General features: G+C 70.8%; 53 protein-coding genes and 1 pseudogene (2 of these 54 running past the window's edge). 17 read left to right on the top strand and 37 right to left on the bottom strand.

The window, feature by feature from the left end:
* The 5 genes from NP777_RS48415 to NP777_RS02275 form a co-directional block, all read right to left on the bottom strand.
* Positions 1–186, bottom strand: the 5' portion of a protein-coding gene (locus NP777_RS48415; protein WP_391858440.1) for an MFS transporter. The gene continues 699 nt to the left of window position 1, outside the view; only the first 186 of its 885 coding nucleotides appear in the window; the start codon lies at positions 184–186; its stop codon lies off the left edge, out of view.
* Positions 187–472: 286 nt separating this feature from the next.
* Positions 473–1,333: an ornithine cyclodeaminase family protein gene (locus NP777_RS02290; protein ID WP_256648286.1), complete on the bottom strand. Its 861-nt coding sequence runs from the start codon at positions 1,331–1,333 to the stop codon at positions 473–475.
* Positions 1,334–1,446: 113 nt separating this feature from the next.
* Positions 1,447–2,220 (bottom strand): TIGR03084 family metal-binding protein, encoded by a 774-nt coding sequence (locus tag NP777_RS02285; RefSeq protein ID WP_256648285.1) that lies wholly within the window; start codon positions 2,218–2,220, stop codon positions 1,447–1,449.
* Positions 2,221–2,441: 221 nt separating this feature from the next.
* Positions 2,442–3,842, bottom strand: coding sequence for a WD40 repeat domain-containing protein (locus tag NP777_RS02280; protein WP_256648284.1), 1,401 nt, complete (start codon positions 3,840–3,842; stop codon positions 2,442–2,444).
* A gap of 143 nt (positions 3,843–3,985) precedes the next feature.
* Positions 3,986–5,161, bottom strand: coding sequence for a serine hydrolase domain-containing protein (locus tag NP777_RS02275; protein WP_256648283.1), 1,176 nt, complete (start codon positions 5,159–5,161; stop codon positions 3,986–3,988).
* Positions 5,162–5,325: 164 nt separating this feature from the next.
* On the opposite strand from NP777_RS02275, the gene NP777_RS02270 reads away from it, so the two are divergent.
* Positions 5,326–5,859 (top strand): DinB family protein, encoded by a 534-nt coding sequence (locus NP777_RS02270; RefSeq protein WP_256648282.1) that lies wholly within the window; start codon positions 5,326–5,328, stop codon positions 5,857–5,859.
* Positions 5,860–5,907: 48 nt separating this feature from the next.
* Here NP777_RS02270 and NP777_RS02265 read toward each other — a convergent pair whose 3' ends face one another.
* The 4 genes from NP777_RS02265 to NP777_RS02245 all read right to left on the bottom strand — a co-directional run bounded on the left by NP777_RS02265 (position 5,908) and on the right by NP777_RS02245 (position 9,358).
* Positions 5,908–6,387, bottom strand: coding sequence for a hypothetical protein (locus NP777_RS02265; protein WP_256648281.1), 480 nt, complete (start codon positions 6,385–6,387; stop codon positions 5,908–5,910).
* Positions 6,384–7,574, bottom strand: a complete 1,191-nt coding sequence (locus tag NP777_RS02260; protein WP_256648280.1) for an ATP-grasp domain-containing protein — start codon at positions 7,572–7,574, stop codon at positions 6,384–6,386. The genes NP777_RS02265 and NP777_RS02260 overlap by 4 nt, the downstream gene beginning before the upstream one ends.
* 280 nt (positions 7,575–7,854) lie before the next feature.
* Positions 7,855–8,442 carry a cytosine permease gene (locus NP777_RS02250; RefSeq protein ID WP_256648279.1) on the bottom strand — a complete coding sequence of 196 codons (588 nt, stop codon included), beginning with the start codon at positions 8,440–8,442 and terminating at the stop codon, positions 7,855–7,857.
* 49 nt (positions 8,443–8,491) lie between these two features.
* Positions 8,492–9,358 carry an SDR family NAD(P)-dependent oxidoreductase gene (locus tag NP777_RS02245; RefSeq protein WP_256648278.1) on the bottom strand — a complete coding sequence of 289 codons (867 nt, stop codon included), beginning with the start codon at positions 9,356–9,358 and terminating at the stop codon, positions 8,492–8,494.
* Positions 9,359–9,593: 235 nt separating this feature from the next.
* On the opposite strand from NP777_RS02245, the gene NP777_RS47990 reads away from it, so the two are divergent.
* Entirely contained in the window at positions 9,594–10,214 is a 621-nt protein-coding gene (locus NP777_RS47990) for a TetR/AcrR family transcriptional regulator (RefSeq protein ID WP_256648277.1), read from the top strand.
* A gap of 299 nt (positions 10,215–10,513) precedes the next feature.
* On the opposite strand, the gene fumC is transcribed toward NP777_RS47990, so the two are convergent.
* Together fumC and NP777_RS02230 are read right to left on the bottom strand one after the other, a co-directional pair.
* Entirely contained in the window at positions 10,514–11,992 is a 1,479-nt protein-coding gene (fumC, locus tag NP777_RS02235) for a class II fumarate hydratase (RefSeq protein ID WP_256648276.1), read from the bottom strand.
* Positions 11,989–13,662 carry an NAD-dependent malic enzyme gene (locus NP777_RS02230; protein WP_256648275.1) on the bottom strand — a complete coding sequence of 558 codons (1,674 nt, stop codon included), beginning with the start codon at positions 13,660–13,662 and terminating at the stop codon, positions 11,989–11,991. Before NP777_RS02230 ends, fumC begins: the two co-directional genes overlap by 4 nt.
* Before the next feature lie 298 nt (positions 13,663–13,960).
* Here NP777_RS02230 and NP777_RS02225 point away from each other — a divergent pair, with 298 nt between their 5' ends.
* Positions 13,961–14,695 (top strand): SDR family oxidoreductase, encoded by a 735-nt coding sequence (locus tag NP777_RS02225; protein ID WP_256648274.1) that lies wholly within the window; start codon positions 13,961–13,963, stop codon positions 14,693–14,695.
* Positions 14,696–14,703: 8 nt separating this feature from the next.
* Here NP777_RS02225 and NP777_RS02220 read toward each other — a convergent pair whose 3' ends face one another.
* Complete coding sequence (locus NP777_RS02220) at positions 14,704–15,150, bottom strand: MarR family winged helix-turn-helix transcriptional regulator (protein WP_256648273.1); 447 nt, start codon at positions 15,148–15,150, stop codon at positions 14,704–14,706.
* A 375-nt stretch (positions 15,151–15,525) separates the two neighbouring features.
* On the opposite strand from NP777_RS02220, the gene NP777_RS02215 reads away from it, so the two are divergent.
* Complete coding sequence (locus tag NP777_RS02215) at positions 15,526–15,810, top strand: hypothetical protein (RefSeq protein ID WP_256648272.1); 285 nt, start codon at positions 15,526–15,528, stop codon at positions 15,808–15,810.
* Positions 15,807–16,097: a hypothetical protein gene (locus NP777_RS02210; protein ID WP_256648271.1), complete on the top strand. Its 291-nt coding sequence runs from the start codon at positions 15,807–15,809 to the stop codon at positions 16,095–16,097. The genes NP777_RS02215 and NP777_RS02210 overlap by 4 nt, the downstream gene beginning before the upstream one ends.
* Before the next feature lie 61 nt (positions 16,098–16,158).
* On the opposite strand, the gene NP777_RS02205 is transcribed toward NP777_RS02210, so the two are convergent.
* The 12 genes from NP777_RS02205 to NP777_RS02150 all read right to left on the bottom strand — a co-directional run bounded on the left by NP777_RS02205 (position 16,159) and on the right by NP777_RS02150 (position 28,379).
* Complete coding sequence (locus NP777_RS02205) at positions 16,159–17,118, bottom strand: alpha/beta hydrolase family protein (RefSeq protein WP_256648270.1); 960 nt, start codon at positions 17,116–17,118, stop codon at positions 16,159–16,161.
* A gap of 265 nt (positions 17,119–17,383) precedes the next feature.
* Positions 17,384–17,947, bottom strand: a complete 564-nt coding sequence (locus tag NP777_RS02200; protein WP_256648269.1) for an HD domain-containing protein — start codon at positions 17,945–17,947, stop codon at positions 17,384–17,386.
* Positions 17,944–18,774: an inositol monophosphatase family protein gene (locus NP777_RS02195; protein WP_256648268.1), complete on the bottom strand. Its 831-nt coding sequence runs from the start codon at positions 18,772–18,774 to the stop codon at positions 17,944–17,946. Before NP777_RS02195 ends, NP777_RS02200 begins: the two co-directional genes overlap by 4 nt.
* Positions 18,771–20,114, bottom strand: a complete 1,344-nt coding sequence (locus NP777_RS02190) for an alpha-D-ribose 1-methylphosphonate 5-triphosphate diphosphatase (RefSeq protein ID WP_256648267.1) — start codon at positions 20,112–20,114, stop codon at positions 18,771–18,773. Before NP777_RS02190 ends, NP777_RS02195 begins: the two co-directional genes overlap by 4 nt.
* Positions 20,111–20,605, bottom strand: a complete 495-nt coding sequence (locus NP777_RS02185) for a GntR family transcriptional regulator (RefSeq protein ID WP_256648266.1) — start codon at positions 20,603–20,605, stop codon at positions 20,111–20,113. The genes NP777_RS02190 and NP777_RS02185 overlap by 4 nt, the downstream gene beginning before the upstream one ends.
* Before the next feature lie 201 nt (positions 20,606–20,806).
* Positions 20,807–21,604, bottom strand: a complete 798-nt coding sequence (locus NP777_RS02180; protein ID WP_256648265.1) for an SDR family NAD(P)-dependent oxidoreductase — start codon at positions 21,602–21,604, stop codon at positions 20,807–20,809.
* A gap of 8 nt (positions 21,605–21,612) precedes the next feature.
* A complete protein-coding gene (locus NP777_RS02175) occupies positions 21,613–23,106 on the bottom strand; it encodes an aldehyde dehydrogenase family protein (protein ID WP_256648264.1) in 1,494 nt (497 codons plus the stop codon).
* A gap of 5 nt (positions 23,107–23,111) precedes the next feature.
* A complete protein-coding gene (locus NP777_RS02170; protein WP_256648263.1) occupies positions 23,112–23,984 on the bottom strand; it encodes an ATP-binding cassette domain-containing protein in 873 nt (290 codons plus the stop codon).
* Positions 23,977–25,029, bottom strand: coding sequence for an ABC transporter ATP-binding protein (locus NP777_RS02165; RefSeq protein WP_256648262.1), 1,053 nt, complete (start codon positions 25,027–25,029; stop codon positions 23,977–23,979). Before NP777_RS02165 ends, NP777_RS02170 begins: the two co-directional genes overlap by 8 nt.
* Positions 25,026–25,904, bottom strand: a complete 879-nt coding sequence (locus NP777_RS02160) for an ABC transporter permease (RefSeq protein WP_256648261.1) — start codon at positions 25,902–25,904, stop codon at positions 25,026–25,028. Before NP777_RS02160 ends, NP777_RS02165 begins: the two co-directional genes overlap by 4 nt.
* On the bottom strand, positions 25,901–26,851 hold the full coding sequence (locus tag NP777_RS02155) for an ABC transporter permease (protein WP_256648260.1): 951 nt from the start codon (positions 26,849–26,851) through the stop codon (positions 25,901–25,903). Before NP777_RS02155 ends, NP777_RS02160 begins: the two co-directional genes overlap by 4 nt.
* Positions 26,852–26,867: 16 nt before the next feature.
* Positions 26,868–28,379: an ABC transporter substrate-binding protein gene (locus tag NP777_RS02150; RefSeq protein WP_256648259.1), complete on the bottom strand. Its 1,512-nt coding sequence runs from the start codon at positions 28,377–28,379 to the stop codon at positions 26,868–26,870.
* Between the two features lie 151 nt (positions 28,380–28,530).
* Here NP777_RS02150 and NP777_RS02145 point away from each other — a divergent pair, with 151 nt between their 5' ends.
* The 5 genes from NP777_RS02145 to NP777_RS02125 all read left to right on the top strand — a co-directional run bounded on the left by NP777_RS02145 (position 28,531) and on the right by NP777_RS02125 (position 33,060).
* On the top strand, positions 28,531–29,991 hold the full coding sequence (locus NP777_RS02145; RefSeq protein ID WP_256648258.1) for an amidase: 1,461 nt from the start codon (positions 28,531–28,533) through the stop codon (positions 29,989–29,991).
* Positions 29,988–30,755, top strand: a complete 768-nt coding sequence (locus NP777_RS02140) for a FadR/GntR family transcriptional regulator (protein WP_256648257.1) — start codon at positions 29,988–29,990, stop codon at positions 30,753–30,755. The genes NP777_RS02145 and NP777_RS02140 overlap by 4 nt, the downstream gene beginning before the upstream one ends.
* 90 nt (positions 30,756–30,845) lie before the next feature.
* Positions 30,846–31,643 carry an ABC transporter permease gene (locus NP777_RS02135; RefSeq protein ID WP_256648256.1) on the top strand — a complete coding sequence of 266 codons (798 nt, stop codon included), beginning with the start codon at positions 30,846–30,848 and terminating at the stop codon, positions 31,641–31,643.
* A 44-nt stretch (positions 31,644–31,687) separates the two neighbouring features.
* Positions 31,688–32,080, top strand: coding sequence for a BlaI/MecI/CopY family transcriptional regulator (locus NP777_RS02130; protein ID WP_256648255.1), 393 nt, complete (start codon positions 31,688–31,690; stop codon positions 32,078–32,080).
* Positions 32,077–33,060 carry a M48 family metalloprotease gene (locus NP777_RS02125; RefSeq protein ID WP_256648254.1) on the top strand — a complete coding sequence of 328 codons (984 nt, stop codon included), beginning with the start codon at positions 32,077–32,079 and terminating at the stop codon, positions 33,058–33,060. The genes NP777_RS02130 and NP777_RS02125 overlap by 4 nt, the downstream gene beginning before the upstream one ends.
* Before the next feature lie 16 nt (positions 33,061–33,076).
* Here the strand turns inward: NP777_RS02125 and NP777_RS02120 are convergent, their stop codons facing one another.
* Both NP777_RS02120 and NP777_RS02115 read right to left on the bottom strand, forming a co-directional pair.
* A complete protein-coding gene (locus NP777_RS02120) occupies positions 33,077–34,486 on the bottom strand; it encodes a HAMP domain-containing sensor histidine kinase (RefSeq protein ID WP_256648253.1) in 1,410 nt (469 codons plus the stop codon).
* A gap of 42 nt (positions 34,487–34,528) precedes the next feature.
* The gene (locus NP777_RS02115) at positions 34,529–35,206 is read right to left on the bottom strand and encodes a response regulator transcription factor (protein ID WP_256648252.1); all 678 of its coding nucleotides are present in this window, start codon (positions 35,204–35,206) and stop codon (positions 34,529–34,531) included.
* A gap of 237 nt (positions 35,207–35,443) precedes the next feature.
* Here NP777_RS02115 and NP777_RS02110 point away from each other — a divergent pair, with 237 nt between their 5' ends.
* Genes NP777_RS02110 through NP777_RS02090 form a run of 5 tightly spaced genes read left to right on the top strand, consistent with a single transcriptional unit; the run spans position 35,444 to position 40,221 of the window.
* Positions 35,444–36,748 carry an AbrB family transcriptional regulator gene (locus tag NP777_RS02110; protein ID WP_256648251.1) on the top strand — a complete coding sequence of 435 codons (1,305 nt, stop codon included), beginning with the start codon at positions 35,444–35,446 and terminating at the stop codon, positions 36,746–36,748.
* 34 nt (positions 36,749–36,782) lie between these two features.
* A complete protein-coding gene (locus NP777_RS02105) occupies positions 36,783–37,451 on the top strand; it encodes a DedA family protein (RefSeq protein WP_256648250.1) in 669 nt (222 codons plus the stop codon).
* 28 nt (positions 37,452–37,479) lie between these two features.
* Positions 37,480–38,202 carry a phosphatase PAP2 family protein gene (locus NP777_RS02100; RefSeq protein WP_256648249.1) on the top strand — a complete coding sequence of 241 codons (723 nt, stop codon included), beginning with the start codon at positions 37,480–37,482 and terminating at the stop codon, positions 38,200–38,202.
* Positions 38,171–38,833 carry a response regulator transcription factor gene (locus NP777_RS02095; RefSeq protein ID WP_256648248.1) on the top strand — a complete coding sequence of 221 codons (663 nt, stop codon included), beginning with the start codon at positions 38,171–38,173 and terminating at the stop codon, positions 38,831–38,833. The genes NP777_RS02100 and NP777_RS02095 overlap by 32 nt, the downstream gene beginning before the upstream one ends.
* On the top strand, positions 38,830–40,221 hold the full coding sequence (locus NP777_RS02090) for a sensor histidine kinase (RefSeq protein ID WP_256648247.1): 1,392 nt from the start codon (positions 38,830–38,832) through the stop codon (positions 40,219–40,221). Before NP777_RS02095 ends, NP777_RS02090 begins: the two co-directional genes overlap by 4 nt.
* On the opposite strand, the gene NP777_RS02085 is transcribed toward NP777_RS02090, so the two are convergent.
* From NP777_RS02085 to NP777_RS02060, 6 genes are all read right to left on the bottom strand, one after another.
* Positions 40,202–41,098 carry a COG4705 family protein gene (locus NP777_RS02085; protein WP_256648246.1) on the bottom strand — a complete coding sequence of 299 codons (897 nt, stop codon included), beginning with the start codon at positions 41,096–41,098 and terminating at the stop codon, positions 40,202–40,204. The genes NP777_RS02090 and NP777_RS02085 overlap by 20 nt on opposite strands.
* Positions 41,099–41,245: 147 nt before the next feature.
* Positions 41,246–42,088 (bottom strand): COG4705 family protein, encoded by an 843-nt coding sequence (locus NP777_RS02080; protein ID WP_256648245.1) that lies wholly within the window; start codon positions 42,086–42,088, stop codon positions 41,246–41,248.
* A 61-nt stretch (positions 42,089–42,149) separates the two neighbouring features.
* Complete coding sequence (locus NP777_RS02075; protein ID WP_256648244.1) at positions 42,150–46,277, bottom strand: Pls/PosA family non-ribosomal peptide synthetase; 4,128 nt, start codon at positions 46,275–46,277, stop codon at positions 42,150–42,152.
* A gap of 5 nt (positions 46,278–46,282) precedes the next feature.
* On the bottom strand, positions 46,283–47,407 hold the full coding sequence (locus NP777_RS02070; protein ID WP_256648243.1) for an aspartate kinase: 1,125 nt from the start codon (positions 47,405–47,407) through the stop codon (positions 46,283–46,285).
* A gap of 15 nt (positions 47,408–47,422) precedes the next feature.
* Positions 47,423–48,787 carry an aspartate aminotransferase family protein gene (locus tag NP777_RS02065; RefSeq protein ID WP_256648242.1) on the bottom strand — a complete coding sequence of 455 codons (1,365 nt, stop codon included), beginning with the start codon at positions 48,785–48,787 and terminating at the stop codon, positions 47,423–47,425.
* Positions 48,788–49,006: 219 nt separating this feature from the next.
* A complete protein-coding gene (locus tag NP777_RS02060) occupies positions 49,007–50,311 on the bottom strand; it encodes a sensor histidine kinase (RefSeq protein WP_256648241.1) in 1,305 nt (434 codons plus the stop codon).
* Positions 50,312–50,443: 132 nt separating this feature from the next.
* Between NP777_RS02060 and NP777_RS02055 the strand changes: the two genes are divergently transcribed.
* Together NP777_RS02055 and NP777_RS02045 are read left to right on the top strand one after the other, a co-directional pair.
* On the top strand, positions 50,444–51,178 hold the full coding sequence (locus NP777_RS02055; protein ID WP_256648240.1) for a response regulator transcription factor: 735 nt from the start codon (positions 50,444–50,446) through the stop codon (positions 51,176–51,178).
* A gap of 401 nt (positions 51,179–51,579) precedes the next feature.
* Positions 51,580–52,259, top strand: a pseudogene (locus NP777_RS02045) (alpha/beta hydrolase).
* 136 nt (positions 52,260–52,395) lie between these two features.
* Here NP777_RS02045 and NP777_RS02040 read toward each other — a convergent pair.
* The 5 genes from NP777_RS02040 to NP777_RS02020 form a co-directional block, all read right to left on the bottom strand.
* Positions 52,396–53,370: a phosphotransferase gene (locus NP777_RS02040; RefSeq protein WP_256648239.1), complete on the bottom strand. Its 975-nt coding sequence runs from the start codon at positions 53,368–53,370 to the stop codon at positions 52,396–52,398.
* 73 nt (positions 53,371–53,443) lie between these two features.
* Entirely contained in the window at positions 53,444–53,833 is a 390-nt protein-coding gene (locus tag NP777_RS02035; RefSeq protein ID WP_256648238.1) for a signal peptidase I, read from the bottom strand.
* Positions 53,834–53,844: 11 nt separating this feature from the next.
* Positions 53,845–54,360, bottom strand: a complete 516-nt coding sequence (locus NP777_RS02030; RefSeq protein WP_256648237.1) for a S26 family signal peptidase — start codon at positions 54,358–54,360, stop codon at positions 53,845–53,847.
* A gap of 8 nt (positions 54,361–54,368) precedes the next feature.
* On the bottom strand, positions 54,369–56,303 hold the full coding sequence (locus tag NP777_RS02025) for an ABC transporter ATP-binding protein (RefSeq protein WP_256648620.1): 1,935 nt from the start codon (positions 56,301–56,303) through the stop codon (positions 54,369–54,371).
* A gap of 5 nt (positions 56,304–56,308) precedes the next feature.
* Positions 56,309–56,328 carry the final stretch of a TlpA disulfide reductase family protein gene (locus NP777_RS02020; RefSeq protein WP_391858452.1) on the bottom strand. 472 nt of this gene lie beyond the right edge of the window, so 20 of the gene's 492 nt are visible here — the last part of the coding sequence; its start codon lies beyond the right edge, outside the window; the stop codon is at positions 56,309–56,311.

The raw sequence follows: 56,328 nt of genomic DNA, 5'->3' as shown, positions 1-56,328 counted from the left end.
CAGGACGAACGCATCGGAGATCCACGACAGTTGAGATGTCGACGCGTGCAGGGCCCGTTGGATGGCGGGAAGACTCACCGAGACGCTGGTGACCGGCAGATAGGCGACGAACACCCCGACACAGGCCATGACGATCGTGGCTCTCGGACTCCGCCGTGACCCGGTCGCGGTTGCTCCGACGTTCACAAATCCTCCTTTTCGGCGCGGCGGGGTCGCCGACACGGCGATCACTTTCCAGCCAGTCCCGTCCAGGAGCCAGCCACAGCCCGCGGAGCTCGGAGAACCGACACCGAGGCGACTGTTTCGAAGGATCTCCGACATCTGTACGGTGCCGTGCGCACGCCGGGGACCACCGCTGCACCGTCCTCGACACCGGCGGAGCGGGGGTCCGGCGCGGCGGCGCGTACGACGGGAGCGGGACCCGCCCCCAACTCGACACCGCGCCCTTGACCGCCCGGCCAGGACGGTCAGTTCATGTCCCGGCTGCCTCGAAGTGGGCCGCGGCGAGTACCAGGTCTTCCCAGGCCATCCCTACGCTCTTGAAGAAGCGCGGCCGGTCCGGGGGGATCTCATGCCTGCCCGACACGACATCGGCCAGGCCCACCAGCTCGCCGGGGTCGACGGCGCCCGCCTGGACCGCCTGGACCACGTCGCCGGCTTCGCGCAGCGCGGCCGAGACCGCTTCGACGATCACTGTGGACCTGGCGACCGCCGTTTCGTCGACCTCCCGGGCGTCGGGCTCATGCGAGCCGACGGCCACGATGGTCGCCGATGTCGGCAGCAGTGCGCCGTCGAACAACGGGGTGCGTGCCGTCGTGCAGCACGCGACGACATCCGCGTGCACGATGTCGTCCACGGTGCCGACCCGCGCCCCGACCTCCGCCGCGAAGGCGCGGGTGCGGTCGGCGTCCCGGCCGACGACCACGACGTCCTGGAGCGGCCGGATGCAGCTGAGGGCCTCCAGATGGGACCGGGCCTGCGGCCCTGTTCCGAACAGGACGAGTCGGCTCGCATCCGGCCTGGCCAGCGCGTCGGCGGCCACCGCCGACACGGCGGCGGTGCGTACGGATGTGAGGGCGATCCCGTCGAGCAGGGCCAGCGGTGTGAGGGTCTCGCCGTCCAGGAGCAGGTAGTTTCCCTGGATGCGGGGGAGGCCACGGGCGGTGTTGCCCGGTGCCGCGGTCACCATTTTCACCCCGGCGTAGCTTCCCCAGTGCGCGGGCATGAGCAGGAGCTGGCCGTGTGGCACCGGGACGACGGAGCGCGGCGGCCCCGCCTCCGGGTCCAGTCCGTCGAGCAGGCTCTTGCGCAGGACATCGATGGCGGCCGCCATGGGCGGGGCGCCTTCCAGAAACGGGATCACAGGTAGAAGCCCTCCGGGAACGGATCCTCCGGATCGAGGAAGAATTGCGCGGAATGGACGGGGAGCCGTCGGCTCTGGCCGATTCAGAGGAAAACGCGGGCAATATCAAGCCACTTCCGCGCATCCTTGCCGTCCGCCGTGAGCCCAGTTTCGGCTCGGGACCTGCGTTGGGTGACTCGAAGGCAGAAGTCGAGGGCACTGCCCTGAACCCGCTGCCCGGCATCCTCCGGGCCCCATGCCCAGGTTTGGCCGTCGGGACCGGTCAGCTCGACGCGGAACGGCTCCGCCGGAACAGGCAACTGGGCAGCGTGGAACGACAACTCTCGTCCTATCACTCCCAACGCGGCCACATGCTGGAGCCGACCCGTGGGACGGCGTGAGACACCCAGCGCATCGAAAACGTCCTGCCCGTGAGCCCACGTTTCCATCAGTCGAAGCGGCACCATGAGCGCCGCGGTCAGCTGCGAGCCGTACCACGGAAACCCATGGTCCAGTGGAATGTCATGTAGCGCCGCTGCCACCTCGGTTCGGCCGGCGCGCCACTGTTCCAGCAGTGCTGATCGCGGTGTGGCTGCTCCCTCGGCGGCGTCGAGGTCGGCGTATTGGCTGCCTGCGGCTTCTGCCTGCTTCAGCACCGCGTCGAACGCGTCCGGGGTCCGTATGGCGATGAGGACGTTCGCATCGGCTGAGGCAAGATGAGCGATCTGGTGGGCGATCGTCCATCCCGCTGCCGGCGTAGGCGTGGACCAGTCGGTCCGCGCTGATACCAGGGCGTCCAGCTCGTCGCCTTCAGCCACCAAGTCGGGCAGAGCGAGGTCGTGCTCCACGCCGGACATGTCAAGGCCGTAGTCCAACATCAGTGTTACCTTCACGTTGACGGCAACGGGCTTGCCCCGTTGGGACAGGTAAGTTGATCCGGTTTGTGGTCAGGCTACCTGAGCCCGGGTACATGAGGTGGCTGACCAGCAGGTCCTGTCCGATGACGGCTGCCGGGCGTTCTACGCCGGAGCGGGCCGCCGTGGCCGGGGCCGTCATCGCCGGCTACGGGCGCGGGTACTGGCTGATCGCCCCGGGTCTCTCAGTCGTCGACCGGGCCCATCGGGAAGACGGCCAACTCGGCCTTGCCGCGGTGGAAGCCCTGGTCGGAGAGGGGTTCCAGGGCGGCGGCGAGCCAGCGGTTGTCCGGGGACCAGCTGAGGGCGTCGACGTAGGTGCGCAGCTGGCGGCCAAGGATGATCTTCTTGTCGGCCATCCGCCAGACGCACAGTTCGTGCGGGCGCCGCTCGCGGAACTCCAGATAGCTCAGCTTGCGGCTGAAGCTGCCGACGGCCAGATAGCCGCCGTCCTCGTTCGAAGCGAGGGTGAACAGCCGCTCCGAGGCGTCGTGGACCTTGTCGATCACTTCGCCCGTCGTCGTGTCGACGACATAGAGGTTCTGCTGCGCGCCGAGGAAGAGCCGCGACGAGTCGCCGGAGAAGGCCGTGCACTGGATCGGATCCCACTCACCGGCGTGGGAGACGCGGTGGAAGGGCTCACGCTCGTCGCCGTGCAGGTCGAAACCGCCCTCGCGGGCACCGTTCGGGGTGATGCGGTGCGCGCCGTCGCGTGAGCGCCGATGCCCGAGCTGAAAGGGGGCCTCGACCTCCGCACGCCGGTCGACGTCGTAGGCCCACTGCTTCCGCTCCTCCGGTTCGCCGACGGTGCTGTAGCCCTTGACCACGAGGACGTGGCCGCCCGGCACCCACATCATCAGCGGCACGATCCAGTCGCCGGCGTGGGTGTGCACCACCTCGCTCCACTCGGCGGTGTCGTAGACCCACACCCGCCCCTGATCGCTGCACACGGCCAGGTACTCGCCGTCGTCGGAGAAGTCCATCCCGTTCACGTGGTCGTACTCGACACTGCCGGTCCCGGTCTCGAACGGCAGCAGGGTGACGGCCGGTTGGGCCAGATCGGGGATGTGCGGGGAGTCCTCGGCCGTCCAGCTGTCGCCGTTGAGCGGAAAGGCCGCCGAGCCCCAGCCGTCGCCCACGCTCAGCGGCTCCAGCCACTTGCGGTCGGTGACCCGGATCTCGTACTCGGCCTGGACCAGCAGATCCTCGTCCTTCCAGGCCCCGTCGCGCTCGTAGTAGACGTCGTGCATGTCCTCCCACTGGTCGTCGGTGAGCGGGTGGTTGCGGATCCGCACCCGCTCGACCCGGGAGATGAACCGGCGGGCGTTGGTATCGGCCCATTCGTAGTCGAGGAGCTGGCTGGTGCTCATGGCGCGCCCGAGCGGGCCCGTGCGGTCGTCGCCGTCGCCGAGATAGCCGGACGCCGCCTCCCAGAGGAAGTGCAGGAAGGTGTTGGGCTCCTCGTCCGGCAGCGGGATATGGGTGCGCGAGCCGACGTCGTAGTAGACGACGAACACCTTCAGCCTGGCGCGGAGCTCATCCGGTTCCACGGCAAGAACCCGTACGCCGTACATGTCGGTCGACATTCGTCGTCCCCTCCGGAAGTGGTGGTGCGTACCCACACCGACACCGGGCTGTTGGCCCTTCGCCCGGTGTCGGAACGCCCCTGATGTTTCCAGAGAGGTCCGACAGCGAACGCACGCCGTCGCCCACGATGAATGGCCGACGCCTACTCCGAGGAGCACAGAGCGTGGTCGACGAGGTCGGCGACATCCCGGAGCTGTCGCCTTTCGGTGTCCTCATCGCCCGGTCGGCTGTGCAAGGAGACGGTGATGGCGCTTCGCCCGTCGGAGGCGGGCCACGCCGTGGAGCCGAATCCATTGCCGCTGTGTCCCCAGTACCCGCCGCCACAGGACAGCGGGGTCCACTCGAGGCCGAGGCCATAGCGCGTGCCCGGCGGCGAACCGTGCCCGGGGGGCACTTCGGCCGTGTGCCGCATCTCGGCCAGCTGCGCGGGGGCCAGAAGCTCACCTCCCACCAGCGCGGTGAAGAACCTGTTGACGTCCTTCGCCGTGCTGATCACCGACCCGTCGGCGTCACCGTCGAAGGGCAGGTAGGCGATGGTGGTGTCGGTCATGGCGCCGCCCGGCTCGAACTGCTGGTAGTCGCGGGCGTGGGGGCCGGGCAGGAGTGGCCAGTCGCCGGGGGCGAACGTGTGCGTGAGCCGCAAGGGACGCACGATCCTGTCCTGAACCTCCTGCGCCCAGGAATGGCCCGTGACCGCTTTGATCATCATGCCCACGAGGAGGTAATTGGTGTTGGAGTACTTCCAGCCGGTGCCGGGTTCGAAGGACGGCGGGTGCCGCATGGCGAAGGCGACGCGTTCCTCGGAGGTATAGGTGGTCCAGCGATTCTTGCGATATCCGGCGGCGCTGAGGTCCGGCACGACATCACCGATGTAGTCGGGCAGCCCGCTGGTGTGCTGGAGCAGTTGGCGCACGGTGATCCGGCGTCCGTCGTTGCCTTGGCCGTGTACGACGCCCGGCAGCCGGCTGTCCACCGTGTCGTCCAGCGACAGCCGTCCTTCGCCGACGAGTTGGAGCAGCACGGTCGCCACAAACGTCTTCGTGGTGCTGCCGATCCTCATATAGCCGTTCCGGGGCACCGGCCGTCCGGTGCTGAGGTCACCGACCCCGCTGCGGGCCGTTCGCACTCCCTCGGGCGTTTCCAGGGTGACCGACACCCCCGTGACGCCATCGTCATGAAGTGCGTCGGCGTCCCGCTGGAGTTGGGAGGGGTGGGCGGCGGCCGCGGTGACGGGCCCTGCCGGTCCGAGTGCGACGAGGGACGCGGCAGCGACGACGGTTGCTGTCCGGCAGGTGGTCCTGCGACGGGTCATCGACATGCTTCCGAGCCTAGGAATGGGTGTGCCGGGCCAGCCATCCGGCCAACCCGAGGGCTCGGCGTCGGGTTTTCCACAGTGCCCTTCCCGGACCAGCCCCACGGGCCGCCGTGGCGGTTGACGGCAGGGCCGTGCGACCGACTCCGTGCCCGCGCTACGTTCGCGGCATGCAGCAACCTCCGGAACCGGCCCCCGCGCTCCTCGACGGCCCGGCCGTCGACATATCCGACGCCAGTGAACTGCTCCTCGGCTACCTGGAGTGGTACCGAGAGGCCCTGATGCGAAAGCTCGCCGGACTCACCGACGACCAGCTCCGCACGCCCGTCGAACCACTCGGCTGGTCGCCGCTCGGACTGGTCCAGCATCTCGGCTGGGTCGAACGCCGCTGGATGCGATGGGGATTCGCGGCCCAGGACGTCGTCGCCTATCCACCCGGCGGAGACGCCGAGGAGTGGGCGGTCGCCGCCGGCACCTCTACCGCGCGGGTCATCGCCGCCTACCAAGCGGAGGTGACCGCCGCGAACTCCCTCACGGCAGCCGCCGTGTTGAGCGACAAGGCACGCCTCGGGGGCCGCTTCAGGACGCCCGGACAAGCGCCCTCGCTCGGGCGGATCCTCTTCCACATCCTCCAGGAGTACGCCCGCCACGTCGGTCACCTCGACATCGCGCGTGAGCTGATCGACGGCCAGACCGGCGAGTGAGGCGCCCGGGACCGCTGATGCATCGCGGGACATGCCGCACGCGAAGCGTCAACGCTTTTGGCGGCAACGCGCGTGCTTCCGGGCACGGAGTTCGGTCACGTAGCCCGCGCCGATGGCGAGCGACGCACCGGACAGCGCGAGGAGCAGGGCCATCCAGTTCATCGATGCGTAACGGGGGTCGCTGGAGTAGAAGGTGCCGTCGTCGAGGACGCAGTCGAAACGAAGCGGCAGGTAGGACGACCGGTGATGGGAGAGGTGCTGGACGACGCCCGGGTCGAAGCCCTCACGGCATGCCGGAGCCGGCACTGAGCTGGCGCCGTTGTTGAACTCATGCTCGGACGTGAGAACGGCGAAGAGCCCCAGAATATAGATGGACGCCGCGGCAGCGGCGGCCAGCGATGCGCCACGCCGCATCAGATGCACCGGCCACGGCTGGGGCCGGCCCGGGAGCGCCATCGCGATGACGCCGACAAGGGCGATCAGCGCGCCGAAGGCGCACAACGCGGAGATGCCGAGACCCACGATCATGATTCACCCCGGGACTGCGAGTATCCGCCACCGGCCTCGTTGAACCGCATGATCTCCTCGATGGTCTGGTGCAGTTTCAGCTCATCCTGGTCGGATACGACGGCCTGCCCCACGCGACCGTAGGGACCGACCGGCGTGTCAGGCGACGAGGAATACTGGAGCTCGTCGAAACGGAAGTCGCGCTCGAAATCCTGTTGAGTGAGACTTCCGCTCTTCGGGCGGCGTAGCAGGATGTACCCGTAGAAGCGATCCGGGTCACCGGTGTTGAGCGGCTCGGTCAGCTCTTCCCCGAGTGCGAGACTGATCTCGGCGTCGAAGAGGTCGACGCCGAATGTCAGCTTGTTGACCTGGGGGGAGAGCGCACCCGGGAGGCGGATGGCGCACTCGCCGAACGTCGGCCCCGCGTCTTCCGTGAATGCTTCCAGATGGAATACGCAATCGGGTGCGTCGAGGCTTGTGAGTGCCTGCCCGGCGAGTGTCTCTGCTTGCTGGAACAGCGTCGGACAGCGCCTTCTGTCCAGGATGTGGGCGGCCAGGACACCGCCTTGGACGGCACTCAGCGGTGAGGTGTGGTTGCGGCTCATGGACGACCACCGCAGATGGCCGTGCTGCCAGATGCCGTCCAGGTAGACCTCCGGCGCGTCGATGAAGGACTCGGCGACGACCTCGACGTCCGACTCCCCCGTGAACAGGGTCAAGGCTCGTTCGTACTCTTCCGGGGACCGGACGATGGCCGTACGGAGGGCACCGGCTCCGGTGGCCGGTTTGACCACGAAGACCTCTCCCAGATCGTCGGCGAGATCCTTGAACGACGTGCCCGCGGAGACATATCGGCAGCGCGCTCGTCTGACGTCGGGCGGCAGCTTGCTCTTCTGCAGGTACTTGTCCCGGAAATACAGTGTGGTCTTTGAATCCGTATTGCCGGGGAGGCTGAGCTGCTGTCGAAGGTAGGCCGCTCCGAATACACCCATCTCATGGACGGTCAGTACTCCGGCGATATCGTCGAGTCGCGCGGAAAGCACCGCCCGCAATATTTCCTGGGCATTCTCCATGTCGGTGACGTACGTGAATCCCCGGCCCTCCGGAGGGTTCACCGGGGGCCGAACGATATAAAAGGGCTCCAGATCTCGGCGTCGCAGTGCCTCGTCCAGGCCGTCCCGGAATCCGATGACAATCATCGTCGGCATTCGCGTCTCCCCCGATTACGTCCAGCCAAAACCCTGAACATCATTTCATGGGAATACGCAAGCGGGGTCTGTGATGTAGGTCACGGGTCAATCTCCGTGGTGAGGACGCGTATGGAATCCGCGTCCCGCCTTCCGGCCGAGGAGCCCGGCTTCCACCATCCGCGGCAGCAGGGGCGGCGGGGTGCGCGGATGCGGGCCGTGGTCGCGGTGTCCGTGCCGGACTCGGCGACGAGGACGTCGAGTCCGGCGCGGGCGCACACCTCGGCGATGCCCGAGCCCATCAGCCCGCCTCCGCCGACGCCGACGCCGACGCGGCGTCGGCGGACGTGACGACGGCGCGCTCGGCGTCGATGTCGAGCGAGCGGCACAGCACCAGGTAGAGCAGGGACGATATGGCGAGTCCGACCAGCAGGGTGACATCGGCGCCCTTGACCCAGTGCGCGAGCGGCCCCTCCACGTCGCCGATCACGGCGAACGGCAGCATCGAGGCGAAGCCGACGCCGTAGGCGGTCAGCCCGCGCCAGTTCCAGCGGCCGTAGATGCCATGGGGGTTGAAGATCTCGCGGATCGAGTAGCGGCCACGCCGCACCACATAGAAGTCGATCAGGTTGATCACCGTCCACGGGGTGAAGAGGTAGCCGAGGGCGATCAGGAAGTCCCCGAAGGTGGTCAGGAAGTCATCGTTGGCGCTCAAGGCGAGGCCGGTCGAGACCACGCCCAGGACCACCAGCGTGGTGACGCGGGTCCCCAGGGTCAGCGGAATCCGCTTCACCGAGTCGATGCTGGAGAGCAACGTGAGGCTGCCGCCGTAGAAGTTGAGGGTGCCGATGGTGAACAGCGGAATCACCGACAACAGCAGCAGCGCCACGCCGAAACCGTCGCGCGTCCGGGAACGCGCCGCTCGGTGGCGGAGAGGCTCATGGGTTGTCCTTATTGGGGGACGAGTCCGGCGTGGTGAGGTGGTGGGGTACGTCGGGTACGGGGTGACCGGCACCCCAGGCGTCGGCTCCGCCGTCGACGACGACGGTGGTGCCGGTGATGTACGAGCCCTGGGGGGAGGCGAGGAAGGAGATGAGGCCGGAGACGTCCTCGGGCCGGCCGAGCCTGCCGAGCGGCACCGACCTCTCCCAGCGCTCCCGGTCCTCCGGGGTGTAGTGGTCGTCCAGGCCCCCGGTGGCGATGGTGCCGGGGGCCACGCACACGGTGCGTATGCCGTACCGGCTCCACTCCAGGCTGAGCCCGGCCGCCAGGTTCTCCACCGCGGCCCGCGCGGAGGCGGCATGAGCGAAGCCGGGGATGCCGCGGCGCGGGGAGAAGGCGATGAAGAACACCGCGCCCGAGCGCCGCGGAATCATCGCCCGGCGGGCGACCTCGCGGGTCATCGCCCATGTGGCCTCGACGGCGAGCCGGTGCACGGCCCGCCAGCCGCCGGGGCTGATCTCCTCGGCGGGTGCGGAGAACTGTCCGCCCGCGTTGTTGACCAGGACGTCGATGCGCCCGAACGCGTCGAGCGCGCGGTCGACGACCGTGGTGACGTGACTCTCCTCGCGGATGTCCGCGGACAGCGTGACGCAGGAGCCGCCGAGGGCCTCGATCTCCTTGGCGGCCTCCGCCAGGGGCTCCGGGCGGCGCCCGCAGATCACGACGCTCGCGCCGCCGGCGGCCAGGTCCAGGGCGGTGGCCCGGCCGATGCCGGTGCCCCCGCCGGTCACCAGCGCGACCTTGCCGGTGTGGACATCCGGCCGTAGTCCGCCGACCGGCGGCAGGGGTTGGTCAGTGCGCACAGAGCCTCCTCGATCTGTGTGCCAAAGGTGTGGGTGCCAAAGGTTTGACTGATGCGTCAGTTAGCCCTCTCGGCGAGACTGGCGCCAAGGGGTAGCGGCCGGAAAATTCCCGTGGCAGAAGGGGTTCACCGCGGACCCCGGACTTGCCGAGGAACTGACGCTTCCGTCAGAATGACCGGATGCTGAGCGCCGGTGCAGACAGGGGAACCAGGACCGAGGACCACGGGGAGACGATGTGACCACAGGGACGAAGGCGGAGCCCAGGAGCGACGAGGACCGCAGGGCGAGGATCCTCGACGCCACATGGCAGCTGATCGCCGAGCGCGGCTTCCACGCCGTGCGCATCGCCGACATCGCCAAGGTCTGTGGCACCAGCACCGGCACGGTGCACTACTACTTCCCGGGTAAGAACGACGTCCTGGCGGAGGCCCTCAAGTACTGCGTCGACCGGGCCTTCGCCCGCCAGTCCACCCAACTGCGCGCCGTTCACAACGCACACGAGCGGCTGCTGAAGCTCATCGACATGCAGCTGCCACGGGTCGGCCAGGTACGGGACGAGTGGGCCATCTGGCTCCAGTACTGGGCCGAGGCCACCATCCGCCCCGAATTCCGCCCGGCCCACAACGAGTACTACGCACGCTGGCAGGAAACGGTCCGCCGGATCGTCCAGCGCGGCCAGCGGCAGGGCGTCTTCCGCGCGGACGCCGATCCGCACGTCGTCGCGCTGCGCCTGACCGCCCTGACCGACGGCGCGGCCATCCAGGTGCTGACCGGAGTCCCCGGCATGACCATCGGGACCATGCGCGAACTCCTGGTCGATTTCGTCCACCAGGAGCTGGTCGCCGATGCTTCTTGAGCCTGCTTCTTGAGCCGGCCGACGCTTCTTGATCGGCGCCGTGCTCACGTAAGTGGCCCTCACCGACGGGGGATGCGGTGAGGGCCACCCACAGTGTGGCACGACATAGGTGCGGAAGCGTACGTTCCGAGCGAGGCGGACGCATATATCTACAATCGGAACTCCGCGGCCCGCACGACGGGGGCGGTCCCGGCCGTTGTCACGGTGATCACCTGGATGCCCGGCCGAGGTAGCTGTGGCGCGCCGTTCACTCGCGCCGTTCGCCTGCGCCGTTCACTCGCGCCGCTCGACCGGGCCGTTCAGCCGCGCCGCTCGACCGGGCCGACCATGGTGGCCGGGTCGGCGATGCGGTCGAAGTCCGCCGCGGTGACGTCGCCGGAGGCCAGCGCGGCCTCCCGCAGGGTGGTGCCCTCGTCGTCGGCCTTGTGCGCGATGGCCGAGGCCTTGTCGTAGCCGATGACCGGGGAGAGGGCGGTGACCAGCATGAGGGACCGGTTGACGTCATCGTCGATCTGGTCGCGGTTGAGCCGGGCGCCCTCGATGCAGTACTGACGCAGCTTGGCGCAGGCGTCCGCGAGGATGGTGGCCGCGTGCAGGAAGTTGTTGATGATGACAGGGCGCATGGCGTTGAGCTCGAAGTTGCCCTGTGAGCCCGCGAAGGCGATGGCCGTGTCCTCGGACAGCACCTGGATGCAGACCATGACCATCGCCTCGCACTGGGTCGGGTTGACCTTGCCCGGCATGATCGAGGATCCCGGCTCGTTCGCCGGGAGGTGCAGTTCACCCAGGCCGCAGCGGGGCCCCGAGGCCAGCCACCGGATGTCGTTGGCGATCTTCATCAGCGGTACGGCAAGGGCCCGCAGCCCGGCCGAGGCGCCGACCATGGCGTCCAGGCCGCCTTGCGCGGCGAACTTGTTGACGGCGGTGGTGAACGGGTAGCCGGTGGCCGAAGCGATCTCGGCGGCGATCCGCTCGCCGAAGTCCGGTGGCGCGTTCAGGCCGGTACCGACCGCCGTGCCGCCCGCGGCGAGTTCGTGCAGTCCTTCCGCGGACCCGGCGAGCCGGTCCGCGGCCTGGTCCAGTTGACGGGCGTAGCCGGACCACTGCTGTCCGACCGTGAGCGGCACCGCGTCCTCCAGGTGGGTGCGGCCGATCTTCACCACGTCGCGCCACTGGCCGGCCTTGGCCTCGATCGCCCGCTGGAGCGCCCGCACGCTGGGCAGCAGACGTTCGTGGACCGCCTTGACCGCGGCCACGTGCATGGCGGTGGGGAAGGTGTCGTTCGAGGACTGCCCCATGTTGACGTGGTCGTTGGGGTGGATGGGCGATTTGCTGCCCAACTCGCCCCCGACCAGCTGGATCGCCCGGTTGCTGATCACCTCGTTGGTGTTCATGTTGGACTGCGTCCCGGACCCCGTCTGCCACACGTACAACGGGAAGTGTTCATCGAGCCGGCCCGCGATGACCTCGTCGGCCACCCGCTGGATCAGCTCGGCCCGCCAGGCCGGCAGCCGCCCGGCCCGCCCGTTGACGATCGCGGCGGCCTTCTTGACGTGGCCGTAGGCGTGGTAGACGGCCTTCGGCATCCGGTCGTCCCCTATGGAGAAGTGGATCAGGGACCGCTGAGTCTGCGCGCCCCAATAGCGGTCCGCCGGAACGTCGATGGCACCCATCGAGTCGGTCTCCCGGCGGCTGCCCGCCGCGTGCAGACCGATGGGCAGGTCGAGGATCTCCGGAGCGCTGTCGCTGCCGCCCGGGGCGGGGTGCCGCGCGGTCATGACGCCGCTCCGTCGCCGTAGGCGGGCTCCCACATGGCCTCGTGGACGGCCTGGGCGGGATCGGCCGGCTTGCTGGTGGCGACACTCTCGCCGACCGCCGCCTTGAGCACCGCCGTCGCGGTGGCCGCCGAGGACTCCCGCAGGTTCTCCACCGGCGGCAGCAGGGAAGCGCCCGGTTGCCCGAGGTCGACCTGGTCGGCCACCGCCTGAGCGGCCGCGAGCAGCATCCCCGCGGTCACCGTGGACGCTCCGGAGACGATCGTGCCCAGGCCCAGCCCGGGGTACAGCAGCGCGTTGTTGGCCTGCGCGATCCGGTAGGTCACACCGTCGTGTTCCACGGGCGGGACGGGGATGCCGGTCGCTATCAGGGCCTTGCCCTTCGACCAGGCGATGATGTCGTCCGGCATGGCCTCGATGCGCGAGGTCGGGTTGGAGAGCGGAAAGACGATCGGGCGCTCGGTACCCGCCGCCATGGCCTCGACGACCTCGCGGGTGAACGCCCCGGGCACGGTCGAGGTGCCGAGCAGGATCGTCGGTTCGACCCGGCGCACGGTCTCCAGCAGCGAGATCGCGCCGCCGTCGGCCGCCCAGTCGGCGACCTCCGACCGGTCGCGCGCGTACGGCTGCTGGAAGTCGCGCAGGTCGGTCATGTCGCGGGTGAGCAGGCCCGGTTTGTCGATCAGCCAGACCTGCGCGGTGGCCTGCTCGGGGCTCGCGCCGTCGCGGATCATGGCATCGCGGAGCTGGTCGGCGATGCCCACCCCGGCCGTGCCGGCCCCGAAGACCACGAGCTTCTGGTCGCGCATCCGTACCCCGCCGACCTCGACCGCCGACAGGGCCGCGGCCAGGGTGATCGCACCGGTGCCCTGCATATCGTCGTTGAAGATCCGGTAGCTGCGGCCGTATGTCTCCAGGATCCGCCGGGCGTTGCTCGGGCCGAAGTCCTCGAAGTGCAGCAGCGCGCCCGGGAACATCGACGAGGCCGTGCGCAGATACGCCTCGATGAACGCGTCGTAGTCGGCGCCGCGGACCCTGGGATGCCGGTTGCCCAGGTACAACGGGTCCTTCAGCAGCGACTCGCGGTCCGTGCCCACGTCCAGTGACACGGCGATGACACGGCGCGGATCGATACCGGCCGCCGCGGTGTAGACCGCCAGCTTGCCGACCGAGATCTGGATCCCGCCCACGCCCCAGTCGCCGATGCCCAGGATCTCCTCGGCGTCGGTGCACACGATCAGGTCCACGTCCTCGGGCCCGAGCCGGAACGTGGCGAAGGCCTTCTCCATGCCCTCCGGGTCGTCGATGGAGAGGAAGACGCCACGGGGGCGGCGGTACTCATGGGAGTACTTCTCGATCGCCTCGCCGACCGTGGGGTCGTACACGATCGGCAACAGCTCCACGAGGTGGTCGGTGAGCACCTCGAAGTACAGGGTCTCGTTGCGGTCGTGCAGCTGCTCCAGGTACACGTTCTTGGCCAGGTCGCTGCCCTGGGCTCGCAACTGCTGGTAGGCGCGCCGCGCCTGCTGCTCCAGCGTCAGCACGCCGGACGGCAGCCGCCCGGTCAGGCCCAGCTCGTCCCGCTCCGGCCGGGTGAACGCCACGCCACGGTTGAGGAGTGGATCCATCAGGGCGTCCGGAGTGGCAGGAGTCCGTGCGGTGCTCTTGGCCATGATGCCTCTCCCCAAGGTGCGTCTGCATGTGTGTGCCTGCGCCGCACGCCACCCGGGCCGGGAGAATCCCGCGACGCCATCTCTACCGTGCGCACAGGGCTCCCACTGCCGCTCGTCGATCTTGAGCGAGGTGGGATGGCGCCCCGGAGCCGTCCCGTCCGTGGCCCGTGGACGGCCTGGGACGGAACGTGGTCGAGCCCGGTGCATGGATGGATGTGCGGGGGTTATCCGTCTCGTTACGGACACACCTCTCTTTACGGATAAACCTCATGGATGAATCTCAACGAAAGGGCCTGTCATGAAGTTCGCGGTCATCGGCGGCACCGGGCTCATCGGGTCGCAGGTCGTCAACAACCTGAAGGCCGCCGGGCACGAGGCGGTGCCCGCTTCGCCATCCACGGGAGTCGACATCATCAGCGGCACGGGGCTGGACGAGGCCACGGCGGGGGCCGACGTCGTCGTCAACCTCGCGAACTCCCCGACGTTCGACGAAGCCTCCCTGGCCTTCTTCCGGACCTCGATGGACAACCTGCTGGCCGCGTCCCAGAAGGCCGGCGTCGGCCATTTCGTGATCCTCTCGATCGTCGGTGTGGACCAGGTGCCGGAGCTGGACTACTACCGGGCGAAGGCGCTCCAGGAGGAACTCCTCGCGACCGGGCCGATCCCCTACTCGATCGTCCGGGCGACGCAGTTCATGGAGTTCATGGACGCCACCATGTCCTGGACCGCCGACGGCGAGACCGTCCGGCTGCCCGCCACGCCGATCCAGCCGATCGCCGCCAAGGACGTGGCCGCCGCGGTGACGGATGTGGCCCAGGGCCCCCCGCTGCGCGGCATTCGCGACATCGCCGGTCCCGAGGTCTTCTCCCTGGACGAGCTGGGCCGGATCACCCTGGCGGCGAAGGGGGACAACCGCACTGTCGTCACCGACCCGACCGCCGGTATGTTCGGCGAGGTCAAGGGCGACGTCCTCACCGATACGGGCGCCGACCTCGCCCCCACCCGCTACGCCGACTGGCTCGCTGCCTCGTAGTGGTGCGCCTATGCGGTGAAGGGCCCGTGGTCGACGAAGCGCCGCAGTTGGCGGGCGAAGGTCTGCGCCTCGCCGGGTGGCCAGGAGGCCAGGGAGTCCTCGATGTGCGTGGCGAGGCGCTGCCGGGTCGTTTCGATCGCCGCTCGCCCGGCTTCGGTGAGGGCGAGCAGGGTGGCGCGCCGGTCGGCGGGGTCGGGCTCGCGGCGCAGCAGACCGGCTTGTTCCAGGCGGGTCGCGCGGCGGGTGACGCCGGAGCGGTCCAGACCGATCTCGTCGGCGAGGCCGGCGGCACTGCGCGGGCCGGTGCGGGCGAGCCCGCTGAGCACGGGATAGGTCACCTCGTCCACGGCCTCGCCGAGGCCCTCGGTCAGACGTCGGTAGATCCGCTCGCGGGTGCTGCGCCTGAGCAGCGTTCCCAGCGCGTCGGCGATCTCGTGTCCCACATCGTTCGGCATGACCCCAACACTAGCGTGCGCGACGCACGCAATATGCGACGGTTTCATGCTCGAGGGCGCCGACGCCGACCGAACCTGGGCAGCGCTCGCTGACGCCGACCGAACCTGGGCAGCGCTCGCCGACGCCGCGGAGCCCCGTACCGCCGCGGTGGTACGGGGCCGCTGTCTCCCCTGTGGGTGAACGGTGGCCGGGGCCGACCGGACCGTACGGTGGCGCGGCCATTGGCTGCGCCCATGGTGGAGCGGCCCACCGGCTACCCTGATCTCCCACTGCGCCCCATGGAGCACGCGTCCTGCGGGAGAATGACCCGAGCGACGGCGTCTCGACCGGGGGCCGCCGACCGTCGCACCCGATGCGGGAAAGGGAACGCGGAGATGAGCGCACAGCCCGAACACCCCACCGACCGCAGGACCCCGGCGATCCCGAACACGATCAACGGCATCGGCGACGCGCTGACCGGAGCGAACCGGGCCCAGTTCTACGCCGAGGTGCTGGCCGCCGAGGAGGAAACCGTTCCGGGTGTCATGCGCAAATGGTGGAAGGCGGCCATGCTCGACCGCGCCCCCGGCGCCGCCGAGAGCCGCTCCAACGCCGCCGCCGGCACCCGCCTGGTCTCCGTGGACGACCTCGCCGACCGGCTGGAGGGAATCACCCGATGAGCCCCCGGCCGCGCGGCGGCTGGACGGCGTGGACCGAGGAGATTCCCGCCCGGACGCTGCTCGACATGCCGCCGGACCTCTCCAAGAAGGTGGTGAACTTCCTGAGCGCGCTCGCCCTCGAAGTCGGCGGCGCGATCGACCGCGACCGACGGCCCCCCGGCGACCCCATGGACGACCTGGGCGCCCGGTACAGCCTGCAGATCGGCGGCGAGCCGGTCGTCTTCGAGTACGTCGTCCTCCCCGAGCTCCGCGAGATCCGCGTCCCCGTATTGGTCTGGTTCCGCTGACCTTCCGCGCCGGGACGGGCGGGGCTCCCGGGCCGGCGCGGGGAGGTGCCGCCTTCCCGGTCTACCTCGATTCGACGCGTCCGAGCGGGCTGGGGCCGGCCGCCAGCGCGTCACACGCCGTCTGCCACGCGGAATCCCCGGGGCTGAGCTGTGTGCGGAGGTAGGCCGAGGTGAGCCGCTGGACCGCGGACACGCGCTGGAGGTTTTCGTCGGTGGTCTCGGCGACGTCGTAGCCGGAGATCCCGCCGAGCCCGTGCTCCGCGTCGTACAGCGTGAGCAGGGACTTGGGGCCGGGGGAGAGGAAGTACGGATCGGTGTGCCACTCCGGGCCCCGGACCGTCAGATGGGGAGAGGCGTCCTTGTCGCCGGCGACCACGAGCGCGGGCGTGGCCATCTTGGAGAAGTCCGTGGTCAGGAAGAAGGGGAAGTTCCCGGCCGTGGACTCGGTGAGGGCGTCGCCGCCCCGGCCGGGCGCGGCGAGCAGGACGCCCGCCGTGATCCGGGGCTCGGTCAGGTTCACCTCCGTTCCGTCCTCCGGATCGGTGAGCCGGGCGCCCAGCAGCAGGCTCGCGGTGTGCCCGCCCATCGAGTGCCCGGCCACGGCCACCTTGCTCCGGTCGACGCGCCCGAGGATCTGCGGAACGGCGGCCTCGATCACATCGAGCTGGTCGAGGACGCGCATCATGTCCTCGGCGCGCGATCGCCAGAACAGCGGCGCGCCGGGGGTGTCGGAGTCCAGGGTCAGCGTCCGTGAGCTCAGATGGGTGGGCTGGATGACCACGAAACCGTGGGCGGCCCAGAAGTTGACGAGAGGGGCGTATCCGTTCAGTGAGGAGAGGTGGTTCGAGTAGCCCTGACCGTGTGAGAGGAGGATGACCGGCAGGTCGCTCCCGGTCACGGGCGCGGAGACGCGCACTTCCAGGTCCACGGCCCGGTCGGGGGCGGGCAGCACCACCGGGCTGACCGAGAGGACGGGAGCGGGTGAGCCGAAGGCGTCGGCCGCGTATGTGGATTCACTCATGGTGTGCGCATATCCCTTCAATGGCCTCTGCCCCCGGTCTCGTTCGGCCGGGGCGGATGAGGCGATCAGGAGTGTCCGGTTTCGGACAGCGCCGAAAACGGATCGTCGTTCCGATTAATGTACGGAGCGTCGTTCCGTTTTGTCAAAGCGGTTGACCGTGCGGCAGCTCAGGCGGCCGGCCACGGAACACGGCGGACGTGCGGCGCCATGCCCTCCGGACACAGAGCCTTGACCACCGCCTTTTGCCCCCGGGACGCGATCACTCTCAGGCCCGCCGCGCCGCCACGCAGCGGGCGTGGGCCGCCAGGAGGGTCGGCATCGCGAGTCGCGGGCCGTCCGGGTCCTTGGCCGCGTCGTCCCAGCGGCGCAGCGCGACCGCGTCCTCGGCCAGTGGATGGGCCGCGAATTCCGCCACCTCGCGCCCGTCCATCGGGCCGCCCTGGACCTTCAGGGACGCGACCGACGCCGGGCTGAGCAGGGCGTGGTACTCCGCGTCGGTCGCCACCAGATAGCGCTTGGCCGGTACGTGCTGGGCGATGACCCACGCCGCCCGTTCGCTCACCCGGCGGCGGGCGAACTCGGCGCCCGCCACCTCGTGCGGCAGGCCCGGGTGCTCGGCCCGGACCGGCCGGGCACGGCCGATGTCGTGCAGCGCCGCGGCCACCACCAGCTCGTCGTCCGCGCCCGCGTCCATCGCCAGCCACGCCGTCTGCAGCGCGTGTGTCCGCTGGTCGACGGCCTCGCCGTCGTACGGCAGGCCCGCGAGGCCGTCCACGAGCGCGGTCAGCTCCTCGTTCGTCAGCGGGTCGAGGGGGGTGGGGGTGGTCATCGGTCCTCCGTTCCGCGGATGGTCTCCGCCAGTTCCTCCGCGAGCCGCGGGGTGGCCGCGACCACGCCCGACCAGCGGCGGGTGAGGTCGGGGTCGATCTCCAGCGGGCGGCCGTGCACATCGATCACCGCGCCGCCCGCCGCGGGGACGGTCACCATCGCGGCCGCCAGGTCCACGATCCGGTGGGTGTCGGAACCGGCGTCGGCGAAGGCGTCCGTGGACCCCTCTGCCACCAGCACCGCTTCCAGGCAACTCGTGGACAGGATGCGGATCCTGGCCGCCCGCGTCGCCACCCGCCACCACGCGTCGGCGATGTGCGGCTGCGGCCGCAGCAGACTCACGGCCGCGCCGTCCAGCTCCGTACGGCCGTTCGTGCGGTACGGGGACGGCTGACCCGCCACCGTGTGCCAGCAGCGCCCGGTGTCCAGCCAGCTGGTCAGCGCCTCGGTCGGCACACCGTCCACCGCGATGACACCCGCGAACGCGGACAGCGGGACACCCGAGGCGGCGTTCGCCGTGCCGTCCACCGGGTCGGTGACCAGGGTGACGGCGGATCCGTTGTCGATGCTGCCCAGTTCCTCGCTGAGCAGATTGATCCGGTGGGCGTTCACCACCTCGGCGATCGCGGTGTCCACCAGGATGTCCAGCCGCATCGTGGGCGTACCGTCCGCGCCGACCTGCACCTTCTCGGCCAGCTGGGCGCGGTCGTACGCCTCGCGCGCGGCGCGGAACGCGTCCGTGGCGGCGCGGGTCGCCGCGGCCAGCGCCGGGTGGACGCCGGTCGGCAGATGCGGTTCGGGCACCGGCCAGGGGATCCGGCCGCTCATGCCGCGTCACCTCCCGCGTTCGTTCGCGAATTCGTTCGCGAGATCGATGTCGAGTCCGAGTCCGAGTCTGAGCCCGATGTCGAGTCCGAGCCCGATGCCGAGTCCGAGCCCGCTTCGGGGTTCGCGCGCAGGACCGCCGCCACGACCGGCCAGGGGCGGCCCGGTTCGGCCAGCACCAGATCGGCCCGCAGACCCGCCTCGAGCCGGCCGCGGTCCGGGAGACCGGCGACGTCCGCGGCACCGCTGGTGACCAGGCCGACCGCCGCGGGCAGCGGCGCCAGCCCCTCCTCGGCGAGCAGCAGCGCCGCCGAGAGCAGCCCCGACGGCAGGTAGTCGGAGGCGAGCGCGGTGACCAGGCCGCGGCCGACCAACTCGCGGCCGGAGGCGTTGCCGTTGTGCGAATGGCCGCGCAGCACGTTGGGCGCGCCCATCACCGTCGGCATGCCGTGTTCGTACGCGGCCTCCGCGGCGGCCACCGTGGTGGGGAACTCCGCCACCGCACCGCCCCGCATCCGCAGCTCCCCGATCTCCTTCGCCGAGCTGGGGTCGTGGCCGAGCAGCCGGATCCGGTCCGCGCGGGCCTGCTCGCCGAGCCAGCCCAGCGCCTCCTCGCGGACGTCGAGCCGGCCGTCCCGGTCCTCGATCAGCCGGTCCACATAGGCGCGGGCCTCGTCCTCGGTGACCCCGCGGGTGCCGACGAGGTACCGCTCGTAGTAGCCGCGGTCCGCGTACTGCCCCTGGCCCGGGGTGTGGTCCTCGTGCGAGACGAGGACCGGTCCACGCGCGGCGCCACCGATCCGCTCCAGCCGCTGCCGCAGCCCGGCCAGGCCCTCCGGACAGCGGACGTCCAGCCGGTGCAGGATCCGGTGGTCCACCAGGCCGCCGTCGCCACGGCTCTCCACGGCCGCGCAGATCCGCTTCGCGTTCTCCAGGGTGCGGCGCATACCGCGCCCGCCGCTCTCCTCGAACGCCGCGCCGTGGTACGCCGTGGTGACACCGGCCGCGCGCAGCTTGCCCTCGAAGGACAACAGCGCGAAGTCCAGGGGCAGTTCGGCCCCGGGCCGCGGCAGCAGCTCCTTCTCCAGGCCGTCGCTGTGCACATCCACCAGACCGGGCAGACACAGCATTCCCTGGCCGTCGACATCGGCCTCCACACCGGCCGGGTGCGGTGCGACCTCCGCGATCCTGCCGTCCCGGACCGCGACCAGCGCGTCGTCCAGCACCCGGTCCGGCAGCACCGCCCGTACGTGCCCCAGCACGTAGTCCCGGGGCGGGCCGCCCAGCGTCCAGCCCTGGGCCGGCGCCGCGGCCGGCCCCCTGCTCATCAGGTCCGTGTTCATGCCGCTGCCTCCAGCATCTGATCCGGCGCGCCCTGCCGGGCGATCCGGCCCTCGCCGACGAACACCACCCGGGACGCCAGCCGCCGGATGGCGTCCATTTCGTGGAAGACGGCGAGGACGGCCACGCCCTGCCCCGTCAGCGAGTCGACCAGCTCCAGCGCGGCCTCCCGGTCGGCCGGGTCCAGCGCGGACACCGGCTCGTCGAGCAGCAGCAGCCGGGGCGGCTGCACCGTGCCCGCGGCGAGGTTCACCCGCTGGCGCTCAGGCGAGATGACGTAGTCGATCCGCCGGTTGACGAAGGTGCCCGCTCCCTGGGTCCGGCGGACGACGAACCGGCGCTCCAATTCCTGAACGGCGGCCCGTGCGGCGGCCCGGCCCACGCCGAACCGCCGGGCGATCTCGGCCTCGCCGGCCACCCGGGTGCCATGAGCACACTCGGCCAGTTCGGCGGACAACCGCTCCGCGATCTCCAGATACCTGGTCGCACTCACACCGGGAACTGTGATCGGCCCACTCGTCCGGACAACCTGCCGACGGCCAACGAGACCGAACCGGGAATGTGAACAACCGGGACAGTTGTTTCGCGATTCGAACCGGCCGGGGGGCCGGCCGATACGGCCCCTGACGACTATGAGCCCCTTTTCCGAGGTGGTTCACCTCGGAAAAGGGGCCCGAACGGGCGTCCGCCCCGGTCAGCCGGGCGGTGTGAAGCGTCCGTCGATCGCCGTCCAGCCTCCGTCCACGAAGAGCTGGCTCCCCGTGACGAAGGACGACGCGTCCGACGCGAGGTAGACGACGGCCCCGGCCAGTTCGTCGGCCCGGGACCAGCGGCCCAGGGCGCTCTTGCTGGCGTAGGCCTCCGACCACTCCGGCACCGCCCTGATCTGCGCGGTCAGCGGGGTGTCCACGACGCCCGGGGCGATGGTGTTCACCCGCACACCCGACGGGCCCAGCTCGGCCGCCGCGGTCCGCAGCAGCTGGACGAGGCCCGCCTTCGTGGCCGCGTACACCCCCTGGCCCGGCTCGACGGCCACCGCGCGGATCGAGCTGAAGCCGATGATGCTCCCCCCGCCGCGCTCGGCCATGCCACGGCCGAACGCCCGCACCAGGTCGAAGGACGCGCGCAGATTGAGCGCCACGACCCGCTCGAATTCCTCCGCCGTGTAGTCGAGCAGGGGCTTGCGCACGTTCGTCGCGGCGGTGAAGACGAGCACATCGACGGGGCCGAGCTCCTCGGCGGCACGCGCGACCGCGTCGCCGTCGAGCACATCGAGGGCGTACCCGACGAGGCCGGGCCCCATCGCCGCCGACTCCTCGGCCGCCGCCAGATCGCGGTCGGCGCACACCACCGTGGCGCCGTGTGCCGAGAGCGCCAGGGCGCTCTCGCGGCCGATTCCGCTGCCCGCCCCCACCACGACGGCCTTGCGGCCGTCGAGCCGGAACAGGCGGGAGTACGCGTCCACCGGATCGGTGTGCTCCGTTGCTCGCACTGTGGTCCTCACCGCTTCCGTGTCGTCGGGCGGATCACTGCCATACGGGTGACGGTGAGCTCTTCGATGGCGAACCTCGGGCCCTCCCGTCCGGCCCCGGAGTCCTTCACACCGCCGTACGGCATGACATCGGACCGGAAGCCGGGAACCTCGTTGACGACCACTCCGCCCACCTCCAGGCGGTCGAGAGCGGTGAACGCCGTGTCGAGGGCGCTGGTGTAGACGCTCGCGTGCAGTCCGTAGCGCGAGTCGTTGACCAGGTCGAGGGCGGTGTCCAGATCGGGGACGGACCGTACCGCGACCACGGGGGCGAAGACCTCCTCGTTCCACACGGGCAGCGCGCGGTCCACGTCGAGCAGCACGGTGGGCTCGATCACCCCGTCGGTGACACTGCCCCCGGCGACGAGCGAGGCCCCCGCCGCCACCGCCTCGTCCAGCCAGGCGCGCACCCGCTCGGTCGACCGCTGGTCGATGAGCGCCGAGACACGCGTCGCCGGATCGCGCGGGTCGCCCACGGCCACCCGGGCCACCCGCTCCCGCAGCCGGGCCACGAACTCCTCGCGCACGGCGTCCACCACGATGACCCGCTGCACGCTGATGCACGCCTGGCCCGACGCGTAGAACCCGCCGCGCGCCACCGCGTCGGCGGCGGCGTCCAGGTCGGCGTCGGCGGCCACCACCAGGGCGGCGTTGGAGCCGAGTTCGAGCAGCACCTTGGTGGGTGCCGCGTCCCGGGCGATCCGGTGGCCGACGGCGGCGGAACCGGTGAAGGAGACCGCACCGATCCGGCGGTCGGTGGTCAGCGCGACACCCACCTCGGGGCCCCCGGTCACCAACTGGACCGCGGCTTGTGGCGCGTCGGCGGCGCCGAGGGCCTCGCGGAGCAGGTGCACCAGCCACAGGGTGGCCAGCGGCGTCTGCGGGGCGGGTTTGACGACGACCGGGCAGCCGGCGGCCAGGGACGGCGCGACCTTGTGCGCGGCGAGCAGCAGCGGGTAGTTGAAGCCCGCGATGCCCACCACCACGCCGATCGGCTTGCGGATCCAGAAGCCGAGCAACCCCTCGCCCGACGGCAGCAGGTCCAGCGGCACCGTCTCCCCGTGCAGCCGGGCCACTTCCTCGGCCGCCGTCAGCAGCGTCAGCAGGGTGCGGTCCACCTCGACACGGCAGTCGACCAGCGGTTTGCCGGTCTCCAGGACCAGCAGCCGCTCGAAGTCCGCGCGTCGGGAGGCGATGGCCTCGTGCGTGGCGAGCAGCGCGGCCCGGCGGGTGTGCGAGGGGAGCCGGCCGACCCGCTCGCGTACCGCGAGGGCCGCGTCCACCGCCTGGCGCGCGAGACCGGTGTCCCCGACGGGGGCACGGGCGACGAGTGTCCCGTCGTAGGGAAAGCGGACGTCCTCGGTGGCGGGTGCCGCCACCCAGGTGCCGCCGATGGGAAGACCCTCGGGAAACTCCTTCACCACGGGGGCTTCGCCGTCGACGGATGGGACATGGGTGGTCACGGTCGCTACTCCCGGTTGAGGTCGGCCGCCGACACTCCGGACAGTGCCTTGCCCAGGGTCGGAACGGCGGCGATCAGCCTGCGTGTGTAGGAATGCCGGGGGTCCTCGTACACCTGCTCCGTGGACCCGGTCTCCACGATCTGCCCGGCGTGCATGACCGCGACCCGGTCGCACACATGGCGGACCACGGAGAGGTCGTGGGAGACGAAGACCAGCGTGAGGGACAACTCGTCGACGAGGTCGGCGATGAGGTTGAGCACCTGGGCCCGTACGGACACGTCCAGGGCGCTCACCGGCTCGTCGGCCACGATGATCTTCGGACGGGGGGCGAGGGCACGCGCGATCGAGATGCGCTGCCGCTGGCCACCGGAGAACTGGTGCGGATACCGGTCCGCCGCGTCGGCCCGCAGCCCGACGGCCTCGAGCAACTCGGCCACCCGCTCCCGGCGGTTCCCATGCCCCTGTGCCACGAGCGGCTCGGCCACGATGTCGCCCACCCGCATGCGCGGGTCCAGCGAACTCATCGGGTCCTGGAACACGAGCTGGAGCCGCTCGCGGACGAACTTCAGCCGTCTCTCCCGGAGCCCGGTGATGTCCCGGCCGTCGATCGCGACGCCGCCGCTGGTGGGGCGGTCGAGTCCGGCCATGATCCGCAGCAGGGTCGACTTCCCGCACCCCGACTCGCCCACGATGCCGAACCGCTGCCCCTGGGGAATGCCGAAGCTGACGCCGCGCAGGGCGTGCACCGGCGGGCTGGGGCGGCGCAGTGAGGTGCGCGGCCGCTGGTAGACGCGGGTGACGTCGCGGACGCTGATGGCGTCCGCGGGGCCGGTCCGCGGCTCGGGCGCGAGAGGGGTACTGGTCGGCTGCTCAGCCACGGCCGGCCTCCTGGTTCGTGGGGGCGCCGGTCCCGTGCGCGCCGCTTCCGGGCACCGGGTGGAAGCAGGCGTAGCCGGAGTCCGGTCCGGTCGGGATCCACTTCGGTCTGGTGGCGCACACGTCGGTCGCGTGATCGCACCTGTTCCGGAACACGCATCCGGCGGGGAACCGGCCCGCCGGCGGTACGGACCCGCGGATCGTGGCCAGCCGGCCGCGGCCGTCGACCACGGTCAGATCCGACGCGCCGATCAGGCCCTGGGTGTAGCGGTGCCGGGGGTGCGTGAACACCTCGTGGACCGGCCCGGACTCGACCAGCCGCCCGCCGTACATGACCATGACCCGCTCGCAGGCGGTGGCCACCACGGCCAGGTCATGGGTGATGAAGAGCAGGGCCGACCTGCGGTCCTGGACACCTCGCACGATCAGGTCGAGCACCCGCGCCTGCACGGTGACGTCGAGCGCGGTGGTGGGTTCGTCGCAGACCAGCAGCGCGGGGTCGTTCGCGAGGGCGATGGCCAGCACCACCCGCTGCCGCTGGCCCCCGGAGAACTGGTGCGGATAGGCCCGTGCGGCGGCCTCGGGGTCGGGAAGCCCCACCTGGGCGAGCAGTTCCACCGCGGCGGCCCGGGCGGACGCGCGGTCGGGCCTGGTCCGGTGGATCAGCAGCACCTCGGCGATCTGCCGCCCGACCCTCATCGTGGGGTTCAGAGCGGTCATGGGCTCCTGGAAGACCATGGCGATCTCCTTGCCCCGCACCCGGGACATCCGCGCCTCGTCGGCTCCCACCAGGTCATGGCCGACTCCGGCGAGCCGTACCGAACCCGAGGCCCGCAGCCCCTCGGGGAGCAGGCCCAGGACGCTCAGCGCGGTCAGCGACTTGCCCGACCCCGACTCACCGATCAGCCCGACCCGTTCGCCCGCCCGGATGGTGAAGCCGACGTCTTCGACGAGCTTGCGGCCGCCCACCGTGACGTCGAGGTTCCGCACGGCCAGCACGTCGTCATGCGCGGCGGCGGCCGGTCCCGTCTCAGGTGCCGGGGTCATCGGCGGTCCTCCAGCTTGGGGTCGAAACGGTCGCGCAGGCCGTCACCGAGCAGATTGAATCCGAGCACCGCCACCGCGATCGCGACGCCCGGGAACACGGCGAGCCGGGGCGCGATGGACAGCAGCTCCTGGCTCTCCTGCAGCATCCGGCCCCAGGACGGTGTGGGAGGCGGGGTTCCGAAGCCCAGGAAGGACAGCGCGGCCTCGGCGAGTACGGAGATGGCGAAACCCACCGACGCCTGCACGATGACGAGACTGCTGACGTTGGGCAGGACATGCCGCACGGCGATCGCGAACGGCCCACGGCCCGCCGCACGCGCGGCGATGACGTACTCGGTCCGCATGACCTGCAACGTGCCACCGCGGATCAGCCGGGCGAAATGAGGGATGGACGCGATGCCGATGGCGACCATCGCGACCAGCGTGCCGGCGCCGTACACGGCCGCGAACATGATGGCCAGCAGGAGTGCCGGGAAGGCGAGGAGCAGGTCGTTGCCGCGCATCAGCAGCTCGCCGAACCAGCGGGGCGCCATTCCGGCGACGATGCCGAGCGGCACGCCGATCAGGGCGGCGACCCCCACGGCCACGAAGCCGACGAACAGCGTGGTGCGCGAGCCCATCAGGATCTGGCTGAACACATCGCGGCCGAACTTGTCCGTGCCGAACCAGTAGTCGGGCGACGGCTCCTGCAGCCGCACCGAGGGATCCACCAGGGTCGGGTCGTGCGGAGTCCATACGAAGGACAGCAGCGCCATGCCGATCACGACCGCGACGATGAGACCGCCCACCAGGAGGCTGCCCGTGACCGGGCGGCGGCGGTGGCGGTCCGCGGACACCGCGGACGCGGCGCCGGCCTCGACGTCCGGAGCACTCATGACGCACCTCCCCTGAGCCGTGGGTCGATCAGCAGATAGACCATGTCCACCAGGAAGTTCACCAGCAGCACCGCCATTGCGATGATCATGACCACGTCCTGCACCACGATGAGGTCCCGGTTGGCGACGCTGTCCAGCAGCAGGCTGCCGAGCCCGGGGATGACGAAGACCCGTTCGATGACGACGGAGCCCACCAGCAGCGTGGCGAGCTGCAGGGCCAGGACGGTGACCACGGGCACCGCCGCGTTCCGCAGTCCGTGCCGCAGCAGCGCCCGGGTCGGGCGGAGTCCCTTGGCGCGAGCGGTGCGCAGATAGTCCTCCCGGAGGACATCGAGCACGGCGCTGCGCACATAGCGGGTGACCACCGCCGCCTGCACGATGCCGAGGGACAGGGCGGGCATCACCAGCTGTTTGAGGAACAGGACCGGATCCTGCACCGGAGGCGTCCAGCCGTTCGCCGGCAGCCATCCGAGCCCCACCGCGAACACGGTGATCAGGAGGATACCGGCGAGGAAGGCCGGGACGGCCACGCCGACTTGGGACAGGGCCGAGAGAAGGAGCCCGGACGGCTTGCGGTGCCGCACGGCCATCAGCGTGCCCATGGGGAGGGCCAGGACACAGGCGATCACCATTCCGGTGCCGACGAGCCACAGGGTGACCTGGAGGCGGTCGGCGAGCTGCGGGCCGATCGGCGCGTGGGAGACGTAGGAGTTCCCCGGGTCGAAGGTCACCAGCCCATGGACCCAGCTGAGGTACTGGGTCACGAGCGGCCGGTCGAGCCCGAACTCCTGGCGCAGCCGCGCCACCGCGGAGTCCGACGCGCTGGTGCCGAGGGCGACCCGGGCCGGATCACCCGGCAGCACCGCCATGAACGCGAACACCAGCACGGAGCTCACGGCGAGGCCGGCCAGGAGGATCGCGATCCGCTGAACCAGACGGACGATCATCGGTTGAGGCCGCCTTTCATGACCGGCCCAGGCCGGTGAGATCCAGTGACTCGGAGACGGAGTTCACGGGCAGGCCGGTGATGTCCGCGTCCGCCACCATCAGGTTGGGCAGCAGGAACAGCCAGTCGGCCGCGGCGTCCTCGGACAGCAGCCGAGCGGCCGCCCGCATGGCGGTGATCTGCTGCTCCCGGCTGCCCTGGTCCGCCTTCTTCAGCAACGCGCGGAACGCGGGGTTGTCGTAGTGGGTGTAGTAGCCCTTGTCCCCGAACACCGTCTGCATGTCGCGGGGCTCCACATGGCCGATGATGGACAGGTCGTAGTCGGAGTTCTTGAACACGGTGGTCAGCCAGGCCGCGGGGAACTCCAATTGGTCGAGCTCGACCTTGAACCCGGCCTGTTCGAGCTGGCTCTTGACCACGGTGCCGCATGCGGTGGCGTAGGGCAGCGTCGGAATCCGCAGCCGCAGCGTACGGCCGGCCTCGCCGGACTCCTTCAGGAGCTTCCTGGCCTTGTCGCGGTCGTACGGATACAGGCCGGTGAGGTTCTGGTACCAGGGGTCGGTCGGCGGAACCATGCCGCCGATGAGCTTGCCGCGCCCCGCCCAGCAGGTGTCCATCAGGGCCTTGTGGTCGATGGCGTAGCGGACCGCCTGGCGGGCCTTCCGATTCTTCATCGGGCCCGAGCCGTTGTTGAGGGAGAGGACCACTTCGCCGTTGGTCGTGCCCTCGATCACCCGGTATTTCGAGTTGTTCTGGAACCGGTACAGGGACTCCGGGGACTGCATCTGGCCGATCACATTGATGGTGCCCGTGAGCAGCGCGTTGTTCATGGCCGTCGGGTCCTTGAAGTACTTCAGGGTGACCGACGCGAAGTGTGGTGCGCGCCCCCAGTAGCCCTTACGACGGGCCAGCGTGATCGAGTCGCCGCGGTTCCAGTTCCGCACCACGTACGGGCCGGTGCCCACCGGCTCGGTGGCCAGCTCGCGCACCCCGGTCCGGCTGAACATCGCGCCGACGCGGGTGGTCATCCGGTACAGCCAGTCGTTGCTGGGCTTCTTCAGGGTGACCTCGAGTTCGGTGGGCGACACCGCCCGCACCCGGTCGACGACGCTCATCTGGGCCTTCTGCGCCACCGTCCAGGCCCTGCCGACGCGTTCGACGGAGAACTTGGCGTCCTCGGCCGTGAACCGCGCGCCATTGCTGAACGTGGCGTCCTTCACCAGGTGGAACGTGTACGTCCTGCGGTCCTTGGACAGGCTCCACGACGTGGCCAGATCGGGCCGTATCGTCCCGGACTGATCCAGCTTCACCAGCGTCTCGTAGACGTTGTCGAGCAGTGCCTGCGGAATGGCGGCACCGTCGGTCCTGGTGAAGTCGAAGTTGGCCGGCTCGGCGGCGAGTCCGATGCTCAGGCTGTTGCCGGTGGGCTTTCCGACCGACGTGGACCCGGCCGAGCAGGCTGCCAGCGACAGGCATGCGAGCGCGGCCGCGACCGTCCCGGGGAGCCGCGCCGGCCGCTTGTGCGTCATGGACGCCACCTTCCGCTATGACTGGCCTGACCAGTAAGCTCACTTGGCAGGTACCGTGGCGACTGAAGCTGTACTTGTCAAGGGGTTCGATCCCCCCGGGCAGCGCGAGGGGGCACCGCCCAGCGGTAGCTGGGGGAGAAGGAGTGTGCGAGTGCTCACGGAACAGGGCCTGGCCGCCATGCCGGCCGTAGAGATGGTGGCCGGATTCGCCGATCGCACGTTGTCGCCGGTCCAGGTCCACGACGCCGTCCAGTCGGTGATCGAGGCGCGCGAGAGTGTGCTCAACGCGTTCTGGGTGCGGGATCCGGACGAGTCCCGCAAGGCGGCACTGGCCAGCGAGGCCCGATGGTCGGCGGGGGAGCCGCTCGGGCTCATCGACGGCGTGCCCGTGACGCTCAAGGAGAACGTCGCCCGCAGGGGCGTCCCGATGCCCTCGGGCAACGCGGGGACAGAACCGGTCGTCCCCGAGGCGGACGCGCCCATCACCGCGCGAGTCGTCGAATCCGGCGGGGTGGTGCTCGGGTCGACCGTGATGCCGGACTGGGGCATGCTCTCCTCGGGCGTCTCCAGCCGGCACGGCATTTCGCGCAGCCCCTGGAACCCCGATTGGACGACGGGCGGTTCCAGCTCCGGCGCGGGGGCCGCGGCCGCCGGGGGATACGGCCCGCTGCACGTCGGCACCGACATCGGGGGATCGATCCGGCTGCCGGGCACCTGGCTGGGCCTCGCCACGCTCAAGCCCAGCTACGGGAGGATCCCGCTGGACACCCCGTACCTGGGGCGTGCCGCCGGGCCCATGACCCGTACCGTCGCGGACGCGGCCCTGTTCATGCGCGTCCTGAGCCAACCCGACCCCCGGGACTGGTCGAGCCTGCCGCCGGAGGACATCGACTGGTCGGCGCTGGACGGCGAGGTGTGCGGGCTGCGAGTGGGAGTGCACCTGGACGCCGGCTGCGGGGAGCCGTGCGACGCCGAGATCCTCGCCGCGGTGAACCGCGCCGCCGCGGTCTTCGAGGCGGCGGGAGCCGTCGTGGAGCCGGTCGGGCCGTATCTGGCCCAGGAGCTCCTGGACGACCTGGATCTGTTCTGGCGGGTGCGGTCCTGGAACGACTTCCGCGCCCTGGAGCCCGAGGCCCGGCTGCGCGTCCACCCCCACATCATCCGGTGGTGTCAGGGCGGCGCCGATGTGCCGGGCACCAGGGTCCTGCAGTGCTACCAGCACATCATGCGCATTCAGGCGCGGACCGTGGCGGCGACGCTCCCGTACGATCTGGTGCTCTCGCCGGTGGCGCCGGTGGCGGCGTTTCCCGCCGAGCAGCCGATGCCCTTCCCGGGGGACGAGAAGACCATGGCCCATATCGGCTTCACCGCGCCGTACAACATGTCGGGCCAGCCGGCCGCGACCGTCAACTGCGGTTTTACGGCGGACCACCGGCCCATCGGGGTGCAGATCGCGGGCCGCCGATTCGACGACCTCGGCGTGCTGAGGGCGGCGGCGTGGTACGAACGGAGCCGGCCCGCCGAGGCGGTTCCGCGCTGGCCGGACGACGCCGTTGGGGCGCCCACGGGGGCGCAGACGACACCGACCACGCCCGAAGGGAAGCGGCCTTGAGCGACGGGGCACAGTTCCGGCAGGTCTCGCCCGTACGGCTCTACCAGCGCATTGTCGAGCAGATCGAGCAGGCGATCGTGCGCGGTGACCTCAAGCCCGGCCAACGGCTGCCGAGCGAGCGGGAGCTGGTGACGCAGTTCGGGGCCAGCCGTCCCACCGTGCGCGAGGCGCTGCGCGTGCTGGAGAGCGACGGCCTCGTCCGCTCGCGCCCGGGTGACCCGAACGGCCCGGAGATCCTGCCCTTCTCGCCGGCCGGCCTGACCAAGCAGATGACCCGGCTCGTCCAGTTCGACAACGTGTCCATGGCCGAGCTGATCTCGTTCCGCATGATCCTCGACGGGTCGGCGAGCTCGCTGGCGGCCCGGCTGCGGTCCGAGGAGGAACTGTCCGTCATGGAACGGACGATCGCCGTCATGGCGGATGCGATCGAGGCGGGGTACGAGGAGTTCGGCAAGGCCGACGTCGCGTTCCACGAGGCGGTGGCCGTGGCCGGCCGCAACTCCCTCATCCAGGTCTGCAACCAGGTGGTCAGGGGCGCGGTCCTCGCGCTGATCTCGGACAAGGTCGCCCATGCGCACAACAGCGCTACGCTCATGCGGGAGTCGCTCCGCCACCATCAGGAGGTGCTCGAGGCGATCCGGGCGGGGGACGGCCTCGCGGCGGCACGCATCTCGCGGCGCAAGCTCTACGAGTACTACGCCGGCTACGTCCCCGAGAACGAGCGGGGGCCGCTGCTCGCGCTCGTGGACGACGAAGAGAGCTGACCCGCGCCGGTCGCACCACCGCCTCGGCGATCTCCTCGGTCGGGTGAAGCCTGTCGCGCGCTGTCAGTGGCGTTTACGGTGACGAACGTGATGCTGAGCGCAAGATCCCTACTGCCGGTCAACCTCACCCTCGGCGTGGTGCTGGTAGTGCTGCTGGCCGTGGCCGCGGGGGTCGCCTACTGGTTTGGTCTGTCCCCCAATCCCTCCGTCAACCGTCCGCGGGAGATCGCGGTCGCGGGTGTGCGTGCGGCGGCGCAGCTCGCCGCTGTGTCCCTGGTCATCACCTGGGCCGTCACCCGATTGGCGGGTCTGGCCGCGTTCCTGGTCGTGATGTTCGGCGTCGCCGTGCGCACGGCGGGCCGACGGCTGACCAGCAATCGCACCTGGTGGCTGACCGCCGCGCCGATCGCCGCCGGCGTCGTCCCCACGGTGGCCGCCCTGCTGTTGACGGGACTCGTTCCCGCGAAGGGTCTTGTCCTCATCCCCATCAGCGGCATCCTCATCGGTGGCGCCCTGACGGTCACGGTGCTCGCGGGCCGACGCGCCCTCGATGAGCTGGAGCTTCGGCGTGGCGAGGTCGAAGCGGCGATGGCTCTGGGTTTGCTCGACCGGGATGCGCGAATGGAGATCGCACGGCCGGCCGCGTCCGACGCGTTGCTGCCGGGGCTGGACCAGACGCGCACGGTCGGGCTGGTGACCCTTCCCGGGGCGTTCGTGGGCATGCTCCTGGGCGGGGCGAGCCCGCTTATGGCCGGGGCCGTTCAGCTGTTCGTCCTGATCGCCTTGATGGCGGTCCAGGCCATCGCCGTCGCGGTGACCGTCGAGCTGATCGCCCGGCACCGTCTGTTCCGTCCTGGAGCGACATCCCGTTCCTCTACAAGCCTGTAGTCGGACCGCGGGGCGGTGGAGGACCGTCTGCGAAAATGAGCGCCATGACTGAGCAGCACGGCGACCGCCGATCGGCCGGGGAACTGGAGGCCAGCGTTCTGGCGGCACTGTGGGCTGCCGACCGGCCCCTCACTCCGGGAGAGGTCCGGGAACTCCTCAACGCGGGCTTGGCGCGTACGACGGTGACGACCATCCTGACCCGGCTCCAGGAGAAAGGGGTGGTCGACCGTGCCCGGCAGGGACGCGGATACGCCTACACCCCTGTCGCCGACAGCTCCGGCCTCCACGCCCGCCGCATGCACGCCGAGCTCGAACGCGGCGAGGACCGCGGCGAGGACCGCGGCAGCATCCTGGCCCGATTCGTCTCCGACCTCAGTCCAGAGGACGAGGAGATACTCCGGGCGCTGCTGGACGGCGACGAGGAGACCCGAGAGTGATCTACGCGGTATGGCTTCCGCCGCTGATACCCCTGATCGCCGTTCCCGCCGCACGGCACGCGGCTGACCGCCTCGCTCCGCGCGCCGCTGCCCGGCTCCTCGTCTCCTGCGCGGTGCTGCTCGCCTGCTCCAGCACCGCCGCCCTGGGCGCGCTGGCCGCGCTGGGCCTCCTGCGAGTGAACCAGGTCGCCTCGGCCGCAGGCTTCTCCCCGGAAGCGCCGGCCGGGCACACCGGGCCGGCCCTGTGGACGGCACCGGTGGCCACGATCTTGCTGATCGCCGGATTCGCCCAGGTGATCCGCGTCGCGGTCCGCCACCACAGGGAGCTTCGCTCGGAACAGCGAGCCATCGGCCCGACGGCCGGTGAACTGACCGTCCACCCGGACGAGTACCCGTACGCCTACGCACTTCCCGGTCGGCGGGGGAAGCCGGGCACCATCGTCGTCAGCGCCGCCATGCTGCGCTCGTTGCGCCCGGACGAACGCGAGGCGCTGTTCGCACACGAACGGGAGCATCTCGCCGGACATCACCACCGCTTCCTCGCCGCGGCCCAGCTGGCCGCCGTGCTGCACCCCGCGCTCCGCGCCCTCCGCGAGCCCCTGGCCTACGCCCTCGAACGCCGGGCCGACGAAGCGGCCGCCCATGCGGTGGGTGACCGAAAGCTGGCGGCGAAGGCGATCGGCCGCGCCGCCCTCGCGGCGCGCGAGTCGAAGAGCCCGGCCGCCCGGCGCGGGGCGATCCTCGCTACGGTCGGCGGTGCGGTGCCCCGTCGCGTGATGGCCCTCCTCCAGGCCGACGACGCCACACAGCCGGCCCGGCGCCGCTGCTGGACATGCGCCGTCGCCGTCGCGCTGCTGTGCTGTCTCGCACTCTCGGCCGCGACGGGCGTGGACGCCGTCGAAGACCTGCACCTGAATGTCGCACATGGCGCAGACCCGGACCGAGCCGCGTCAGTGACCTCGGCATCGTGGGCGCGCTGACAAGCAGATCGACGGATCAGCCGGAGGAGGGTACGGCCGGCAGGCGGACCACCAGGCGCGCCCCGCCGAGCCCACCGGCGTCCGGGGCGGGGTCCTGGTCGGCGTGGGCGGTGCCGCCGTGTGCGGTGATGACCTTGCCGACGATGGCGAGGCCGAGGCCCGTGCCGCCGGCCTCGCGGGACCGTGCCTCGTCGAGGCGGGTGAAGCGCTCGAAGACCCGTAGCCGGTCCGCGGCCGGGATGCCCGCTCCGTCGTCGCTGACGGTGAGTTCGACGGTGCCTTCGCGTTCGCTCAGGGCCACCCGTACCCGCTGGGCCGCGTGGCGGCGTGCGTTGTCCAGCAGGTTGCGTACGACGCTGCGCAGTGCCTCGGCGTCGCCCCGCACCCGCCCGCCCGAGACGCGCCGGGCGTCGATGTCCGCCTTGGCCAGCGAGCGCTGTCTGCGGACCTCGGCCAGGACCACCTCGTCCAGGTCGACGATGTGCGTGCCCTGTGACCGCGAGCGGGCGGGATCCTCGCTGCGGGCCAGTGCCAGCAGCCCCTCGACCAGGTCGTGCAGCCGTACCGTGTCCTCCAGCAGGGCGGCGGCCATCTGCGGGTCCCGGTCGGGGTCGGGGTAGCTGGACATGACCTCGAGCTGGGCCCGCAGGGCCGTCAGCGGGCTGCGCAGCTCGTGCGCGGCGTCGGCGACGAACCGGCGCTGGGCGACGGAGGCGTCGTCGAGGCGGGTGAGCATGTCGTTGAGGGTGACGCCGAGCGCGTGGATCTCGTCCTGGCAGGCGGGCAGGTCGAGGCGGCGGTGCAGATCGGTCGCGGTGATGTCCGCGGCCTGGCTGCGCAGGGTCTCCACCGGGCGCAGGGTGCGGCCGGCGGTGAGCGAGATCGTCCACGCCACCAGCGCGGTCAGCGCGGGCACCCCGACCACCAGGCCGGTGGTCAGACTGGACAGGGTGTGTTCGGCCTGGGCCAGGGACACCCCCACGACGATGGTGGAGGGGCGGCCGTCGACGCGGATCGGCCGGGCCAGTACGCGGAAGTCGCCCCCGTCGCCGATGCTGAGGTCACGCAGGGTGGCCGGATGTCCCGCGAGCACGTGCGCGGGGAGGGGGTTGGGGAAACCGCTGGGGCTGCCCGGACGGGTGTCGTAGTCGGAGCTGGCCCGCACCTTCCCGTGGGCGTCGAGCACCTCGACGACATCGGCGTCCCCTCCGTTGGAAGGGATGAGGGAACCCAGCCGGTCGTGGCGGATGAGGGCGGTGACGTCCGACAGCCGCTGTCGGCCGGTGCCGTCCCGGTCGCTCCACATGGAGTGCCGGAGACCGAGCAGCAGTCCGAGGCCGGCCGCGACCATCGCGAGGGCGACGACCATCGTGGCCCACATGGTGACCCGGGTCCGCAGGCTCAGCCTCCGGGTCAGCCGTCGCACCCGGCCGACCGCCGGACCCCCGAGGGGAAGACGCCGGGACACTCAGCCGCCCTTCGCGTCCAGCCGGTAGCCGACGCCGCGCACGGTCTCGATGGCGGACCTGCCGAAGGGGGTGTCGATCTTGCGCCGGAGGTAGCCGACGTAGACCTCGACGATGTTGGGGTCGCCCTCGAACCAGGCATCCCAGACCTGGGCGAGCAGCTCGGTCTTGCTCACCACCGTGTCGGGGTTGCGCAGCATGAACTCCAGCAGCCCGAACTCGCGCGGCGTCAGATCCAGGCGCTCGTCACCGCGACCGCACCGATGGGCCGCCGGGTCCAGCCAAAGATCACCCGCACGGAGTACCGGCGACCGCTGCGGGGTGCTGCGGCGCAGCAGCGCGCGGATCCGGGCCAGCAGCACCACGAACGAGAACGGCTTCGTCAGATAGTCGTCCGCGCCGAGGTCGAGGGCGTCCGCCTCGTCGTACTCCCCGTCCTTGGCGGTGAGGATCAGCACCGGTGTGGTGATGCCCGCGGCCCGCAGGGTCCGGCAGACGTCATAGCCGTTGCGGCCCGGCAGCATCAGGTCGAGCACGATCACGGCGTAGTCGTTGTGCCTGATCAGACCGAGGGCCTTCTCGCCGTTCTCCGCGATGTCGACGTCGAACTCCTCGGCGCGCAGTCCGCGGTCCACGGCGGCGGCGATGTTCTGCTCGTCCTCGACAACCAGCACACGCACGCCACATCACCCCATGACCGCACCGACGGGTCGGCCGGAAGACTGATCCTCAATTGTGAGTCTAGAGGCCGGACCGCAGGTCGGCCGCGTGTCTCTCAGCGGACTCTCAGCATCCCCACAGCGCTCACTCAGCGCTCTCAGTGTGCGCACAGGCCGTAAGCGACACAGTGGAGAGTGCCTGTTTCGCACAGGCGTCGAGTCCAACGGACCGGCACCATTCGACGAAAGGCGCCAATCGTGGCACCGACTTCCGCGCCGCGGCGCGCGGACGAACGTCCGTCCCTCACCGCCAGTACCGCGCCGAAGCCCGCCCCGCGCATCTTCGAACTCCTCGGCTCCCGCCCGGCTCCCACCGGGCTCTGGGCCCTGATCGTCGCCGGGGGGTACGCCGCGGGCCTCGCGGCGGACGCCGTCGGCCTTCCCGCCCCCTACCTGCTGTCCGCACTGCTGGTCGGCGCCGTCCTGGCGCTGTGCGGAGTGGTCCGCGACCGGCTCCCGGCACCGGCCCACCGGACTTCGCAGGCGCTGGTCGGCGCCCTCATGGGCAGCTATCTCACCCCGTCCGCCCTCGTCTCCGCCGCGCCCGTCGCGCTGCCACTGACCGTGGTCACGGCGGCCACCATCGCGCTGAGCCTCGTGGCCGCCTGGTTCCTGGCCCGCGGTGGCCGTATCAGCCGGCCCAGCGCCGTGCTCGGCATGGTGCCCGGCGGTTCGGCGGCGATCGTCACCTGCGCCGACGAGCTGCGCGCCGATGTGCGGCTGGTCGCCTTCACCCAGTACCTGCGCGTCGGTCTCGTCGCCACCACCGCTCCGCTGGCGGCCCACTGGATGACCTCCGCGTCCTCGGCGGCAGGCGGTCACCCGGCCGCGGGCGGCGGCGCCGGACCCGGGCTCCTCCATGTCGTCGCCGGGTCGGATCAGCTCACCGGTCTGTTCGCGCTCGCCGCCATCGCTGTCGCGGGCTCCTGGGCCGGCCGGCGGCTGCGGTTGCCCACACCGCTGCTGATCGGGCCGATGCTGGTCGCCCTGGTCGCGACGCTGAGCGGCGCCGTACCCGGCTTCGCGCCCGTCGGGATGCTCCAGAACGTCGTCTTCGTCCTCGTCGGTCTCGACGTGGGCGTACGGTTCACCCGCCAGACGCTCGTCAGCATGCGGTGCCTCCTGGCCCCGATCCTGGTCTGCATGGCGGTCGTCTGCCTCGGCTGCGCCGGGCTGGCGTGGGTATTCGCCGCGGCGACGGGCACTCCGATCACCGACGCCTACCTCGCCACGACCCCCGGGGGGATCAACGCGGTCCTCGCCACGGCGGTCTCCTCCCACGCGGACATCGCGCTGGTCTCCACCGTGCAGAGCCTGCGGCTCCTGGCGGTCATCCTGGTCACGCCAATGATCACCCGCCTGCTGGCGGCGCGGTGGTCAAAGCCCGCCGGCGCGGATGGGCAGGGCGCCCGGAACGTTCCCCTCCGTGCGAGCGTCTACAGTAACGTAGACCGTCTACGCGCTTGTAGTCGCACACGGGTTCGTGTGTCCGGTCGTCCATAGAGTCCGGCCGTCCATAGAGAGGGAGTCCATGCCGATGACCACACCCGTATGGATGTCGTCGCAGCTCGCCGTCAATGTGCTCGATGCGCGTTCGCTGCTGGGCGCCTTCGGCGTGCTGGGCGTCGGCGTGGTGATGTTCGCCGAGACGGGGCTGCTGATCGGCTTCTTCCTGCCGGGCGACTCCCTCCTGTTCACCGCGGGCCTGCTCTGCACGGGCAACGGCGGGCACGGCGTGCGGCTGTCGCTGGGACCGCTGCTGGTCGCCGCGGCGATGGGCGCGCTGGCCGGCTCGCAGTGCGGCTATCTGATCGGCCGCAGGGCAGGTGGCGCACTGCTTGCCCCCGGCCGTTCCGCCCGGCTGCACGAGGGGGCGCGGCGGGCGGAGGAACTGCTGGGGCGATACGGGCATGCGAAGGCGATCGTGCTGGCGAGATTCGTGCCGGTGGTCCGGACCGTGCTGAACCCCCTGGCCGGGGCGCTGAACGTGCCGGTCCGGACCTTCACCGTCTGGCAGGTGATCGGCGGGCTGGTGTGGAGCGTCGGGCTGACGCTCGCGGGGTACGCCCTGGGCTCCTCGATCCCGAATGTGGACCGCTATCTGCTGCCCTTGGTCGCGCTGATCGTGGCGGTGTCGCTGATTCCGCTCGGCGCGGAGTTGTATCGGAGCCGCAGGCGGGCCAAGGCGGAGGAGGCCGGTGGATGATCCCGTCCTTCGGCGGAGCGGTGGCCTCGTGAACCGTCGGGACGCCACCGGACTGGCCGGAAGCGCGGCTCTGGGCGCGTGGACGGCGCTGGGGGTGCTGACCATGGTCGTCGTGGGCGGCGCCGGTGCCCCGCTGTGGCTGGACAACGGCCTCCTCGGATGGTCCGTCGGCCACCGCCCGGACGTGCTGCGGACCCTCGCCCGCGGCGTGACCGACACCGGGACCGGCGTCATTCCGTACATACTCGCCGCCCTGGCCGGCTTCCTGGCGGCCCGCGCCGTGCGGCACCGGCTGCTCGCCGCCGCGTTCTGCCTCGCCTGTCTCGGCGTGGGGCAGACGCTGCGGCACGGAATGATGGAACTCGTCCACCGCTCCCGTCCCCCGGGCGGCGACTGGGCGGCGCACGCGAGCGGCTGGGCGTTCCCCTCGGGACACGCCACCACGGGAGCCCTGACCGCCGGGCTGCTGATCGTCGCGCTGACCCTGCGCGCCCCGCGCGGAGCGACATCGTTCAGGGTCGTCATCGGTTGCTGGGGCCTGCTGGTCGGGCTGACCCGGGTCTATCTCGGGGTGCACTGGTTCACGGATGTTCTGGGCGGCTGGTTGTTCGCCGTCGGCTGGCTGGGGGTGTGCCTGTATGCCGCGGGCCGGTGGCTGCCGACCCGCTTCCTCACCCCCGCCGATACGGCCCCCACCGCAGAGAGACCGCCGGAGGACCATGCGCCGCAAGATCCTGATCGTCGAGGATGATCACGCCCTGCGTGATGTGCTCCGCCGCGGTCTGTACGACGAGGACTTCGATCCCGTCCCGGCCACCGACGGCGCCACCGCCCTGCGCCTGGTCGGCGCCGACATCGCCGCGGTCGTCCTGGACATCGGCCTGCCCGACGCGGACGGACGGGACGTATGCCAGGCCATGCGCGCGGGCGGGTTCCACGCCCCGGTCATCTTCCTGACCGCACGGCACCACCTCACCGACCGGCTGTCCGGCTTCTCGGCCGGAGGTGACGACTACCTGCCGAAGCCGTTCCACCTCGCCGAGCTCGCCGCCCGGCTGCGGGCGGCGCTCAAGCGGGCCGCGCCCCCGCCCGCCGCCTCGGCCGGGGCGCTGGTCCTGGACGCGGTGCGGCACAGCGCGACCGTGCACGGCACCCGGGTCGCCCTGTCCCCGACCGAGTTCCGGCTGCTGGCCACGCTCGTCGCCGCGGACGGGGATCTGGTGCGCCGCCGTGATCTGGTCAGGGCGGGCTGGCCCGAAGGCGGACAGGTCAGTGACAACACCCTGGATCAGTATCTGACCAGGCTGCGCCGCAAACTGCGGGAGACGGGCAGCGGCCTGACCATCGCCACCGCGCGCGGCATCGGGCACCGCCTGTCATGAGATGGCTCCGGCACCGACCGGTGCTTCGCGCTCTGGCTCCCCGTACCCTGCGCGGACGGCTCTCGCTCGTCGCGCTGACCACCGCCGCACTGCTGATCACGGCGCTGACCGTGGTGTTCAACACCGTGGTGGAACGACACCCGCGGCACCAGGCGGACGACGAGTTGCGGGCCCGGGCGACCGCCGTCGCCGCGACCGTCGACACCAGCGGCCCACGGGTGCGCGTCCTGGAGACCGCCAACGATCAGCTGCTGGACACGAACGTGTGGATCTACGCGGGGAAGCGCCTGCTGGAGAAGCCGCCCGCCACCGTGCAGGGCAGCCCCCTCACCCGGACCGCCGACCGGCTCACCGCGCGGGGTGCGCCCGGCTGCGCGACCGTCCAGGCCGAGGGGCAACGGTCCGTCCGCCTGTGCGCCCGGCCCGTGTCCGGTGGCGATGCCAAAGCCACCGTCGTCGCGGCCCTCGACCTGGCCCCGTACCAGAGTTCGGCCGACACCCTGCTGGTGGGATCGCTGACCCTGGACGCGTTCATGCTTGTCTGCGCCTACGTGCTGACACGCCTCGCGGTCGGCCGGGCCCTGCGCCCGGTGCGGACGATGACCGACCAGGCCACCCAGTGGAGTGCCGTGGCCTCCGAACAACGCTTCAGCACCGGGGGAGGCCCGGTCGAACTGGCCCGTCTGGGCACCTCGCTGGACGCGCTGCTGGACCGCATACGTGCCGTACTGCGTCATGAGCAGCAACTGACCGGGGAGCTGTCCCATGAGCTGCGCACGCCACTCACCCGGATCATCGCCGAACTCGAATGGTGGCGATCCAGGCCCCGCTCGGCCGCCGAGACCCGCGCCACTCACGAGGTGATCGACGAGGCCGCCCAGTCCATGCGAACCATCTGCGACACGCTCCTGCTCGACGCCCGCGACAACGCGGCCGACACCTCGACGGCCCCCGGCACGGCCGACGTCCTACCCGTGCTGCGCCGCATGGCCCAGTGCCTGGACACACCGGCCCAGGTGAAGACCGCGGTGGGAGCCGAGGACGGGCGACTCGAGGCGGGTGTGACACCCGCCTTCCTCGAGCGCGTCGTCAGCCCGCTGCTCGCCAACGCCGTCCGCTACGCCCGTTCCGCCGTGACCGTGTCCGGGCGGCGCGTGCCCGGCGCCGTGGTCATCGACATCACCGACGACGGACCGGGCGTACCAGCGGCGTTCGTCGGCGAGCTCTTCCAGCCGGGGCGGCGCGCCGACCCCGACGACGGTCACCACGGAGCGGGCCTCGGACTGCCGCTCGCGCGCCGTCTGGCCCGCTCCGCGGGCGGTGAGGTGTCCTACGACGCCGGGCATGCGCCCGGGGCGCGATTCACCGTCACTCTGCCCGCTGGGTGACCGGCTCCCGCTCCGCGCTCCGCGGGGCCGGGACCCGGCGCTCCCGCACATGGGCGTGGGCCATCAGCCCGATCAGAACGGCCAGCAGGACCGCCGACGAGCCCGCCGTGCCCAGATCCAGGCCGCCCTTGGCGACCGGCTTGGTGAGGAAGTCGCCCGCGGTGGCGCCGAGCGGCCGGGTGAGGACGAAGGCGATCCAGAACAGCAGCACGTTCGGCACCGTGGGAACCTTCATCAGCGCGACGAGGACGGCCAGCAATCCGATGACCAGGAGCGCGCCACCCGCGTAGCCCAGGCCGGAGCTGTCGGACAGGAAGTCCCCCATCGACGTGCCGAGCGTGTTGGAGACGAGGATGGCCGACCAGAACAGGGCCTCACCCCGGAAGGTGACGATGTCGCGGATCTGGAACGTCATCCCGCTCGCCTTCCACGCCAGGAAGATCGCCAGCAGGATCGAGATCAGGATCGCCGCGCCGGCCGGGTAGCCCAGGCCGAGGCCCTGCGGCCCCCAGCCGAGCGACGTGCTACCGCCTGAGAGGTACTTGGCGCTGGCGTCACGGTTCATGAAGTCCGACATGGTGGTGCCGGCCATGCTGGTCGACAGGATCACGGTCCAGTAGAAGAAGGGGTTGTAGCGACTGGACCTGAGCTGGACGACGAGGGTCACCACGAAGATCAAGAACAGCGCGATCGTGGTGAGGAAGTAGCCGAGCTTCAGGGTCTGGGCGAAGAGGTCCCCGGCCGTCTCACCCAGGGTCGTCGCGGCGATCTTCATGATCCAGAAGACCAGGGTGACCTCGGGCAGTTTCTTCATCACCGACGTACTCGTACTCGCGACGTCGAGGTCGGTGAGGACTTCTGGCTTCCCCAATGTCATGCGCTCCCGTCTGTTCGGGGATACGGCGCCCGCGCCGAAGGGGCCGGGCGCCGTTGGGCGATCTCTTGCGATGGACCGACCGCGAACGGCGGTGGTGTACAACCCTGTCAGCCGCGGCCTGAACGGATCCTGAACGTCTGCCGGGGCTCAGACCGTCTGCCGGACGGCGACTCGCTCCGGTTCGGTGACGTCCTTGCGCGTCACCGAAAGGAACACGACCAGGCCGAGAATGACCGCCAGGAACAGCACACTGGTCACGACCGTGCCCAGACCGAGGCCGCCGTCGCCGGTCGGCTGGGAGAGGTAGTCGCCGATGGAGGCGCCGAGCGGGCGGGTGAGGATGTAGGCGATCCAGAAGCTCCACACCGCGTCCAGACCGAGGGCGAAGTGAGCGACGGCGACGGCGGCGATGGCCAGGGCGAACAGCGTCGCGGACAGCCAGTACCCCAGGTTCATCCGCTCGGAGACCAGGTCACCGGCCGCGGTCCCCAGGGCGAAGGTGAACAGCACCGCCAGCCAGTAGAAGGATTCACGGCTCGTGGAGTCGATGTTGTGGATGGACAGTGTCCGCTCCCGCCGGTACCAGATGATGAACACCACCGCCAGGATGATCGCGAACACCGTCGTGCTCGTCTCCAGCGGCACGCCCATGTTGTCGGTCAGGTTGTCGCTGATCAGCGTGCCGACGACGCTGATCAGGGCCACGACCGGCCAGTACACGCCCGCACGGTAGGCGCTGGTGCGGAACTGCACCACCAGCGCTATGGCCAGCAGCGCGCTCATCAGGGCGGACACACCCGTCAGGCCGAGCCCGGCCTTCTCGTTCAGCAGGTCGGCCGCGGTCTCACCCACCGTCGTGCACAGCACCTTGATGACCCAGAAGTAGAGGATGACTTCGGGGACCTTGTTCCAGCGCCGTCGGTGACTCGACCGAGCGGTGGGCCTGTCGTCGGCAGGGGTCGGGAGAGGCTCAGATGTCTCGTAGGTCATGGCGCCTGACCCTGGCAGCGGACACCTGAACGCATCCTGACCACCGCGACGTCACGCTCGACTACGGCCTTTCGCGGCGGGCGGCCTCGGTGGTCGGCTCCACCGCCGGATTGCCGCGCCACCGGGCGTGTGCCGGTACGTGTTCGCCCTTCATGAGGAAGGAGTCGGCCTCGATGCGGGCGTGGTCGTCGATGACGACGCCGTAGTGCACGAAGGCGCTGGTGCCGATGGTGCAGCCGTCGCCGATGGTGATGCGGTCGGATTTGAAGACGCCCTCTTCGAGGGAGTGTGCTTGCAGGATGCTGCCGGCGTTGAGGGCGCAGCCGTCGCCGACCTGGGTGAGGGTCCGTTCCAGGATCCGGCAGCCGTCGTCGAAGACCCGGTGGCCCATGCGGACGCCGAGCAGCCGCCAGATGAGGGGTTTGACGGGGGTGCCGTTGAAGATGGCGAGGTAGAGGATGGACGGAACCTTCCAGTAGCGCTCGTGCCGCCAGAAGGGCCGCTCGTAGATGGAGCAGAACCGTGGCCGCAGGGCACGGAAACCCTGTACGGCCCGTTCGGTCGACACGAAGAAGCCGACCGTGAAGGCGAGTTCGAGGAGGGCGGTGCCGATCGTCTCCAGCCAGTACAGCCCGCCGTCGCCGGCCAGGGGAAACATCGCGATCAGGAGGAGACCGTAGACGTACAGGCAGCGCACGGTCAGGAACAGGGCCATGGTCCCGGCGTTGTGGCGGTTCTTGGCCGCGAGGCGGCGCCGGAGCCCGGATCCGGTGGTGAGGTGGTCGAAGCGGCGGTCGCGTTCGACCGACCGTGGGATCTCGATGGGGGGTGAGCCGAGCAGCCCGGTGTTCTCCCTGACCGGACCGCTGACGGGGATCATGACCTTGGTGGCCAGCAGGCAGTTGTCGCCGGTCCTGCCGCCGGCCGGGTAGACAATGTTGTTGCCCAGGTAGTTGTGGTTTCCGATGGCGGCCGGAGCGGTGCGGAACGAGGTGCTGGAGTACTCCGCGTTCGCCATGGACAGTCCGTCGGAGACCATGGTCCCGGTGCCGACGCGGCTGAGAGTGGGCACCTCGTGTTTGAGCATCGTGCCGAAGTTGGATCCGGTCTGCTCGACCGGCGCCAGCCGGTATCCGAGGGCTTTCAGGTAGTGCACGATCGCCGAGCTGTCGCCGAACAGCGCGATGGTGAAGCGGGTGCTGGTCAGGCGGGCGACGGCGCGCTGGAGTGTGAAGCGGATCCCGTACAGCGGGTACACGGTGTTCGGTCTGAGGGGACGGGACAGTACGCGCGACAGGGCCGGTACGAGGGTCGCACCCAGGAGGGCGAGGCCGAGCACCGTGGCCGCCGCGATCTCCAGGCCGTCGGCGTAGTACGTCCAACTGCCGGGGCCGCCCGCTCCGGTGAGGGTGTGGACCAGCGCGGGCCGGGCTTCCAGCAGTGCGGCGACGGCCACCTCGGCCGCTCCTACGGTGGCCGTCAGCGCCAGCAGCATGGCGAGGGTGTAGGACACTCGCCTCAGCCGCCCGCAGCGGGCCGGCGGAACGGCGAGGTACTCGCACTCTGCCGGTGCGGGCCGGCCGGGCGAGCCATGCCACCGCTGCCCGGCGGGTATCGACTGATCTTCGTGCAGCGCGGAGGCATGGCCGAGCTGGGCGGCGTCGCCGAGGTGTACGCCGATGTCGAGAGTGCTGTGCTCCCCGACGAAGGCGCCGGAACCGATGGTGACCGGGCCGGTCTCGATGGCCCCGTCGCGTGCCCGGTAACCGGTGAGATAGCTCTCCTTGCGGATCACGGTGTCCGCCCCGATGGTCAGCAGGTCGGTACAGATCGGCACCCACCGGGTGAAGATCACCGTGCGTGGTCCGATCTTGGCACCGAGCGCCCGCAGGTACAGGGTGTACATCGGGGTTCCGACCGTCAGCCGGGCCAGCGGGTTGGCGACCAGGAGGGTTTTGACACACCAGAAGCGGACGTAGGCCACGCTCCACAACCGAATGCGCCGCGGTTTCCACCTTCCGATGAGCATCCATTTGACGGCGATGGGGAACAGGCTCGCGCCGATCAGCGCCAGGGCGCCGAGCGCGACCGCGCGTTCGTAGACATCGAGCCACCCCTGCCCCCGCACCAGCCAGGACGTTCCGGCGTCCAGCGCCACCGAAGCGAAGCAGACGTAGGCGAGGAACGCCAGGAACTGGAGGGCCGCGCACAGGGCGTACCCGAGCCTGCCCACCGCCGGAGCGGCCGGTTGCTCCGGTACGCGGTCGAGCGCGGCCTGGGCAGGGGGTGGCGCTTCGGTCAGGGCCGTGGCGAGCCGGCGCACCGTGGGATGCAGATAGACGTCCCTCATCGACACGTCGGGCAGGTCATGACGGTTGCGCACGGCCGCGTTGAACCGGGCCATGAGCAGGGAATTGGCGCCGAGGTCGGCGAAGAAGTGGCTGTCCACGGAGACCCGCTCGACCTGCAGCACCGCGGCCAGCAGTTCGGCCAGCATCCGTTCGGTGGTGGTGTGCGGAGCCGTGCCATCGCCCTGTGCGGTGAGCCGCCGCCCGGTCGGTGGTGGCAGACGACGACGGTCGGCCTTGCCACTGGGCAGCATCGGGATCGACGTGAGGTGTTCGAGATAGCCGGGGACCATGTATCCGGGCAGCCGTTCCCGCAGGTGTGCCACGGCCCGCTCGGGATCCACGGTCATGCCCGCGCAGGTGGTGTAGTAGGCGCACAGTTCCACGGTCCCCGGGGTGATCTCCCGGTCGCTGACGACCGCCTGGGCGATTCCGGGTATGCGCAGCAGCACCGACTCGATCTCGGTCAGTTCCACGCGGTAGCCGCGGATCTTGACCTGGGTGTCGATGCGGCCGTGATGCTCGACCTCACCATGGGCGTTGATCCTGCCCAGGTCCCCGGTCCGGTAGATCTTGCCGGACGGATTCCCGGGGACGCCGAGAAAGTCCGGGATGAAGGCGCCCTCGGTCACCTCGGGCCGGTTGAGGTAACCGTCGGCGAGCCCGATCCCGCCGATCGCGATTTCCCCCATCGTGCCCGGTGGCACGGGTGTGTTCCGTTCCGGATCGAGGACGGCGACCGAGTACGTCGGCAGCGGGACACCGATGGTCACCGGACGGTCCGGGGCCAGCGGGCTCCAGGTCGCCGTGACGGTCGCCTCGGTCGGGCCGTAGACGTTGAGGAACCGGCGGCCGGTCCGGTGCCAGCGGGTGACGAGATCCTGCGGACACGGTTCCCCGGATACCAGCAGGAAGCGCAGCTCGGACGCGTTCTCGTCCAGGGTGGCCAGCAAGGTGGGAACGCAGCACAGGGCCGAGACCCGCCGCTCCCGCAGGAACGCGTCCAGCTCGGCACCGAGCAGGCTCGGCCCTTCGGGTCTGGGTACCACCGTGGCACCGGCCATCCAGGGCACCCATATCTCCTCGACGGAGAAGTCGAACGCGATGGTCATCCCCTGGTAGACCCGGTCGTCGCAGGTGATGCCGTAGACCTCCGAGGCCACTCGGACGAAGTTGCACACAGCGGGGTGTCCGACGGCCACGCCCTTCGGGCGGCCCGTGGATCCCGAGGTGTAGATGATGTAACACAGGTCGTCCGGCGGCTCCCCGGCAGCCGGGGCACCGGGGCGCTCGGGAGACTGCTCCGCGACCCTCTCCCGCACCCGGTCCAGATACAGCGGCTGGGCACTCAGGCATCGTGTCCGCTCGGAGAGCCGGGACAGTGACAGGACCATGCGCACGGAAGCGTCGGACACGATGTAGCTCAATCGATCCGACGGGAATCCGACATCCAGCGGTACGTACGCGGCGTGTGCTTTGAGCACGGCCAGCATCCCGACATAGGCGTCCACCGCCTCGTCGAGCAGCAACCCGATCCGGTCCCCGGGCCGTACCCCCTCGGCCATCAGGAAACGAGCGAGCCGGTTGGCCCTTTCGTCCAGCTGCGGGTAGGTGAGGGCGACATCGTCGGCGTCCACCGCGAGCCGGTCCTCGGTTCCCCGCGCACGCATCCGGTCGCAGCGCTCCTCGAAGAGCCGCTCAAGCCGCTCGCCGTTCCGCCACCTGACCGAACCGTCCCAGCCCGCACAGCCGAGCAGGCCGTCCGGACGACTCTGCGACCTCGGCGCCCACGCGCACGACGACCGTTCGCGCACCGCCTCGTACCCGTCACTTCCCGGCATCGTGCTCACCTCCCGCGCACCACGGCCACGGCTTCATCGGATCCGGTCTGCCAGAGGGGCTGAGCGGGCTCCCTCTCCACGAACGCCTTGTGCAGGGCCCGTACGGCGTCCGGCAGCAGGGAGGCACGGCACAGGACGGAGATGCGGGTGTCCGACGCCGACACCGGTTCGAACGGCACCTCCACCCTGTTCAGCGTCTCCCGCAACCGGAGGAAGATCCCGGCGTGCGACCTGAGCCCGGTCCCGACGAGCGACACGGTCCCGACGTCGTCCTCGTGGACCAGGGCGCCGTGGCCGATGCCTCGGTGGCAGGTCCGGAGGGCGGCCGGCGCGTCGGGGGACGGGTCATGGGCCAGGCCCACCACCCGCGCGGGGGATCCGTACGGCGGGGGACGCTCGGCCGAGACGACGGTGCCCGGATGTTCGCCGTAGGACGACCGCACTCGGAGGGGCACCGCGTAACGTTCGGCGTACTCGGCGCCGGACAGCGCCAGCACCCGCGCTCCGCCGGCCGCCAGCTCTCGCATGGCCTCATGGGTGAGGTGGCCGATCGGCCTCGCCTCGGGCACGAGTGCGGGATCCGCGGTGAGCACCCCGTCCACATTGGTGCAGATCTCGCATACGTCGGCCTTGAGCGCCGCCGCCAGGGCGACCGCCGTGGTGTCGGATCCGCCGCGGCCCAGGGTGGTGACCTCGTCGTCGTTTTCCCCGCACACCCCCTGGAACCCGGTGACCACCGGGATCATGCCGCGGTCCAGCGCCTCCCGGACCAGACGAGGCCGCACGTCCACGATCCGGGCCCCGCCATGGGCCGGAGTCGTGATCACCCCGGCCTGGCGGCCTGAGCAGGAGCACGCCGACCCACCGAGCGCGTGGATCGTCATCGCGGTCAGTGCGCTCGAGACCTGCTCGCCCACGCTCAGCAGGGTGTCCAGCTCCCGCGGACAGGGTGCGGTGTCCACATTCCGGGCCAGCGCGAGGAGTTCATCGGTGGCGTCACCCATGGCGGACACCACCACGACCACGTCATGGCCCTGGTCATAGGCTCCGACCACCCGTTCGGCGACCCGCCTGATCCGCTCGGCGGTGGGTATCGAAGAGCCTCCGTACTTCTGGACGATGAGAGCCATCCGATTCCCCCAATCTCAGCGGCCCGAGGAACGATCGGTACCGGCCCGGACGGCATCCACCAGGATCGAGCAGGCCATGTCCACGACCTCGGCGGTGACGTTCAGCGGGGGCAGGAGACGCACCACGGCGTCGTCGCGTCCGCCGCGTTCCACGATGAGCCCGTGGCGCAGCGCGTGATGCTGGACCGCGGCCGCGACCTCGGTGGCGGGGCGGCCGTCGCGGGGGTCCGCCAGTTCGATCCCCCACATCAGCCCGCGGCCGCGCACTTGGCGGACCCATGGATCGCGGGTCAGCCCGCCCAGCCGGTCCGCGATCTGAGCGCCCCGTCGGCGGACGTTCCCCAGGACGCCGTCCCGCCGGAAGATGCGGATCGTCTCCACCCCGGCGGCGAAGGCCAGTTGATTGCCGCGGAAGGTCCCGATGTGCGCACCGGGCGCCCAGGTGTCCAGCGCGGTGTCGTAGAGGATGAGGGCGACCGGCAGACCGATGCCGCTCAGCGCCTTGGACGCCACGATGACATCCGGTTCGATGCCGTACTGCTCGAAGGCGAACCAGGTGCCGGTGCGTCCGCAGCCGGTCTGGACCTCGTCGACGATCAGAGGGATGCCCAGCGAACGGGTCACCTCGCGCACTTTGCGGACGAAGTCGGCGCGGGCGACGAAGTTTCCGCCCTCACCCTGCACCATCTCCATGATCACCGCGGCCGGCGGTGAAATGCCGCCGTTGCTGTCCCGCAACGCCTGCTCCAGGAGGTCGGCGCCGTCGCCGGAGCGGACGCCCGGGGCCGGGTCACCGGCGGTGTACGGGAAGAAGTGCACCCCGGGCATGCCATCGCGCACGGGCGCCTTCTGGGACACCAGCCCGCTGAGCGCCATCGTCGCGTGGGTGCTGCCGTGGAAGGCGCCCTGGAAGGAGATGATGTCGCCCCGGCCGGTCGCGATCTTGCAGAGCTTGATGGCCGCCTCGACGGCGTTGGCCCCCGTCGGCCCGCAGAAGTGCAGCCGGGTGCGCTTGCGCAGCTCCGGCGCCAGCATGGACAGCTGGGCCTGGGCGAAGGCGTCCTTGGCGGGGGTGGGGAAGTCCAAGCCGTGGGTGAGGGAGCCGAGCTGATGCCGGACGGCCCGCACCAGCTCCGGATGGTTGTGGCCGAGTGACAGCACCCCGGCGCCGGCGAGGAAGTCGATGAAGACATTGCCGTCGACGTCCCGGACGAAGCTGCCCGAACCCTCGGCCAGGGCGATGGGCAGATGGCGCGGGTAGGTCCGCGCGCTCGACTCCCACCGCTCCTGATGGGCCAGCAGGGCGGTGGAGCGGGGACCGGGCAGATCGCCGCTGACTCGTGGTGCCGTCAGCGGAGCTGGCAGGAGGAGCGTGGTCATCGTAAACCTCCCCAAAGACGCTTTGCGTCCGCGGGCGAACCCTTGACGCTTACCACGCTAGGAAGGGGGTGGTTAACACCCAGCGCGACGGGGGTTAGACGACGGCAAAACCTGTTGACGCCGTCGTCCTGGACGCACCGGGCCCAGGACGGGGCGTCGGCGTTCCGCGCGTACCCGGCCTCGAAAGGGCGCGGGCCGAGCCGGCCGACAAGGCGCGCCTCACTCGTGGGACGGCGGTGGCTCCGCGGCGGGCAGCAGCAGAGTGAAGGTGGTGGGCTTGGACCGGGCGAGGGTGAGCCGGCCCCCGGCCGTCTCGGCCAGTTCCCGGGCCAATGTCAGTCCGATGCCTCTTCCGGCGGGGGATGTGGTCGCCCCCCGCCGGAAGAGGGTCCGTCGGTCGAGTGCCAGCGAGCCCTCGTCGGACACGTCGACGGCGGTCGCGCCGCCCATCTCGCGCACGGTGATCTGGATGGCACCGCGGCCGTGCCGCAGAGCGTTGTCCAGCAGGACGTCCAAGATCTGTTCGGCGGTGCGGTCGGGGATCCGCAGGCCGTCGCCGTCCGGCTCGGCAACGAAGTCCAGACGCCGGCCCTCGGCGGCGAACGTACCGTGCCAGCGGCGCTCCACCCCTTCGACCACCTCGGCGGCGGGCCGGGTGGTCGTGGGTGCACCGGGGAGTGGCGCCGCCCTGGCCAGCCGGAGCACCTCGTCCACGGTCCGCTGAAGATGCCGGGCCTGTTCCAGGGCCTCCGTCAGCGCCGCTCGCAGATCCGCGCCGGGATCGCCGACGGCTGCCTCCAGACCGAGTTGCAGACCGGCCAGCGGGGTGCGCAACTGGTGGGAGGCGTTGGAGGTGAAGTGGCGCTCGTGCTCGAGCCACCTGGTCAGATGGTCGACCATGGTGTTCTGGGTGCGCGCCACCTGGTCGATCTCGGCGATCGCGCTGCCTTCGGCACGCGCGGTGAAGTCCCCGCCCGCCACCGCTCCGGCCTTCGCCGACAGCGCCTCCAGGGGCGCGCTGAGCGTGCGTGCCTGGCGGCGTGCCACCACGACGGCCGTGGCCAGCGCCGCCAGGGCGAGACCGGCCAGACCCAGCCAGGCCAGGACGATGCGGCGCCATACCTCCGCGGTGCCGGACGACGCGCGGACCGTACCGATCAGCTGCTCCTTGGTGGACAGGGGAGCGGCCACCACGATCTGGTGGTCGTCGCGGCCCCGGACCAGGACCCCCTTCCGGGCCTCCCGGGTGATCGCGTCCGCCTTCCTGGGGCCGCTGCCGTTACGCAGCCGCCCGGACAGGTCGTACGCCCCGACATCGATGCCACGCTCATGAGGGGGCAGCTCCACATGGCCGCCCACCACGAACGGGGGTACATGGACCGCGGCCGCCAGGGCCGCGCGCTCCAGCTCATCCCGCTTGTTCGCGAAGAAGGCCGTCTGGATCCCGAGCGCCAGCGGCGTGGCGAGCAGGATCAGCGCCACCAGCACCGCCATCACGGCCACCCGCATCACGCGCTGTCTCATACGCCCATCATGAGCGCGGGCGCGCCCGGTGCGGCCGAGGCAGGGTCGCCACCGTCCGTGGAACAGCCGAGTGAACCCTGACAGCGGACCGTCCGCGCGCCCCGGGCGGTCACGCGCTCTACGCTTCGGAACATGTGGGCGACAGGGGCCAAGGACACGGTGTCCGTCTTGTTCATCGAGGACGACGAGGTCATCGGGCGGCATGTGGAGGCTGGTCTGCGATCCCACGGCTACGCGGTGACCTGGGCCCGGGCCGGCGGTTCCGGCCTGGCCGAGGCCGGTCGGAGCCCCAACGACGTCGTCCTCCTCGACCTCGGCCTCCCCGACATGGACGGCATCGACGTGGCGCGGCAGCTGCGCAATGAGCATCCCGATGTCCTGATCCTCATCCTGACCGCCCGCAGCGAGGAGATCGACGTCATCGAGGGCCTGGACGCGGGCGCCGACGACTACCTCGCCAAACCCTTCAGCATGAACGTGCTGCTCGCCCGCCTCCGCGCCCATCTCCGCCGCCGCCCGCCCGCCCCGGCGGGACCGGACGAACTGGTCCGCATCGGCGATCTCACCGTGGACACCGCGGCGCGCCGCTGCCACCTCGGTGACCGGGAGGTCGAACTGCGTCCCAAGGAGTTCGAGCTCCTCGCCGTCCTGGTCCGGCATCCGGAGGAGGCGGTCTCCCGCGAATCGCTCATGGCGGAGGTGTGGGACGAGAACTGGTTCGGGCCGACCAAGACCCTGGACGTCACCATGTCCTCCCTGCGCCGCCGGCTTCAGGCGGCGGCGTCCGACGCGCCCGTGCCCGTCGCCCTACCCGTCCTCACCACTCTGCGCGGACACGGCTACCGGCTCGACCCACCCAAGCCGTAGGACGACTCGTCGTCGGTACGGAGCCCCGGGACCGGCTCCGAAGTGCTGCGACGGTTCCGGGCTCGGTCGTCGCGGAGCGGCTCGGCGGTGAGGACCATGAGGCGCTGACCCGAGCCGCCGGGGCTGCTCCAGATGTCGCAGTCCAGCCCATCAGGTGCGGAAGTCGGCGTCCTGCACGGACAACTCGCCAACGAGTTGGGCCAGTTCGGGGTCCACGGGGTCGGCCGCGCCTCCACGCGCAGCGCGGCGACGGCGTCGCGCCCCGAGAGCGGGGGAGTGCCCGGCGATGTGCCGGGCGCGGAGCCCACCGCCCGGGGCGGATCCCTGGGGCGTACTCACCGCCTCGCCACGACGCACCGCCGTGGTGCGGCTCCGCCGAGACAGCACACCTGGAGCATCCCGTGGTGAAGACGAACGTCACCTTCGACAGTGTCGGCATCCCGCTCGCCGGTCACCTCTACGTCCCCGACACCCCGGCACAGGCCCCGCGCCCGGCGATCGTCGTCGGCCACCCCGGCGGTGGCTTGCCGCGTGGCCTGGAGGATCCCGCCCACCGCGTCGAGGACCTCAAGGCCGCCGTCTCCTTCCTCACCACCCGCGGCGAAGTCGACTCGGGCCGCATCGGCGCGGTCGGCATCTGCGCCCCCGGTGGCTACGTGCTGCCCGCCACCGCGAGCGATCACCGCGTCCAGGCCGTCGCCACGGTCAGCGCCGTCGACATCGCCCGCCAGTTCCGGCTGGGAGCCGACGGGACCCAGGCCCCGGCCGCGGTCCAGAGCATGCCGGCCGCCGCGGCCGACGCGCGCACCACCGAGGCCCGGTGCGCGCTCGGCGGAGCGCACGGCGCCGAGGGCTTCGCGTACTACCGCACCCCGCGCGCCCGGCACCCCTCGTCGGCACCCGAGCCGTCACGTCCTGGATGAGCGTCGAAGCGTTCCAGCGGGCCATCGGCCCCGAGGAGATCCACTGGATCGACGGCGCCGGCCATGTCGACCTCTACGACAAGAAGCAGTACGTGGACCCCGCCGTCGAGAAGCTCGCGGGCTTCTTCGGTGAGCACCTGGGCCAAGCGCGGGGCTGACGCCGGGGCCGGTGTGGCGCGCCGCGTCGGGCCGTCCGCGTGGGTCCGTGAGTGTCGTCGCGCTCGTCGCCCGCGTCGAAAGCGCATCTGCTGTAGGGGTGGCCATCACCCGCGCGCCGCCCGGTCGCCGGGATGTCTACGGCCGAGCACCGCGCAGCCAGCGCAGTGAGGCGAGACCCAGCGCGGTCATCATGGCCACGATGTTGGGATCGGCGGCCGGCCCGGCCGCGGCAGCGGTCCGGAGGAGAAATCCGGCGTGCAGGGCGAGCATCTCGTTGATCCGGGCGGGGTCCAGGTCGCGGGTCAGCGGGTGGTTCCGGGCGATCGGCCGCGGGTCCACACCGCTGAGGGAGGCGCTCGACATCAATGTGACCGCATCACAGTGACGGGGGCCGATCCAGGCGTGCGGCCAGTCGACGACGAAGACACGGTCCGCGGTCAGCATGATGTTGAACGGGTACAAGTCTCCGTGCAGGAGAGTGGCGCCATCCAGCGAGGCGTTCTCTTCCAGGGCGGCGAGTTGGTCGAAATGGTGGGCCGCCCACGGTGACAGCTCCCCGACCTTGCCCCTGACAGCGGCGTCGTCCGCCATCGCCAGCCATCCTCCGAGGCGCGGCTTGCTCAGGATTGCCTCGTTCACGGGCGATGGCGTCAGGACCTCCGCCATATCGGTGACGGCCGCGAGCACTCTGTCGAGTTCCTCCCGCTGCCACGGCTGGGCGGGCAGGTATCCCACGATCTCCTCGAAGGCCAGCACGACCCAGGTGCCGTCGTCGTACGCGTCGAGCAACCGCGGCGCCGGCACCTCCCTGGGAAGCCGCTGGGACACGGTGATCTCACGGCGGTGGAAGTCCGCCACCGCCGGTGCCATCACCGAGTCGGCCGCCTTGATGAACGCACCTTTCCCGTTCTCCAGGCGCACTCGTGCGGCGAGCCCCTCGGAAAACCCGCCCCGCTGGCTGATCGCGTGGGCCACCGGGCTGCCGAGCAGCCGCTCGATCCGAGCCGTCACCTCGCGCGGCAGCGCCGCCCAGTCCAACCGTCGGCTACCCGTGGCCTCGGGGAGGCCCGGGTTCGCCGCCACGAGTTCCTCGCCGGCATCGCGTGTCATGGTGATCCCCCGTCTTCAGCGGCCGAGTGGCCGAGTGGCTGAGTGGCTGAGTGGCCGAGTGCGGCCGGTGTGCTCAGCTCCGCGGGTGCGCTCCGCCATTCCCGGCCACCGCGTAACCGGGCACGGAAGGCCATCGGACGGTCAGCACCACCGACTCTTCCTCCGCGAACCATGAGTGGTCGACTCCGTGTCCCCACACGACGTAATCACCCCGCTCTTCCAGAAGAACGTCATGGCCGGGGAGTTCCACGCGGAAACGCCCGCTGATGAGAACCAGGAGAGCGGTGCGTTCCTCGCCCCTCACCCACTCCGCTCGTTCGTCGCCACGAGGGTGGACGCCCCATTTGATCTCCACGGCCTCGCTGTGGCGCGGATCGCCGACGTCCTTGAAGTGTCCGAGGAGCCACCCCCGGTCCAGTGCCGCGTCCTTGCCCGCATTGCCCACGTATACGCTGTCGCTCACGGTGCCGGACGCTAGCAGCTCCTCGTGTGCGCGGCTCGGCATCCCCGTGGCTGTCGCGTCTCATCGTACGTCGGCCGGGGGCGGGGCCGGAGGACGGTGCCCAGGACGTGTGCCGCGGGGAAGTAGCCCGCCTCGCGGGAGTCGTAGCTGTTGTGGGTGTTGTCGCCCAGGAGGACCAGTGCTCCGGGTGGGACGGGGCCATCGGTGGCGTACGGGGCCGGGAGTGCTCCCGGTGGCGGGCGGTCGCCCGCAACCGCCGCCACACGTTTGATCATCCAGTCCTGTGCGTTGCCCACGGCCGCCACCGCCTGGCTCGGCGCGGGTGACGGGCGCCCGCCGTCCTCCTGCCGTACGACGACCACCTGCCCGACCGCGCACCGTCCGCCGCGCCGCACCAGCACTCGCTCGCCGTCGCGGTACGTGGGTTCCATGCTCCCGCCCCGTACGGTCACGACCACGAGCGTCCGCCGCAGCACCGTCCCCGTGATGAGAGCCGCCCCCAGGGCCATCCCCAGTCCCAGCGCCATCAGACCCATCACACGGCCTCTTCCGGCGCTACCGCAGACTCCTCGGCGGAGAGCTGATAGCCACCGGCCTGGAGGGTGAAGAGCCGCGCGTACTCGCCGTCCGCCGCCATCAGCCGGGTGTGGTCGCCCCGCTCGGCGACCCGCCCGTCCTTGAGTACGACGATGACGTCCGCGTCCCGCAGCGCGCTGAGCCGGTGCGAGATCAGGAGGCTGGTGCGGGCACTCCGCTCACGGCGCAGGGTCGCGTGGATCTCGTGCTCCGCTTCCGCGTCGAGTCCGGCCGATGGCTCGTCGAGGATCATCAGTTCGCGGCGCGTACACGCATCGCGCAGGAACGCCCTCGCCAGCGCCAGCCGTTGCCACTGACCGCCGGAGAGGACCACGCCCGTCTCCGGGTTGCCCTTGTCCTCCTCGGTGAAGAACATCCGGGTCAGCAAGGTGTCGTAGCCCCGGGGGAGCGCGGCCAACTGGCGGTCGATTCCGGCGCGTTGGGCGGCCTGGCGCAGCCGCTCACGCGATCGTTCCGCTTCCGTCAGCACGGTGAGGTCGCCGAGTGCGATGTTCTCCGCCGCCGTCATGTCGTACTGCATATAGTCCTGGAACACCGCGCCCACGCGTTCCCGCAACCGCCCCGGATCGACCTCACGGATGTCCACGCCGTCCCACAGGATCGCGCCGCACGTCGGGTCGTAGAACCGGCAGAGCAGCTTCACCAAGGTGGACTTGCCCGCCCCGTTGAGTCCGACGAGGGCCAGCGCACGGCCCCGCGGAAGGTGCAGATCGACGCCGCGCAGCACCCACGGGAGATCGGGAGAGTAACGGAACCAGACGTCCCGGAACTCGATTCCGTGACGCAGCGTCGGCAGCGGGCGGGGCCGGTCCGCGACCGGGAGGTCCGAGGTGGCCTGTGTCACCGCCGTGTAGTGGTCGAACATCAGCAGCGTCTGCTGACCCTGCGCGGCGTCGCCCGCCAACGAGGCCAGCGCCCCCTGCACACCGGCGATCGCGGCCACGAGCATGGTCACATCGCCCACCGACAGCGCCCCGCCACGCGCCGCGAGGACCGCCCAGAGCAGTCCACCGCCGGAGACCAGCGCCGCCAGTCCGCCCAGCCCCGTCTGCACCGCGATTTCGCGCCGGTCCATGGTCCGCTTCGCGGCGTTGGCCGTCCGTCGTTCCGTGAGCATCCGCTCCCGCAGAAACGGGCCGATGCCGAAGAGCCGGACCTCCTTGGCCGCCTCCACACTCGACAGCAGATCGGCGTAGAAGAACTCCCGCCGCTCGACCGGCCCGACCTCCCACAGCATCCGCGCCCGCCGTCGTGCCAGTGCCACCTCCGACCACAGCACCGGCACCCCGGCCACCAGCAGTATCCCGGCCATCATGGGGCTGACGAGGAGGAGCGAACCGAGGAAGCCACCGATGGTCGCCCCGGCGCGTACGACGCCCAGGATGCTCTCCGCCACATGGGTGGCCGTCTCGTGGCCCGCCTGCTGGGCCAGCCGCAGGCGGTCCAGGAAGTGCGGGTTCTCGAACTTCCCCAGCCCGACGAACCCGTCGACGGCGGCGAACAGCCGGTCCTGCATCTCCAGTCCCACCCGGCGGTCCAGCTCCGCTCGCGCGTATCGCATGGCCTGCGAGGCCACCACCGCTGTCACACCGAGGCAGGCCATCGCCGTCCCGGGCCACAGCAGCGTGCTCGGAGCACCGCCCGCCAGATCGTCCAGGACCAGCTTCATCAGCCAGGCCGTCGCCACCGGCAACGCGCTCACCAGCAGCGACAGTCCTATGTGGAGCAGCAGGGTGCCGGGGGCGGCGCGGGCGGTGACCGCGCAGACGGCGGCGAGCCGCCGCAGCGCGATCACGGCGCGCGTGCCCGGGGCGCCCGAAGGGGCGTAGGCGGTGTCCGCCGCCGACTCCTCGTGGCCGCCTCGCCCGCGCATGGCGGTCACACCGGAAGCGACGGCC

The organism is Streptomyces rugosispiralis (assembly GCF_024505145.1).
In the GTDB taxonomy this organism is placed as follows: Bacteria; Actinomycetota; Actinomycetes; order Streptomycetales; family Streptomycetaceae; genus Streptomyces; species Streptomyces rugosispiralis.
The sequence above is the reverse complement of the archived record's forward strand: the minus strand, read 5'-3'. Positions and strand labels throughout refer to the sequence as shown.

What these genes read in the sequence shown, in the direction of transcription:
- NP777_RS02290 (WP_256648286.1), bottom strand. Translation starts at nt 1,333, where the DNA reads ATGGCGGCCGCCATCGATGTCCTGCGCAAGAGCCTGCTCGACGGACTG.
- NP777_RS02285 (WP_256648285.1), bottom strand. Translation starts at nt 2,220, where the DNA reads ATGTTGGACTACGGCCTTGACATGTCCGGCGTGGAGCACGACCTCGCT.
- NP777_RS02280 (WP_256648284.1), bottom strand. Translation starts at nt 3,842, where the DNA reads ATGTCGACCGACATGTACGGCGTACGGGTTCTTGCCGTGGAACCGGAT.
- NP777_RS02275 (WP_256648283.1), bottom strand. Translation starts at nt 5,161, where the DNA reads ATGTCGATGACCCGTCGCAGGACCACCTGCCGGACAGCAACCGTCGTC.
- NP777_RS02270 (WP_256648282.1), top strand. Translation starts at nt 5,326, where the DNA reads ATGCAGCAACCTCCGGAACCGGCCCCCGCGCTCCTCGACGGCCCGGCC.
- NP777_RS02265 (WP_256648281.1), bottom strand. Translation starts at nt 6,387, where the DNA reads ATGATCGTGGGTCTCGGCATCTCCGCGTTGTGCGCCTTCGGCGCGCTG.
- NP777_RS02260 (WP_256648280.1), bottom strand. Translation starts at nt 7,574, where the DNA reads ATGCCGACGATGATTGTCATCGGATTCCGGGACGGCCTGGACGAGGCA.
- fumC (WP_256648276.1), bottom strand. Translation starts at nt 11,992, where the DNA reads ATGACCGCGCGGCACCCCGCCCCGGGCGGCAGCGACAGCGCTCCGGAG.
- NP777_RS02230 (WP_256648275.1), bottom strand. Translation starts at nt 13,662, where the DNA reads ATGGCCAAGAGCACCGCACGGACTCCTGCCACTCCGGACGCCCTGATG.
- NP777_RS02225 (WP_256648274.1), top strand. Translation starts at nt 13,961, where the DNA reads ATGAAGTTCGCGGTCATCGGCGGCACCGGGCTCATCGGGTCGCAGGTC.
- NP777_RS02220 (WP_256648273.1), bottom strand. Translation starts at nt 15,150, where the DNA reads ATGCCGAACGATGTGGGACACGAGATCGCCGACGCGCTGGGAACGCTG.
- NP777_RS02215 (WP_256648272.1), top strand. Translation starts at nt 15,526, where the DNA reads ATGAGCGCACAGCCCGAACACCCCACCGACCGCAGGACCCCGGCGATC.
- NP777_RS02210 (WP_256648271.1), top strand. Translation starts at nt 15,807, where the DNA reads ATGAGCCCCCGGCCGCGCGGCGGCTGGACGGCGTGGACCGAGGAGATT.
- NP777_RS02205 (WP_256648270.1), bottom strand. Translation starts at nt 17,118, where the DNA reads ATGAGTGAATCCACATACGCGGCCGACGCCTTCGGCTCACCCGCTCCC.
- NP777_RS02200 (WP_256648269.1), bottom strand. Translation starts at nt 17,947, where the DNA reads ATGACCACCCCCACCCCCCTCGACCCGCTGACGAACGAGGAGCTGACC.
- NP777_RS02195 (WP_256648268.1), bottom strand. Translation starts at nt 18,774, where the DNA reads ATGAGCGGCCGGATCCCCTGGCCGGTGCCCGAACCGCATCTGCCGACC.
- NP777_RS02190 (WP_256648267.1), bottom strand. Translation starts at nt 20,114, where the DNA reads ATGAACACGGACCTGATGAGCAGGGGGCCGGCCGCGGCGCCGGCCCAG.
- NP777_RS02165 (WP_256648262.1), bottom strand. Translation starts at nt 25,029, where the DNA reads ATGACCCCGGCACCTGAGACGGGACCGGCCGCCGCCGCGCATGACGAC.
- NP777_RS02160 (WP_256648261.1), bottom strand. Translation starts at nt 25,904, where the DNA reads ATGAGTGCTCCGGACGTCGAGGCCGGCGCCGCGTCCGCGGTGTCCGCG.
- NP777_RS02155 (WP_256648260.1), bottom strand. Translation starts at nt 26,851, where the DNA reads ATGATCGTCCGTCTGGTTCAGCGGATCGCGATCCTCCTGGCCGGCCTC.
- NP777_RS02150 (WP_256648259.1), bottom strand. Translation starts at nt 28,379, where the DNA reads ATGACGCACAAGCGGCCGGCGCGGCTCCCCGGGACGGTCGCGGCCGCG.
- NP777_RS02135 (WP_256648256.1), top strand. Translation starts at nt 30,846, where the DNA reads ATGCTGAGCGCAAGATCCCTACTGCCGGTCAACCTCACCCTCGGCGTG.
- NP777_RS02130 (WP_256648255.1), top strand. Translation starts at nt 31,688, where the DNA reads ATGACTGAGCAGCACGGCGACCGCCGATCGGCCGGGGAACTGGAGGCC.
- NP777_RS02105 (WP_256648250.1), top strand. Translation starts at nt 36,783, where the DNA reads ATGACCACACCCGTATGGATGTCGTCGCAGCTCGCCGTCAATGTGCTC.
- NP777_RS02095 (WP_256648248.1), top strand. Translation starts at nt 38,171, where the DNA reads ATGCGCCGCAAGATCCTGATCGTCGAGGATGATCACGCCCTGCGTGAT.
- NP777_RS02090 (WP_256648247.1), top strand. Translation starts at nt 38,830, where the DNA reads ATGAGATGGCTCCGGCACCGACCGGTGCTTCGCGCTCTGGCTCCCCGT.
- NP777_RS02085 (WP_256648246.1), bottom strand. Translation starts at nt 41,098, where the DNA reads ATGACATTGGGGAAGCCAGAAGTCCTCACCGACCTCGACGTCGCGAGT.
- NP777_RS02080 (WP_256648245.1), bottom strand. Translation starts at nt 42,088, where the DNA reads ATGACCTACGAGACATCTGAGCCTCTCCCGACCCCTGCCGACGACAGG.
- NP777_RS02075 (WP_256648244.1), bottom strand. Translation starts at nt 46,277, where the DNA reads ATGCCGGGAAGTGACGGGTACGAGGCGGTGCGCGAACGGTCGTCGTGC.
- NP777_RS02070 (WP_256648243.1), bottom strand. Translation starts at nt 47,407, where the DNA reads ATGGCTCTCATCGTCCAGAAGTACGGAGGCTCTTCGATACCCACCGCC.
- NP777_RS02065 (WP_256648242.1), bottom strand. Translation starts at nt 48,787, where the DNA reads ATGACCACGCTCCTCCTGCCAGCTCCGCTGACGGCACCACGAGTCAGC.
- NP777_RS02060 (WP_256648241.1), bottom strand. Translation starts at nt 50,311, where the DNA reads ATGAGACAGCGCGTGATGCGGGTGGCCGTGATGGCGGTGCTGGTGGCG.
- NP777_RS02055 (WP_256648240.1), top strand. Translation starts at nt 50,444, where the DNA reads ATGTGGGCGACAGGGGCCAAGGACACGGTGTCCGTCTTGTTCATCGAG.
- NP777_RS02040 (WP_256648239.1), bottom strand. Translation starts at nt 53,370, where the DNA reads ATGACACGCGATGCCGGCGAGGAACTCGTGGCGGCGAACCCGGGCCTC.
- NP777_RS02030 (WP_256648237.1), bottom strand. Translation starts at nt 54,360, where the DNA reads ATGGCGCTGGGACTGGGGATGGCCCTGGGGGCGGCTCTCATCACGGGG.
- NP777_RS02025 (WP_256648620.1), bottom strand. Translation starts at nt 56,303, where the DNA reads ATGCGCGGGCGAGGCGGCCACGAGGAGTCGGCGGCGGACACCGCCTAC.